A 46,656-nucleotide genomic window follows, 5' to 3' on the forward strand; every position below is an offset into this window, starting at 1 on the left:
TAGAAAGCAACAGCCCCCATTCATGAGCAAAATAAAAAGGCTGCGGACAAACTTCAATTTTCGTTGAGTTTGTCTACAGCCTGAAACGGCAGCCCAAGCTGCCACTTTCATTCCATTTTATGTTTTTCCTTAATGGAATCCGGTGCCATTTTCACGATTTGCTGAAGAACCAAGGCAAAAATGGCAATGTCATCTATTAAACCGAAGACGGCCAAAAAATCGGGAATCAAATCAAACGGCAACCACAAATAACCGATGATTAACCCGATGGATAAAACCTTGCTGAAACCGGCTACTTCCTTGCTTAAAAAGAAATCTTTCAAGAAAGGAACAGACCGCCTGAACGTAAAAACAAACTTTACTCTCTTCCAAGCCTTCCTCATCTTTTTCCTCCTTTTCTCAAGCTAGCTATTTATACGATTTCCCTTTTCGATTAGTTTCATTTTTTGTCGAAAAAAACAGAACCAGCCCGTAATTTGTTGTGAGCATCTTCAAAGCCGCTTTTCTTTTCAGGAAAGGATTTTAAATTAGCGATCTTTTCTAATATAATAGAAACTATGTGTGTACGATGCAAAAACCAGGCAGACTATTTGCCGGGAAAGTTGAGAGGTAGATGTAATGAAAGATCCTGGAAAAATAAAAGCGTTAAAGTTATCCACTTTTCAATTAATCGTCATGCTTTATTTAACCGGCGCCCTGTTTTCTACCGGCTTGCTGCTGCTGCCTGTCGCTCATAAGCCCGGGGTAGATATTTCTTTAATAGATGCAGCGTTTGTTGCCGTCAGCGCTCTTAGTGTTACTGGATTATCCCCTGTGTCCGTTGTTGATACATTCAGCACCGTCGGCTATTTTTTTATTTTGTTTATTTTGCAAGTCGGCGGCGTCGGCATCATGACGCTAAGCTCTATTATCTGGATTTTATTTGGCAAGCGCATCGGCATGCGGGAACGCCAATTAATTATGGCGGACCAAAACCGCACCGACCTGTCCGGGCTCGTAAAGCTGATGATTGAAATATTTTTGTTAATCCTCAGCATTGAAGCTGTAGGCGCCCTTATTTTGAGCATCTATTTTCTGCAATATTACCCTACAGTGTCTGAAGCTTTTCTGCATGGGGTCTTCGCCTCCATCAGCGCAACAACGAATGGCGGTTTTGATATTACCGGAAATTCGTTGATCGTTTTTGCTAATGATTATTTTGTCCAATTTATTAATATGGTATTGATCGTGCTTGGAGCCATCGGCTTTCCAGTATTAGTGGAAGTCAAAGACTTTTTAACGTATAGGGGACCGCTGAAATTTCATTTCTCCTTATTCACGAAGCTGACGACAACGGTATATGCGATTTTGGCTGTGCTCGGTACCATTTTGATTTATTTGATCGAACGAAATCACTTTTTCATCGATAAGGCTTGGCATGAATCCTTCTTCTATTCCGCCTTTCAGTCCATTGCTGCCCGCAGCGCCGGATTGACTTCGATGGACTTAAATGAATTTTCAATGGCTACACTCCTGCTTCTTTCTACGCTAATGTTCATCGGCGCTTCACCAAGCAGTGTGGGCGGGGGACTTCGGACAACTACGTTCGCCATTGCGATTTTGAGTGTTTACTTCTATGCGCGAGGCAAAAACACGATTAAAATCTTCAACAGAGAGGTTCATCCGGTTGATGTGCAGCGTGCCTTCGTGGTCATTACAACAGGCTTCTTTATCTGGGGCGGCTCCATTATCTTTCTTTCATCTTTAGAGCCAGAGCTGCCCATTGTAAAAATTATCTTTGAGGTTTCTTCCGCCTTTGGAACAACCGGGTCGTCACTTGGCATTACGGGTGAGTTAAGCTCCGCAGCGAAATGCTTGCTTATTACGTTAATGTTTATCGGCCGGATCGGGTTGTTCTCTCTGCTCTTTATTATCCGCGGAAAAGAAATTAAAGACGGTTATCATTTCCCAAAAGAACGCATTTTAATTGGATAACAGCTAGTTGAAAAGACGCCGCTTGATATGAAGCGGCGTCTTTTCATTACCTATAATAACGGAAACAGCCACGGCAAAACCAAGGAAGTAAAGATCGACGCCGCTCCCATGGCAGCACCGGATACGGCACCTTGCAGGCTTCCTTCCTGAACAATTTGAGCCGTTCCGATGCCATGCGCGGTCGTTCCGATCGACAAGCCGCGGGCAAAGGGGTCCGTCACTTTCATCACCGTTAACAACCAAGGGCCAAACATCGCTCCAAACATTCCGGCGATCATAACGAAAATAGCGGCCAGCGCCGGATCTCCCCCGATCATGCGGGCTACCTCGATAGCTACTGGTGTTGTCACTGACTTGACGGCGGCTGAAGCAGCGGTCGCTTCCGTTAAATGAAACATCTTTGTCATCCACACCGCGGATACGACCGTTGCCAGCGTTCCAGCTGTTAATCCCCAAAAAGCCGGTGCGGCTTTTTTCAACAAAACATCCCGATTATGATACAAAGGAACGGCCAGCGCTACTGTAGCAGGGCCAAGCAGATACGTCATTATTTCCTTTGCCGGGGTATAGTCTTGATACGTAATACCGCTGCCGGCTAAAACAAGGATGATCATCACTGTGCTCAAAAAAACCGGAGTTGTGAGCGGCGACGAAAAACGGACAGCTAAAAGGCGCGCAAGCCCATACGCTGCAACGGTTAAAACGATGCTAAATAGAGTGATGGTGTTCACTGGCATCCTCTCCTTTTTCTTTTTTACTATGTCGAGAGGATAAAAGCTGGGCCACTCCCCCTGTCAAAGCCATCCCAATAATCGAACTGCCCAATAGCATAACAGCAAGAGCCAGGCCGCTTTCTTTCAAAAGCGAAGTATACGTCATCAACCCGACAGCAATAGGCACGAAGAAGAAAGCTAAGTGCTTATTTAAAAATTGCGCTCCTTTTTCGACCCAACCGACTTTCACAATATTCAGAGAAAGCAAAAGAAATAAAATGATCATTCCAACTACATTGCCCGGCACCGGCAAGTGGAAAAACTCCGAGATAAATAAGCCAAATTGATAAATCAGCCACAAAAAACTGATCTGAGCCACAAATAAATAACTATTCTTCATCAAACTTTCCTCTTCCCTCCGATCATTAATTACTATTTATAGAATACCATTAAACGAAACCATCCTACTATGCCAGCAAAAAAAACACCCGCTGATCAGCGGGTGTTTGCTCAAAGTCTTGATTCTTGCAAGCAGGCTGCGGCCTGTTTACATAACTGGCTGCTCCTTTTGTTCTGGAGCAAATTCTACTTCAAAACCCATTTCTTCAATCATTCGGTGGTCAGCAGTTGTTTCTTGTCCGGCGGTTGTTAAATAATCGCCGACAAAGATGGAGTTGGCCGGATACAGGCCTAACGGCTGAAGTGAACCCAGGTTCACTTCCCGTCCGCCGGATATCCGGATTTCTTTCGTCGGATTTATCAAACGGAATAAGCAAAGCACCTTTAAACAATAGCGAGGGTCCAGCTCGTCTGTGCCTTCAAGCGGCGTGCCGTCAATCGCGTGCAAAAAGTTCACAGGAATAGAATCGGCATCGAGCGCGTGTAAGCTGCGCGCCATAGAAACAACATCTTCTTTCTTCTCCCTCATTCCAATAATGACTCCGGAACAAGGAGAAATACCCGATTCCTTTACTGTATGAACCGTGTTCACCCGCTCGTCGTATGTATGAGTGGTCGTAATTTGTTCATGATGGCCTGCGGATGTATTCAGGTTATGATTATAGCGGTCCACTCCCGCTTCCTTAAGTTTCGCTGCTTGTTCCGGTTTCAGCAGGCCAAGACAAGCGCACACCTTCAATTGATAGTTTTCTTTAATCTCCTTGACTGCTTCTGTTACCCGGTCAATTTCCTTATTGCTCGGCCCGCGTCCGCTGGCAACGATGCAATAGGTGCCCGCTTGCAAGTCATAAGCCCGCTTGGCTCCCGCTAAAATGGATTCTTTATCCATCATTTTATATTTTTCAATCGGAGCCGTTGAGCGGATGGATTGCGAACAATAGCCGCAGTTTTCCGGGCACAGCCCTGATTTTGTATTAATAATCATGTTGAGTTTCACTTTATTGCCGTAATAGTGGCTTCTTACTTTATAAGCCGCCTGTAAAAGCTCTAAAAGCTCACTATCCGGGCTGTTTAGCACCGCCAATGCTTGTTCATCGCTTAATTGTTTTCCTTCTAATACTTGTTCTGCCAACTGAGCCCACTTTGTCATTTTTTTCTCCCCTTTGATGAGTATTCTTCTTTAAGAATAAAAGAACACAGCTTTTTAAGTCAACTATTTAAATTTAAAAGTTCACATAAATCGCCCTTTTGGCAAATTTAAAGAAACCGAATGGCTCGTGTATGTATTCATTTGAACTGACAATCAATTTAAGGTATACTCATTTTAGTTTTCATATAGAAACAGTTTTGTGGCCGATAAGCGGCTATAGGGGGAACTATTCATTGAAAAAATCATCTTTGTTATTATCTTTTCTGCTCGGCTCGATCTTTCTCCTGAGCGGATGCCAGGCAGCTGAAGAGGAAGGACACTTCTTCCATGATTATCTCGTCCGCCCTTTTGTTGAGTTGATTCACTCTCTCGGCGAGATGCTTGGAAGCTACGGCTTCGCTATTATTGTCATTACACTTGCTGTTCGCTTGATTTTAATGCCGTTAATGCTGAACACAATGAAGAAGCAGCAAATTATGAAGGAAAAAATGGCCGTTGTAAAACCGGAAATGGATAAAATCCAACAGCGCTTAAAAGCGGCTAAAAATCCGGAAGAACAGCGGAAAATCCAGCAGGAAATGATGGCTCTTTACCAACAGCACAATATCAATCCATTTGCCATGGGCTGTTTGCCGATCTTTTTGCAAATGCCGATCTGGATGGGACTCTTCTACGCCATCCGCACGTCTGATGATATTCGCCACGCCGGCTTCCTATGGTTTAAGCTTGGCCAGCCGGACATTGCCATGGCAATCATTGCCGGCATTATGTATTTGATTCAGTTCCGTGTTTCCTTAATGAATGTACCGCAAGAGCAGCAGCAGCAAATGAAAATCATCGGCTTGCTGTCACCTATTATGATTCTTGTATTTTCTATTTCCGCTCCTGCAGCACTTCCGCTGTATTGGGGAATGAGCGGACTCTTCCTAATCGGCCAAACATGGCTGAGTCAAAAGCTTTATCCTACCAAAAAAGTAAGCGAAGGAAAATAAAAATAAAACAGGGTTGCTTCGTTTCAGACTGTAGACAAACTCAATGAAAATTGAAGTTTGTCTACAGTCTTTTTTTATTTTGCTCATTGCTGGGGCCTGTTGATTTCCATTCCAGGCGCTTCGCTTTCCGCAGGGCGGGCGGCGAGCCTGTCCCGCGGATTCTGCAGGAATCTTCGCGCCTTCCCTTGCAATCAACAGAATGCACAAAAAGAGGCTAGCCGTATAGCTATACCTGTTTGAAAATCGAGTAACCCTGCCGTCATCAATCGGCTGAATGAAGCAGCAGCGGTCCCTTTTGTTTTTCTTGCGGATGTGATTTATTTCTTTCCATCTGGCATCTGCCCCATGCGCAAGACGATGGAAGAAGTGAAAACAAATAGATCCTGCCGCTCATTTCCCGGTGCTGGGTTCCATGATCAAGTGACGCATTTCTCCACCTTCAAACGAAACAGGGATAAGAAGCCTGTTTCGTTTTTTGCTTTTCAGTTGACTTTTCTGCTCTTTTTTTCTAATAGTAGGGTAAAGATAAAATGATTGCGTTTTTGCTAAAAAGTTATCGCACAATGAAACTTTTTGGCAGATCGTGCGTATTACTAGGAAACTATAACTGGAGTGAGTACGATGAAAAATCCCATGCTTTTTATCCTGCGCGCAATGATCGCCATCCCGGCCGCGGTTATTGGCTCGCTGCTCTTTATGAATCAGCTCGGGCTCTCTCCCTTTCCGGCCGCTGGATTAGCTGTAATTGCCGGAGCCGGTATTTATTTTGGGTTAGGGAAATATGCCGATGCGCGTTTATATAAGAAATATGGACTGACAAGGAAAGAATATAATTTCATTCTTGAGAATATGAAAGAAGCCAAGCAAAAACTCGGCCGGCTGAAAAGTGTATTTGTCCGTGTACGCAGCCTCAGTTCCTTAAAGCAGCTAATTGAGCTGAACCGTCTCGTACGCAGAATTTTCTCCGTGGTCAAGAAAGAACCAAAACGCTTTTATGAAGCCGAATCATTCTTCTATTCCCATCTTGATTCCGTTGTTGAGCTGGCAGAAAAATACGCTTGGCTGAATTCCCAAAAACTGAAAGACTCATCCGTCAGACAGGCTTTGCTGGAAACAAAAGAAACACTTAACGATTTAACGCGAACGCTGGAGAAAGATTTACACAAGGTGCTTGCGAAAGACATTGAACACTTAACATTTGAACTTGATGTGGCCAAGCAGTCATTAAGCAGACGCCGACTGCCGGAGGCCTTAGAGAAGGGAGACAAAACAAATTATGACAACAGAAAATGAGAAGGCTCAACGCCCCTCCTTATTAAAAGAGGAAATGGCCGGACTTGATGATTTGCTTTCTTCGCCGTTTGGCGAAAATGTACTGTCGGAAACCGCTGAACATGCTCTTCACGAGCAGCCAGCTCCCAAAAAACTCATTGATGTGCTTCCTGAAGAGCACCGGCTCAAAGCCCAGCAGCTGGCCAAGCAAATTGATCCGTCCAACCATCAGTCAGTCATCAGTTACGGGACGGCGGCTCAAGCGAAGCTTTCCGGCTTCTCCCACTCTATGCTGGACCATGTGCAGCAGAAAGACATCGGAACGATCGGTGACATTTTAAGCGACTTAATGAAGAAACTTCAGCAAGTCAACCCCGACGAGTTGAGCCCGGAGAAAAAGACAATGTTCGGCCGGCTGTTTAATAAAGTGTCCAACTCAATTCAAGAAATTATGTCTAAATATCAGAAGGTCGGTACACAAATCGATCGAATCAGCGTCAAGCTTGACCATTCTAAGAAGATCCTGCTGGAAGACATTCAAATGCTGGAGCAGCTGTACGACAAGAACAAAGAATATTTTCAAGCGTTAAATATCTTTATCGCAGCGGGAGAATTGAAGCTGGAAGAGCTTGAAAGAGAAACGATTCCAGCCCTGCGCAAAAAAGCGGAGCAATCCGGCGATCAAATGGATTTCCAGGATGTAAACGATATGATCCAATTCGCCGACCGTCTGGAAAAAAGACTGCATGACTTAAAGCTGAGCCGACAGATTACGATCCAAAGCGCTCCGCAAATCCGGATGATCCAAAATATGAACCAGGCGCTTGCGGAAAAAATTCAGTCTTCTATTTTAACAGCTATTCCTTTATGGAAAAATCAAGTAGCCATTGCGCTTACCCTTGTCAGGCAGCGCAAAGCGATGGAGTCGCAAAAGCAAGTATCTCAAACAACGAACGATCTGCTGCTGAAAAATGCAGAAATGTTAAAGACTAATACGATTGAGACCGCCAAAGAAAATGAGCGCGGCCTCGTTGATATTGATACCTTAAAGAAAACACAAGCAAACTTAATCTCAACTCTGGAAGAAACGCTGCGCATTCAGCAAGAAGGACGCGCCAAACGCCAGCAAGCAGAGCAAGAGCTCTCTTCCATGGAGAATGAACTGAAACAAAAATTGCTCAACTTAAAATAACAAACAGCTCCTCCGCAAGTTTGCGGAGGAGCTGTTTGTTTATAAACATAAATGCCTTATTCAAACCTCGAATGTAAATTACGCAGGGTCCTTTAGCTTACCGACAAAAAAGCCGATCAGCCCCCCGGCAAGAGCCGGCAGCGCCCAGCCCAACCCAGATGAAAAGAATGGGACCCAGGAGATCGCTTTCTGAAAGAAGGTATCGGATACATTTAATGCGGTTAATCCATCATTTATACTGAAAATCGTCGTCATTAAAATGGCCCCTACATGTACAGGAGTGGAATACTTTAAATGAGGATGAACAAAAGCCAGCACGACCAGCACGATCGCAAAAGGATAAATCATAATCAAAATAGGTACTGAAACCTCGATAATTTGTGCAAGCCCCATGTTAGCAATCAGAAAGCTAATGAATGTTAATATTCCGACAAAAGCACGATAAGAAATAACCGACCATCTGCCGGAAAGGAATTGGGCAGTTGCCGTCGTCAAGCCGACACAAGTTGTCAAACAAGCCAAGGCAACAATAGTTCCAAGCAGGATACGCCCGCCTTCTCCAAACAACATGTGCGAAGCGGTTGTAAGAAGTTCGCCTCCGTTGCTAAACTGCTCGTCTGTTTCTATCCGCGCTCCAATCCAAGCGATAGAAATATAAACAGCAGCTAAGCCGATCCCGGCAATCACACCGGCCGCAATGGTGGCTTTGGCCCGGTCCCGCCAATCCTTCATTCCGCTGTTTGTAAAAGCTGTGATAACAACAATGCCAAAAGCCAGAGCAGCAATGGCATCCATTGTTAAATAACCTTCGATGAATCCGGCAATAAAAGGCGACTCCTCATATTTTCCTGAAGGTTCTGATAATGGTGCGTTAAACTTCAAAAAAGCTCCGGTACAAAGCGCAGCAATGGCAAGAAGCAAAGCAGGCGTCAGCCATTGTCCGATCCGGTCTACAATTTTTGAAGGATTTAAACTAAACAGATACACGACCATGAAAAAAACCACCATAAAAATGAAAACGAACGAGTGGCTTGAACGGTCTGCCAAAAAGGGAGCCACACCCATTTCGAAGGCAACGCTCGCTCCGCGCGGAATGCCGAAAAAAGGACCTACTGCTAAATAAGTCACTAAGGCGAAGAATACGCCAAATAGTGGATGCACACGACTTCCGATCGATACAACGCCGCCTTCCGCCAATGAAATGGCAATTACCGACAGAATCGGCAAGCTAACACCGGAAATAACGAATCCGATAATGGCCGGCCAAAAGGAAGTGCCCGCCTCCATGCCTAAAAAAGGTGGAAAAATTAAATTTCCAGCTCCAAAAAATAAGGCAAAGAGCATAAGTCCAGTGAAAAAAACCTCTTTTTTAACCAATATGTAGAACTCCTCTCAACAAGTGAAGGTTCGATCCTCCCTTCACATGAAAAAAGCCAGTCTTGTGGACGGCTTTTTTCTCTTTTCCTTTTCATACCGAATCTAATTGTACTTATTTCGGAAAAAAATATCAATAAAATTATAGCAATTGATACTACTAATCTACGAAAAATTATCTCAAGATATTATTGGTTTCACAAACAAAAAAATACTTTTGCATAAATTATTTTAAGATAAATTATACAAAAGTATTTAGTGTCGAATTTTGTCTAATATATATTTATTAAAAAGTAAAATTAAAATCAAATAAGGCTTTTATTCTTTATTTATAATAGCTGTATAACCTTTGTATAAGGTAAATAAAAAAGAGGAAAGTGGCATCCACTCCCTCTTCAAACACTTTTATACAATAGTTTCTTTAACAACGGAAAGATGACTTGCGGCAAGTCATTCACATCATTTACGAATATGCTGTATTTTCCATATATGTTTTGTACTGTCTCTTTTTCTGATTCTGCGATCTCACCATCTGCAAGAAAAAGATTAATGACTTCTATCCCCAGCTTTCGGGCTTCAATCACCGCTTCATGTGTATCGATAATCCCATTGCGGTCATATCCATAAGCTGCCGGCTCACCATCAGAAAAGATGAGCAGGAATTTTTGCTTTTCGCTTCTTTTTATTATTCTTTCTTTTGCTATCCGGATAGCAAACCCATCCCTGTTGTCCTCCTCAGGTGTCAGCTGCAAAATTTCAGGTCCGCTTGCAGGTCTCAATGAAGAGGCATAATCAATCACTACATGAAAATAATTCGGCTGCCGATCGGCTGATGCTTCATTCGTATCTTCCCAGAAACCAATTACTTCATGAGGAACTTTTACTGATTTCAAGGCTTCGTGAAACAAAACAATCCCTATTTTCGTTTGATCCATTTTATCTTCCATTGAAGCGGAACAATCGACAAGAAGTGTAAAGACAGCATCAATTTCCGGAGACGGCTCCTGCTTCTTATAAAACAGCCTCGGCTGTTCCTCTGTAAAAAAACGAAGAAGCTTTTTGTTTAATCTTCCCCTGTGAAGATCACTGCGCGGCTGAATTTTTTTGTGTTCCAGTGTTTTTTCGATCATATTTTTCAACTTTTTTTGCAGGGAAGCAATTGACGCTTTTTGTGTTTTATACTTGCCGACAGCTTCCAAGTCAGGAGCTCCTGCTTTTTTAAAGACTGGCACAGCGAAGCGATTCTCCTTGCCGAATATAGGCTGTCCGCTGCTTTTGGCCTCTTTCTGCTCTTTATCGGCTGGAAGATCTGAAAAATCATTGCGCTGTGTTTGCCGGGCTGACCCTTGCACCATGGCAAGCGCCTGATCCCCTGCCTCCCCTTCCCTGGCGCCTTCTCCTGCCAGGTCCGCTTTTGATCCTTGCTCTAAATCAAATTGCAGAAAGCTGTTGCCAAGATCACTGGTTTCCCGGTGCCATGTCTGAAATTCTTCTTCTATTACTTCTTCCTGGCCGGTCTGCTCCTCCTCTAGGGTATCATCATTAACTAACGGATCTTTTCTTCTTAAATCATTATACGTGTCCCCTGCCGACTCCTCTTGACTATCCATCTCCGGCAAGTGAAAATACTGATTCAGCATATCCCGCTCCAATACTTCCTCCAGGACTTCCACAAGAGACCGGCTGATTTTCACCACATCGGCAGTCGAACGGGCATCATAAAAAGCAAATAAGGATTTTTGGATAAAGGGCATCGCTGCATGAATTGGCTCACTCATAGCCGGCGGCTGCAAGGGAGACTCAGCATTAAGTGCCATATAATGAAAATTAAATAAAGCATCGGCAAACAAGCTTTTCACGAGATTGGCATTGAGTTGAGCCTTAAAATGCTGCAAATACATTCTTCTTCTAGCAGAAAAGGCTTTTTTTGTGCCCGGCCGTTCCTGCTTGCATATCTCCTCTAAGCGCATATCCTCGGCAAGCACAACAACTTGCTTGGCAAATGAAGCTACGGGTGATTGCTGAATTTCCTGCACAAAGCCTTTAATAGCTGATTCATCGGTATGAGGCCAGCTGCCAAGAGAACGCAAAAAGACATCCGACTTGTAACCATTCCACTTATCCGCTGCGGGCCGGTGATTCCAGAAATGGCTGACATACAGCTTATTCGCTTGCTTGTCTACATACGAATAGGGGCTATATTCAATCTCCACTTCCGGATTCTTCGTTAAGGTTTTAGCCAGATCTGTTAATTGCATAAATAAAAAAGAGTCGATAGTTTCATCGTTAAATTGAATAAAACGCTTCATGACATCTCCTCATTCAAACAGTGTTTCAGCAATGTTCTTCACCGCTGCTTGTTCCCGTTCATCTTCTAGCTTATCAATAATCCCTCGCTGGATGGCCCGCAATGGAGGCATGAATAACGCTAAATCACACGTATCAATTAACGCGCGGATCGATGCCGCCTCCTCAGAAATCTGTCCGTTTTTCACTTGCGTAATTAAATCCTGCGATAAAGCCGCAAAGCGGTCAATCAACTTTTCATCCGCCAGCTGGCTTTCTGTTTTTAACACGCGAATAAGCGTTTCCCCGCCGATATAAGGAACATCAATGACGATGAAGCGGTTTTTTAACGCTTCATTTAACGGCACAGTTCCCACATATCCTTCATTAATTGCGGCAATGACTCCAAAAGACGGCTTGGCGGTAATCACCTCGCCCGTGAACGGATTGGTGATCATCCGCCGGTAATCCAATACCCCATTCAAAATTGGCAATGTTTCCGGCTTCGCCATATTGATTTCATCAATATAAAGCAAGTGGCCGTGTGTCATCGCTTTAACAACCGGTCCCGGGACGAACTCAATAGCATGCTTCCCTTCCCGTTCCGCGATCGTTTTATAGCCGATCATCGCTTCTGCATCAAGATCGACCGAACAGTTAATACTATGCATCGGCTGCGAAAAAACCGCCGACAACGTTTCTGCCAGCTTTGTTTTCCCAGATCCGGTCGGTCCTTTCAACAAAACATTTTTCCCGAGTGAAAGAGCCAGGACCGCATCATACAGCACCGCTTCATCCTCCGGCTCATATCCTCCTTTTCCGATCAGCCATTGATCTTCCGCATGAGAAAACTGCTCTTTTCTTTCTGCTATCTTCTGCTCTACTGGAGCAGGCCATTCATTGATAAACACATTAATCTCCCTCTCTACGTCAATTAGGCGGCTACCCTTATCATACATGCTTAGCAATTCGCCGTAAAACGGTTGAAACATAAAAAGACTGACTGCTTTAGCAATCAGTCTTCATACTCATATATATACAGTCCCCTGCCCAGCTTGCGAACCCGGTGATTCTCACGCTCAAGGCCGACCATGAACGTTGTCATATTAGCTATTTTCTTTCCTGTCTTGCCTTCGATTTGCCGTTGAAGCTCAATTCCCCGAATCGGCGTATTTTGCTCCTTCAATATCGCCACAGCTAACTCGCGCAGTTCTTCAAGGTTCTCGCTGCGCCGTCCTCTGCGCTTTCTTTCCTGAGGTAAACCGCCAATTTTAGTTAATGATACAATCTCTTTAGAAAGGGCAGCCTTCTCCTCAGCTTTTTCTGCTTCAATCCGGTCTAATTCTTTTAACCTGCGAAAGATGGCTTCTCTTTCTTTTTGAAACTCCTGTATAATCCTTAATTCAGAATTAGCCATCTGCTCCAACCTGATTTTTAATGCAACTCTTTCATCAAACACCTATACTCCCCCTATAATGGACAAAAAAAATTTATATTTATGTATGGAGAAGGGCGTCTTTAGGACTAAAGCTTCCTTCTCTGCCCATTATCTTAACAAAAAAGCCCTATGAATACTAGCTGTTCTTCCACTTTGTTAGAAAAGAGTGATAAATTTGTCTACAATTCATTCACTTTTCCATCTCAAAATAGTCTTTATAAAAACCGGATACCTTCCCTTTGTCATCTACCAGAAAATAAAATTCTTCCGTTTCATTTTTTACATCATACAACTTTCCCGGAGTTAATCTATTTTCTACCATATATTTCTTTGCATTCGTGTGAAGGCATTTCACTTTCTTAATTGTTTCTTTTTCTGTCCACTGAAGATGATTCATAACTTCTCCTTTCGATCCTACACTGATGTCTGCAGATCTGTTGATCTTTTTTCTACCCTATCATACCATATTTAAAATTAAACTGAAAAGCTGTTTCGCTGCACGCTAATCCCCCTCTATTCTCTATTATTTACATAATATAATTATATTCTTCTTAAGCAAGCAGCCCTATCCAAAGGTCTAGTTTCACTTTTTCTCCACTGACTTTCGAATGAATTTCTGTATTGCCCTTTCAAAACAGAAAAAGATTATGTATAATGACAGGAAATAAAGAGAATCCTTTGTTGTTTTTCACGCCACGGATTAGACTGATCTATTTCAAGGAGGTAGTTTCATGAAAATCATGAGTAATGAAATGTTAGTAGCAGCCTATCGGGACGCAAAGAACAAAGGTCAAGACACGGATTGGATTAAAATGCTTCAAAACGAGGTTCAAAAGCGCGGTCTGAATGTGACAAAAAATTAACTGAAAAATAGTAAGCATGCCGGGAGCCGGCATGCTTTTTTGTATCGGCTCACAAAAGCTTCACGTTGAAAAACAGCCGGCTGGTTCATAAAGTTCACAAACCTTGTTGTGCTGCATACCTGTTCGCTGATAGAGCCTATCTATTATTTTTAAGAAGTAAGCATACATAGCTATACCTGCCTCCTGCTCATTTATATTGAGTTAACAACGGCTGAAATCCAATCGTCCTGCTCCAATGATCCCGTATTCTTCTGTTAGCACTCCCCTAGTGCAGGCTTTTTCTGCCGCCTCCATCATCATTTCGCCGCTTATCTTGATCACATCAGCTCTCTGCAGTATTCCTATTCATCAACCAGTCCGCTCCTCTATGATCCTAAAGTACAGGCATCTAGAAGTCCTTTCAGCAATTGAGTTTTAGCGTCCAAAACCTAGAAAAAAACCAGCCACTAGTGGCTGGTTTAGTTATTATGCTTCAAGAAGAAGATCTTCAGGATTTTCAAGCAAGTCTTTAACCATTTTCAAGAATCCAACCGCTTCTTTTCCATCGATCACGCGGTGGTCGTAGGAAAGCGCTACATACATCATCGGACGGTTTTCCATGCGTTCTTTATCGATCGCTACTGGACGCGTTTGAATCGTATGCATGCCAAGGATACCTACTTGTGTACCGTTAAGGATTGGCGTAGAAAGCAAAGAACCGAATACTCCGCCGTTTGTAATTGTGAATGTACCGCCTTGCAGATCGCTTAGCGCCAGTTTATTATCCCGCGCTTTTAAGGCAAGATCAAGAATATCTCCTTCGATTTCAGCGAAGTTTTTGCGGTCACAATCACGTACAACTGGTACTACAAGACCTTCTTCTGTAGAAACGGCTACACCGATATCATAGAACTTTTTCAATACAATTTCGTTTCCATCGATTTCTGCGTTCACATATGGGAACTTTTTCAGCGCAGCGACTACCGCTTTTGTAAAGAAAGACATGAAGCCTAAGCGGACATCGTGAGCTTCAAAGAATTTATCTTTTTTGCGTTTACGCAGCTCCATAACCGCTGTCATATCAATTTCATTGAATGTAGTCAGCATAGCTGTTGACTGTTTCACTTCTAACAGACGATTAGCAATTGTTTGGCGGCGGCGAGTCATTCGTTCGCGTACAACCGGCTTGCTGTCATCTTGCTTCGGTGCAGCAGCTTGGGCAGGCTTAGCTGCTGGCTGTTGCGGAGCAGCTGGTTTCGCGCCGTTCGCTGAATAAGACTCTACATCCTGTTTACGCACGCGGCCCATTGGGTCTACTGTAGGCACCTCGTTTAAATCAATGCCTTTTTCACGAGCCATCTTACGGGCTGCAGGAGAAGCGATCGGACGTTGTTTTGTTTCTTCTTCTTGAGCCGGTGTTTCTTTCACTACTTCTTGTTTTGCTTCTTCTTGCTGAGGAGCGGCAGCCGGTGCAGCTTCTTGAGCTGGTGCAGATGCAGCAGCGCCATTTCCAGCTCCTACAATTGCGATAACTTGGCCAACTTCCACTGTATCGCCTTCTTCTGCTTTCAGCTCTTGGATAATGCCGGCTTCTTCAGAAATAACTTCTACGTTTACTTTATCTGTTTCAAGCTCAACAATGTATTCGCCTTTCTCCACTGCATCGCCCGGTTTTTTCAACCATTGCGCAATGGTACCTTCTGTAATCGATTCTGCCAACTCTGGAACTCTAATTTCAGCCACTTTCGTGTCCTCCTCTAATGTACATTCGTCTTATCATGAAATAAATATCATAGAAAAAATGCTTTTATCTTCAAGCTGAACGGGCTGATTAGCCAGCCCATTCAGCTTCTCATCTAATCAATCAATTAGTCTCTTGTGATCGCCGCTCTTAAAATACGGGCTTGTTCTTTCTTATGCACAATCGCATCCCCTTCTGAAGGGCTGGAACGACGGCGGCGTCCAATGTAGCGAACAGTTGCCTCTTCCGGCGCCACATCGCGAAGGCGCGCATCTACATACGTCCATGCGCCAAAGTTTTGCGGTTCTTCTTGCAGCCATACCACTTCTTTCAACTGCGGGAAGCGCGTTAAAAATTCTTTAATTTCTTCTTTAGGGAATGGATATAACTCTTCCACTCTTAATACATGCAGCCAGTTCAGCTCTTCTTCTGCTTTGCTGATTTGTTCTGCAAGGTCAATAGATACCTTACCGCTGCAAAGAACGACTCTTTCCACTTGTTCCGGCTGTTTTCCGAGTCTCGGTTCCTCCACTACCGGTTTAAACGCGCCGGCAGCAAACTCAGAAGCATTGGAAGCAGCCAATGGATGACGCAGCAGGCTCTTCGGTGTCATAACGACTAGCGGGCGCACCTCTTCTTTTTGCAGGATAGCAGCTTGGCGGCGCAGCACATGGAAGTATTGAGCTGTTGAAGACAAGTTCACTACTGTCCAGTTATTTTCTGCGGCGTTTTGCAGAAAGCGCTCTAGGCGGCCGCTTGAGTGTTCAGGTCCTTGGCCTTCATAACCGTGCGGCAGAAGCATGACAAGACCTGATTTTTGTCCCCACTTCGCTCGTCCGGAGGAAACAAATTGGTCAAACATCGGCTGTGCCATATTGGCGAAGTCACCAAACTGAGCTTCCCAAAGAACAAGCGTTTCCGGAGAGAATACGTTATAGCCATATTCATAGCCGACAACCGCTAGCTCTGTTAACGGGCTGTTAATGACTACAAAAGAAGCATCCGTTTCCTCTAAGTGATTCAGCGGAATGTACTCCTGACCGGTTTCTACATCATGCAGCACAAGGTTGCGGTGAGCGAATGTGCCGCGCTGGGCATCCTGGCCGGTCAAGCGAATTGGCGTGCCGCTTTTCAGGATCGATGCAAAAGCAAGCGCCTCGGCATGGCCCCAGTCAACCTGGCCGTCTTTTTCAAAAACATTTTCCCGGCGTTTTAAAATACGCTCCAGCTTTTTAAATACATGCAAATCCTTCGGCCAGTTTAACAGCTCGCTGTTAATTCGGCTCAAGACATCTGCCTCTACTCCTGTTTCGCTGGATGGAAGTTCTTTTTCAACGAACTTAGGCGGATTCATAACGATATCCGGATTTTCATCTTTTTTCGGAACTATTTCATACAAGTCCTTCAGCTTCTGTTCGTTTTCAGTATACAGTTTGTCTGCTTCTTCCTTGGCAATTACTCCGCGGTTAACAAGCTTCTCTGCATAGAGCTGACGAACTGTCGGATGCTGATGGATCATTTGATACATCATCGGGTTTGTCGTCATCGGCTCGTCCATTTCATTGTGGCCAAAACGGCGGTAGCCGATCAAATCAATCACAAAGTCTTTGCCGAAGCGGCTGCGGTAATCGACTGCCATAAGAGCAGCGGCGATACAAGCTTCCGGGTCGTCGGCATTCACGTGAACAATTGGTACTTCAAAGCCTTTTGCCAAGTCAGAAGCATAGCGTGTTGAACGTGAATCATAGCTTTCTGTCGTAAATCCGATCATATTGTTAGCAATAATATGAATCGAACCGCCTGTTTGGTAACCAGGGACACGGCTCATGTTGAATGTTTCACTCACAACCCCTTGTCCAGGGAATGCAGCGTCACCGTGAATTAAGATCGCCACAGCAGAGGTTGTATCTTGCTCAGGAACCCCTGACTTCGCACGGTTTTCTTGTGCGGCTCTTGTGTAGCCGGCAACAACCGGGCTTACGACTTCAAGGTGGCTCGGGTTGTTTGCCAATGTAATGCGAGCTACGTCTTTATCTTCTTTGAAGCTATGATCGGCTCCAAGGTGATATTTGACATCTCCTGTCCAGCCATATGTAGTCATCTTCATAGAGCCTTCAGGAAGCAAATTTTTGCTTGGCGCATGCTGGAATTCAGCAAAAATCATTTCGTAAGGTTTGCCCAAAATATGAGCGAGCACATTTAAACGTCCTCTATGTGCCATACCGATATTTACTGTTTTTGCACCTTTTTCCGCTGAATGCTTCACAAGCTCGTCAAGAAGAGGAACCATTGCATCCAGCCCTTCGATAGAAAAGCGCTTTTGGCCGACGAATGTTTTATGAATAAATTTTTCAAAGCCTTCTACTTGTGTCAGCCTTTTTAGCAGCTGCACTTTTTGTTCGTTTGAAAATGTTGGATAATAATTGGTTGATTCAATTTGCTGTCTGAACCATTGTCTTTCTTCTAAATTATGGACTTGGGCTAACTCAAAAGCCAACTTATCTGTATAGACTTTTTTCAAGTGTTGGATCGCATCATAACCGTCCTTAACATGCGCCGGGGCATCAGGACATAAATACTGAACAGGGACTTTCCGCAAGTCTTCCTCCGTTAAGTTGAATGTGCTCAACTCAATCCGGTACGTATCTTTATTTCTGTCATTCAGCGGGTTGATATCTGCTGCTAAGTGACCGTAGGTGCGGATACTGTCAGCAAGTTTTACCGCGTTAAACAGAACATTTAAATCATTGCCTGATGCAGGTACAGCCGTCTTACCGATTTCTTCATGGGGCGCGTTTGCTGCAGGTGCTCCCCATTCCTCAAACATTTGCTTTATTTCTGGATCGACTGATTCAGGATCTTTTTGGTAGTGCTCGTACAACTCCATTACATATCCAAGGTTTGGTCCGGAGAACTGACTCCACGGATTCCCTTGGGCTGTCTGCATTTTCATTCTGAAAAACCTCCAACTATTTCGCCCATTAATTTTTGCTAAATGATATTTTGATGAGCTTACATTAGTGTATTACTTACCACTTTATACACCATGATACACTCAATACGAAAATTTATACCGCCTACAAGGACATCTTACCACTGCAAGGTACTAAGGGAAAGCATTAAAGCTTAATCTATGGCATAGGCGCCCTGTTTTCCGCCAGGCGGATTGGCCAAGTCAAATTCACTGGCACAAATTTAGCTTTTGTGGCATTTCCCCGCTTGATTGTCCATCTCTTTTCTCTTATGAGAAGCAGTATCATTTTTTCCATGTACCATCTTACTACTCTTACGTCGAAAAACCAATATTTTTTCATAAAAAAGTCACATTTATTGTACAGTTTGTCAAGTAAGGGCTTCTTCGCTGTTTCATGATGGAAATTTGCTGGTTTATCCCCCGCTGACAACTTCCGTTTTTTGTAAAAAGGCAGGCCTTTTCACAGGGACAATCCCTTTCCCCGCTTTTTATGATCAATGAAAAATCAACTGGAAGTAATGATGAAGCTTAAAAATAAATACGTTCGATAGGATTGTAAACAAAATGGAGAGGTATATATATAGAAAAAAAGCGGAGGATGATGGGATGAGTTTATCATTTTCAGAGCAATTTGAGAGGCCAGAAGGATGGCTTGGCCAGCTGGCCGGCAAAATTATGTCCTTAGAAAACCGGACAATCAATAAATGGACGCTGGACCTATTACATATCCAGCCCGAAGACAGGGTGCTTGAGGTGGGGTTTGGCCCCGGATTTGCTATCGAATTAGCCGGAGAACAATTTCCTGAAATTCAGCTGGATGGCGTCGATGTATCTGACACAATGAAGAATACGGCTGCCAGCCGCAATAAAAAATTGATTGATGAGGGGCGTCTGCACCTGTTTGTCGATGATATCGCCCTCTATAAAGCTGAGAAGCTCTACGATAAGGTATTTTCCGTCAACAACTATCCGCTGTGGGCAGAACGCCAAAAAGGGCTCGCTGTCCTATACAGCCTCATGAAACCAGGCGGACAACTAGCCATCACTGTGCAGCCTCGCGAAGAAGATGCTGATGAAGAAAAGACAAAACAGCTGGCACGGACCATTTCCTATGACTTAGAGAAAGCCGGTTTTTCCGGGACAGCCATTTATTATAAAGATGTCCGGCCAGTGCTAACCGTCTGTGTCACTGCCGTCAAATAGCAAGCAGCCCATGCCTTTGCATGGGCTGCTGTAAATTAAATAAATAAATTCACATTGGCATCGTCTGCCTTGCCTAAATAAGTAGCTACGCCGCCGATTTCAACGCCATCGATTAACTCCTCCTTGCGAATGCCCATTACGTCCATGCTCATTGCACAAGCGACAATACGGACACCCATATTCATGGCATTGGCCATTAAAGTTTCGAGGCTGTCTACATTTTTCTTTTCCATAACCTGGCGGATCATTTTCGCTCCCATTCCGCCCATATTCATGTTGGAAATAGGCAGCTGCTTCGGACCGGCCGGCATCATTTTCGTAAACATTTTTTCCATAAAGTCTTTTCCGTCTTGAGGAATCTCTTCATCGCGACGGAGGATGTTCAAGCCCCAGAAGGTGAAAAACATCGTTACTTCTTTGCCCATAGCTGCTGCACCTGTGGCAATAATAAAAGAGGCGATCGCTTTATCTAAATCCTGGTTAAATACAACAAGAGTCGCTCCTTTATTTTTAGTTCCCTGCCCTTGCGCTGCTTCTTGCTTTTCGGCTGTTCCTTTCCGTACGTAAGCAACCGTTGTTTTTCCAGCAGTTTCACTTCCGATAAACGTATTTCCAGTATTGGCGCACCAAGCTTTGGCATCCGCAATAAATCCCGGGTCAGTCACTTTAACCTCAAGCACTTCTCCGTCTTTCATTTGGTTCATCGCCTGGAACACCTGACTGATCGGCCCCGGACACTGCAGGCCGGAACAGTTTAATTCTCTGTCGGGTGTAATGCTGCCGATGTCTGTATTCCCTGCTGAATCACCCGCCGCAGACTGACTCGGCTGACATTGCTCGGCATAAGCCCGATAGCCGCCAGCCACGTTATAAGCCTCGAATCCATTTTCCATTAATAACTGAACGGCTGCTTCTCCGCGCTTGCCGGATTGGCAAGATATATAAACTGGCTGATCTTTAGGCAGTTCATCAAGGTGCTCAGGCAGCTGGCCAAGCGGAATATTTTTGCTTCCTTCTATATGGCCCATTAGGGTTTCTGCCTCTTCCCGGACATCAATTAGCAGAGCGCCATCTTTTACTAACTGGTCTACCTCTTTTACATCTATTGTTTTAACTGTTTTGCTCACTCTATGTTCCTCCCTTTTCCCTTTATACACATAGGGGTATATTTTAAAATAAAAAAATAGCTGTTCAATCTATACTTTGCATTCTATTATAAAATCTGCGCCTTGTCAAATACCCTATTAGGTATATTGCAAGCAAACGAAAAAGACTGTTTTTTAACAGTCTTTTTCGTTTGCTTGCAGATGGGGGCTGTTGATTTCCATTTCAGGCTGCTTCGCTTTCCGCGGGGCGGGCGGTGAGCCTCCTCACCGCGAAAGCGTCTGCGGGGTCTCACCTGTCCCGCTGATCCCGCAGGAGTCTTCGCGCCTTCCATTCCAATCAACAGAGTTTACAAAGTTAGGGTAGCCGCATAATGATTACCTGTTTTAAAATAAATAATAGGCAGCGATTGATTTTTCTTTTATTGCTGACTTGATGGAAGAGAATCATCGACTCAGCGAGGTCTATCTTTCTTTCAAATAACTTGAATGATTATTTTGCTTGTACCGCTGTTTCCGGAAGCAATTGCTTGATTTTCTCCTGCTGTCCCCGGTGAAATAACTCAACAATTTTACTGCCAACGATAACACCATCACAGTACTGGCCCAGTTCTTCGACTTGTTCCTTTGAAGAAACACCGAAGCCGGCAAGCACAGGAACTGAGCTTTTTGATTTGATGCGCTGCAAATAGGAGCCGACCTCTTGCGCGTAACTGGCGCGCACACCGGTTGTTCCCTTTACAGTAACCGCATAAATGAACCCCTCTGCTCCTTCTATAATGTTAGTTACCCTCTCTTCAGGGCTCGTTAAGGCCACTAACCGGATCAAAGCCAAGTCATGCCGCTTGAGCGCCTCATTTACTTCTCCTTCTTCTTCAAGCGGCATATCCGGCATAATGACCCCTGCCACGCCAGCTTTGCGGCTGTCTGCAGCAAAGGCGTCAAGTCCATATTGAAAAACGGGATTTAAATACGTCATCAAAAGAATCGGGATGGTAATGGCGTCTTTATAGATGGCCAAATGCTCCAGCACGCCTCTCAGCGTGACTCCATGCGCCAATGCCCGTTTCCCTGCTTCTTGAATGACTGGGCCATCCGCTACTGGATCGGAAAAAGGAATGCCTACTTCAACCGCTGTCACGCCCGCCTCCTGCAAAAACAAAAGCTTGTCTTTTAACGTGTCCAGTCCCCCATCTCCGGCCATAATATAGGCAACAAATGCTCGGGTCTTGTTTTCTTGTACAGTTTGAAAAGCCTGTTCAAGCTTGAATTTACTCATTTTCTTTTCCTCCCAGTCTTGCTTGTATCGCTTCCACGTCCTTATCGCCGCGGCCGGATAAACAGACGGCTATACATTCATCCTTATTCATCGTCTTGGCAAGCTTAGCCGCATAGGCGATAGCATGTGAGCTTTCGAGCGCCGGGATAATTCCTTCTGTTTGTGTCAGCAATTTAAACCCTGCGAGCGCCTCTTCATCTGTGATGGCCGTGTACTCCACACGACCGATATCTTTAAGGAGACTGTGCTCCGGGCCAACTCCCGGATAATCAAGACCTGCTGAAATTGAATGGGCCTCTTGAATTTGTCCATCCTCATTTTGAAGAAGATACATTTTGCTGCCGTGAAGCACACCGACCTTTCCTTTTGTCAAAGAAGCCGCGTGCTCTTCTGTATTTATGCCGCTTCCGGCAGCTTCTACACCGTACAACCGAACGGTTTCATCATTAATAAATGGATAAAACATCCCCATGGCATTGCTGCCGCCGCCAATGCAAGCAACAACCGCTTCCGGCAGCTTTCCTTCTTTCTGGATCATTTGTTCTTTCGTTTCAGCACCAATCACACTTTGAAAATCGCGAACTATTTGCGGAAATGGATGGGGCCCGAGCACCGATCCCATAATATAATGCGTGTCTTCTACATTCGCCACCCAGTAACGCAGCGCTTCGTTAACCGCATCTTTTAATGTGCCGCTTCCTTGACTCACGCTAACAACCTTGGCTCCCAGCAGCTCCATGCGGAACACATTCAGCTTTTGGCGGCGAATATCTTCTGCTCCCATGAAAATAACGCATTCTAAATTAAGTAAAGCACTGACCGTCGCCGTCGCTACTCCATGCTGGCCGGCTCCCGTTTCCGCCACCACTTTCTTTTTTCCCATGCGCACTGCTAGAAGCGCTTGTCCGATTGTATTATTAATTTTGTGGGCACCTGTGTGATTTAAATCTTCCCGTTTCAAATAAATTTTGGCACCGCCCAGCTTCGCTGTTAAATTCCGGGCAAAATAAAGCGGATTTTCCCGGCCGATATAATCTGTTAAGTAATGATTCAGCTCCTGCCGGAACGCCGGGTCATTCCTCGCTTCCTTATAGGCTTCCTCCAGTTCCAGAACAGCCGGCATTAATGTTTCCGGCACGTATCGTCCGCCGAACGGACCAAAATGGCCTCGCTCATCTGGTTGTGTATAGGTTGTCATTAACTGTTGCTCCTTTCACTGTTTCAATAAATTGTTTCATTTTCGTCCGGTCCTTGACTCCATCCGTTTCCACACCGCTTGATACGTCTACGGCAAAAGGCTGAACCAGCCGGATCGCCTCTTGTACGTTCTCTTTATCTAATCCGCCGGCCAAAATAAGGCGTGAGCGGTCGAATGACTCTTTTTCTAAAGCCGACCAGTCAAAGGCGGTGCCATTGCCTCCTCTGTAAGGGCCAGCCGGGCTGTCGAGCAGCACAAAGTCCGCCGGGTAACGAAGCAGATCGGAAGGCTGAATGCCGGATTGAAAGCTGAATGCCTTAATAACAGGCAGTTGAAGCTTTTTCGCCAGCTCTGGCGGCTCATCGCCGTGAAGCTGAATGATATCGAGGCGGGCCTGATCGGCAATTGACCGGATCGTTTCAAGTTCTTCATTAACGAAGACGCCAACTTTAACCGGACCTTTTCCCAGCCATCCGGCGGCTTGCTCCGCCTGGGCGGCTGTCACCTGCCGTTTGCTTTTTGCAAAAACAAAACCGATGGCGTCCGCGCCGATTTGTTTGGCATAAAGCGCGGTCTCCGTGTCCTGAATGCCGCATATTTTCACTTTCATGTCCTCCACCTCACAGACAGATTTTTAATTCGTGAAAAGTTTGGGTAATATTAGCACTCTTCATAAATGTTTCGCCAACCAAGATGCCCCTGGCCCCCGCTGCCTTTACTCTTTCTGCATCGGCTGCCGTTTGAATGCCGCTTTCTGAAATAAATACTTTTTCATGCTGCCCATACGCCTGCAGCAGCCTCTCCGTTATCCCGAGATCGACGCTAAAGCTTTTCAAATCACGATTATTAATGCCGATCACGTCCGCTCCAACTAAAAAAGCCCGTTCCATCTCTTCTTCGTTGTGCACTTCAAGCAGCACGTCAAGCGCCAGCTCCCTCGCGTACGAATAAAGGCCCGCCAGCTGCTCTTGGGAAAGAGCGGCGGCAATTAACAGAATAATATCGGCCCCGGCAGTTTTTGCCCGGTCAATTTGCACGGGATCAATAATAAAGTCTTTACATAGCACCGGGACGGCTACTTTTTGACGAACAGCCATGAGGTCGTTCATCGTTCCTTTAAAAAATGGTTCATCTGTTAAAACTGAAATAGCATCGGCGCTGTTTTGTTCATAAGCCTCTGCCTGCAGACTGGGATCAATGCCTGTATTGATGATCCCTTTTGAAGGGGACGCCCGCTTAATTTCAGCAATAATATTCATTGTTTCAGATTGTGAGAAACGGGTGTACAAAGACGGCTGTGTTCGTTTTTCCGGCTGTACATCCGCTTGAAAAGTTTCTCTTAAGTGCGCCACCTCCTTTTTCTTCTCCGCCAGGATTTGATCTAAGATTGTTGCGCTCATACCGTTGCCCTCACTTTCTGCCGCTGTTTGGAATAATCAATTAAATAATGAAGCTTCGACAAGGCGGCACCTGAATCAATGCTCTCTTTTGCAAGGGCGATGCCTTCTTGAATAGTTTTCGCCCTGCCGTTGGCGAACAAGCCAATGCCGGCATTCAGCAGGACGGTATCACGCCTCGCGCCTTTCTCTCCCTCCAGAATGCTTTTTAAAATCTCCGCGTTTTCCCTGGCTTCGCCGCCGCGGATTGCTTTCAAATCATAAACGGGAAGTCCGGCTTCTTCAGGAGTAACAATCATCTTTTTCGTCTTTCCCGATTCAAGCAAGATCAAATGATTGTCACCGGCTAACGAAGCTTCGTCCATAAAGCCGGCGCCATTGAGAACGACCGCGCGTTTTCTCCCAAGATAATTCAGGACATCGGCCATCATCTCTAGCATATCTCGACGGTAAATGCCTAACAGCTGGGTATCAAGATGCACCGGGTTAGTGAGCGGGCCGATCAAATTAAAAATGGTCGGAATTTTTAAGTCGCGGCGAACTTTCATGATCTTTTTTAATTTTGGATGCACGTGGGGAGCAAACAAAAAGGTAATGCCGTTCTCTTCCAACAGCTCCTCTGTCTCTCCCTCCAAATAGTCGAGCGAAATGCCCAGGTGTTCTAAAACATCCGCGCTTCCTGTTTTGCTTGATACACTGCGATTGCCATGCTTTGCTATTTTCACCCCGGCTCCCGCCAGCACAAAAGCGGCCGTTGTGCTGATGTTAAAGCTATGCGAACCATCTCCCCCTGTTCCGCAATTATCCATCACTCCAGGCAGCACTTTTCCCGATCCAAGCGCATTTTGCCTAAGCACATTCACCAGAGCGGCAATTTCTTCTACCGTTTCCCCTTTTGACTTCAAAGCCACTAGAAAAGCCGCAATCTCACTGTCAGTGGCATCCTCCTGCAAAATCTCTTCAATCGCCTCTCTCATTTCCGTTCTCTGCAAGGACTGGCGATCTGACAGCTTGACTAAATATTGCTTCATCTTTTTCTCCTTCCTGTACTGGCGGAAAAATTGCTGAATAATAGCGGTTCCTGATTTCGTCCCGATTGATTCCGGGTGAAATTGCAAGCCATACACGGGATATTCTCGATGACGAAGCGCCATAATCTCCTCATCGTCCACAGAAGTGGCGAGCACTTCCAGTTTTTCCGGAAGCGAATGACGATCAACAGAAAGGGAATGATAGCGCATCACCGGCACGGGACCGGACAGCGCTTGAAATATTTCGTTGCCATTATGTTTAATCAGCGATATTTTTCCATGTTTGATCGTTTGAGCCGGGACAATGTTCGCTCCAAAGGCAGCGGCAATCGCCTGATGTCCGAGACAGATGCCAAGGATTGGGACCCGATGGAAGAAGGTACGCACTACCTCAATACAGATGCCCGCTTCCTCCGGTGTTCCAGGACCTGGAGACAAAACAATCGCTTCCGGCTCCAGCGCTTCGATTTCAGCCAATGTCATGTCGTCATTGCGGATGACCCGCACATTTTTTCCTAAAGAACTGATTTGCTGATACAAGTTATAAGTAAATGAATCGTAATTATCGATAAGCAAGATCATAATTTTACCTCCAGCAGCGCTTTGGCTTTATGCATCGTTTCTTCATATTCTTTTTCCGGAACGGAATCATACACGATACCGGCTCCTGCCTGTACATAGGCTTGATTATCTTTCACAATCATTGTCCGAATAGCAAGGGCAAAGTCGAGATCGCCATTCGCTGAAAGGTAACCGACTGCCCCTGCATATAACCCTCGCTTCGTTGATTCCAGTTCATTAATGATTTGCATGGCTCTGATTTTTGGTGCGCCGGACACCGTACCCGCCGGCAGACAAGCGGACAAGGCTTCAAGCGGGTGAACCTCTTTCCTCAGCTCTCCTGTGACTTCTGAGACAATATGCATCACATGCTTATATTTTTCAATCTTCTGATATTTAGATACGCGCACACTCCCTACTGTACACACACGCCCAAGATCATTGCGGCTTAAATCGACAAGCATGCGGTGTTCCGCTGTTTCCTTTTCGTCGTTGAGCAGTTCTCTCTCTAAGGCGGCATCTTCCCCTTCTCCTGTTCCCCGCGGCCTTGTGCCGGCAATCGGATTAGCAGTCACCTCCCTGCCGCTGATTCGAATTAAGCTCTCGGGAGAAGCTCCTAATACGACATAGTCATTAAAGTCGATATAAAACATATAGGGAGAAGGATTAGATGTTCTTAAACGCCGGTACAGTGAAAATGAATTGCCGCTGAAGCGAGCTTTCAGACGCTGAGAAAGCACGACTTGGAAAATGTCTCCGCGAACAATATGCTGTTTTGCTGCTTCAACCATCTGGCTAAACTGCTCTCTGTTGACATTTCCAGTAAACGATAGCTGTTCCGGCGGCTCTCCTGACTGAGGCTGCCCGGCTTTATTTACACAATTTTCCAAATTCAATAGCGCTGCTTCCAATTCCTTTTCTGTCCTGTCTCCAAACAAGTCCACCGCAACAAGCGTAACTTTTTGCAGCAAATGATCGTACACCATAAACGTATCGTAAAACATAAAGTGGACATCCGGCATATGAAGCTCATCCTTCAATGGCTCACCGATCCTTTCGTCCAAAAAGATCACATCGTATCCAATATAGCCGATGCCGCCGCCAAAGAACGGAAAAGGCTGTTCATCCATGTCTCTGTCCGCTAGCATTTCCCTTAATTGGCGCAGACTGTGTCCAGAAAACTTTTGCCGAGCTCCTGTACGGTGATTAATCCGTTCAATCTTCTCGCCCGCTGCTTTATATTCGGCCGCCGGATTCGTGCCAAGAAAAGAATACCGCCCGCTCTGTTCATGCTTATACGAGCTTTCAAGCAAAAATTTCTTTTCCCCCTTCATTTGATGGTAAAGCATAATAGGGGTAAGCATATCCCCTTCCATTTCCTTTAATTTATAAGCCATTTGTTCGCTCGTTCTCATCACCATTTCACCTCGTCAGCTTGATAAAATAAAAAAGTCCTCCGCAGCAAATGAATAAATCCTTGCTGCGGAGGACGGGTTACCCGCGGTGCCACCTCTCGTTGAAGCTAAAAAGCTCCCTCTTTGTCCGGACAAAAGAAGTTCCTGTCCAGTATCCGGTAACGGCGGAAGCCGGGCAGCCATTTCCTGCTGCCTCTCTGAAGTCCATTCGGCATGATAAGCGGCGCCGGCTCTCACCCTCCCGGCTCTCTGTCGCGCGCGTCACATGCCTACTCCTCTTCGTCACTGAGTTTATCGATAGTCGTTTTAAAAAACACAAAAAGCCCCCTGTCGCAAAGGACGGGGAGCCGTGGTACCACCTTTATTGACTGCAATTATTGCAGCCCACTCTGAAAGCATCAAAGCGATCGCTTGAATGCCTGTCTTTTGTAACGATAAGACGTTCGCCGCAGCCTACTGTCTAAAGAGTTCGGTGCGGAAGCTCGGAAGGCCATTCACTAAAATGTCTGCACTGATTCTCACCCGCCATCAGCTCTCTGAAGCATTCATTCAAGCTACTCTTCTTCGTCAACGCTCATTTATACATCGTTCTTTATTTGTTGTAACTCATCATAATCGAAAGGGAAAGAAAAAGTCAACTTTTTTTAAAAAAAATCTTTTTTTCATAACTGCCAACAGCTTGTCAGCCAAGCAAAAAATCTTTTTTATCATAAAAACATATAGACAAAAAATACTATCTAATGTATATTTTTACCTATAAACTATGATAAAAGTAAGGGGTATTAAGATGGAGAAAATGGATGTGTATGTAGCGAGACAGCCGATTTTCAACCGGGAAGAGCAGACAGTCGCCTATGAGCTACTGTATCGCAATAAAGAAGGCAAGCACCCTGGAAAGTCCATTAATGGGGATGAAGCAACGATTGAAGTCCTATCTAACAGTATCTTAACTATCGGAGTAGACCAAATTTCCAGAGGAAAAAAGCTGTATGTAAACTTTACAGAAAATCTGTTGCTCCAAGACTTCCCTATTTTTTTGCCGTCTAACAAACTAGTGATTGAATTGCTTGAACAAATCGAAGCCAATGCTGAAGTAGAAGCTGCCTGCCAACAGTTAAAAGCAAAAGGATACACTCTCGCTTTAGATGATTTTCTGCTAAGCGACAGCAATAAGGAATTAATAAAATATGCGGATATTATTAAGGTCGATTTTCTGGATACGACAAAAGCGGAAAGAAAAAGGATGAAGGAAGAACTGGCCCATTTCCCTCTCACCTGGCTTGCTGAAAAAGTAGAAACAAGGGAGCAGTTGCAGGAAGCGCTTGATGAAGGATTTGATTTGTTTCAAGGGTTTTTCTTCGCTAGGCCAACAATTGTCAGCGCCAAATCTATCCCTCAATTTTCAGGACACTATTTTGTTATTTTAGATGAAATGATGGGTTCGGAACCAGACATTCTTAAAATAGCCCATCTGATTGAATCCGATTTGTCCCTTTCTTATAAATTATTAAAGCTGCTTAACCGGACAGCTTTCATCCAGAGACAAAAGGTAAAAACTATTCATCAGGCCATTATGCTTATCGGTCTTGAAGAATTAAGAAAATGGTTCTTCTTTATTATGATCAGTTCTTCCGGTTCCGCGTGTCCTGAAGAAGTCGTCCATATTTCATTAGTTCGGGCGAAAACGTTAGAGCTGCTTGCCCTGCATCATTTTCGTGAAGAGCCTCCGTCTTTATTTTTTCTGTTAGGCATGCTCTCAATGATTGATGCGCTGATTAATCAGCCGATGGACAAGCTGCTTCAGGACCTTCCTATTGATGAACGAATCAAGCAAGCCCTTTTATTCGAAGAAGGAACACTTTTTCAACTGCTTCGATTAATAACAGCTGCAGAAAGGGGCCATTGGGGAGCAGTGAGCGAGATCAGCCGCACTTTGCAAGTTGAAGAAAGCGCTTTATACACTTGCTATCAGAATGCCCTTGAGTGGGCCGACAGCATGATCAAAGCAGAAACAGGCCAGGGATGATCCCTAGGCCTGTTTCCATTTAGAACGCCCGGTGAACAGCGAGACAGCCACGAATGTGATAAGTGACAGCAAGATCGGCAAAACTACCGTATGCATGCCAAAAGCATTCGGATAAAAAGTGCTCAAAAGAATATAAGAAATCATCCCCATAATCATCGCCGAAGCGGCTCCTGTCCCGTTCGCCCGCTGCCAATAGAGCCCTAGGACTACAGGCCAGATAAAAACAGCTTCCAATCCCCCGAATGAAAATAGATTTAGCCAAATAATTAAATCAGGCGGCTGCAGGGCGACAATGAAAACGATCACTCCGATCACTGCAGTAACAATAAAACTAAGTTTTTTCACTTGTTTTTCTTCGGCTTTTTTATTGATAAAGTGCAAATATAAGTCCTTGACTACGGCGCTTGAGACAAGCAGCAGCAGCGAGTCGACTGTAGACATAATAGCTGCCATCGGCGCTGCCAGCACAATGCCGGCAAGCCAATCAGGCATGATCGTCATCGCCAGCTCAGGCATCACCTTATCGCCTACAGTAACCCCGGGGATAATCGCCCGTGCCATCACTCCAATTAAATGCATGCCAAGCATGATCACTCCGACGACGACAGTGCCGATTATTAGCGCACGGTGCATCGCCTTCGCGTTTTTATAGCTCATTGCTCGGACAGCCACCTGGGGCAAGCCGACCACTCCAATGCCGACTAAAATCCAAAAGGAAGAAAGATAAAGCGGTGTTAAACTACGGTCATTTCCATACGGACTCAATAAATTTGGATTTTCTGCGCCAAGTGTCCTCATAATGTTTTCCATGCCTCCGCCGGCTTTTAAAGCGGCTATAAATAAAACCACTGTGCCAGCCACCATCACAAGACCTTGAACCATATCCGTAATCGCTACGGCCCGAAAACCCCCGATGACAACGTAAACTAAAACAGAAGAAGCAAATAGAATTAAAGCGGTTGTATAAGAGAGACCTGTGAGTGACTCCACCAGCCGCGCACCGCCGATCCACTGGGCAGCCATCGCTGAAAATAAGAAAATGATAATGCTGAGCGCTGCCAGGACGACGACGAATTCATTTTTATAGCGGGCAAATAGAAAGTCGACAAGCGTTACTGCCTGATATTTTCTCGCCATAATAGCAAATTTCTTCCCAAGAATCATCAAAACAAAATAACCTGTGGCTACCTGGCTCATGGCCAGCAGCACCCAAGAAAGACCGTAGTTATAAGCGGCTCCCGGTCCGCTCAAAAAACTGGAGGCACTGCCATAGGTAGCTGCCATCGTCATAGCCAAAATAAAGCCCCCGAGTTCGCGGCTTCCTAAGAAATATTCTTGAATGAACGAAGAAGAGCTTTGCACATGCCGTGATGCGTAAACACCCACTAAAAAAATAATGACAAGAAACACGACAAGCGGCCAAATCACGGACATATTCATCTGTTCTCACCTTCTTCATCAAACGGGACCTCTTTAAAAAAGAATGTCACAGTAAAAACCACAAGTAAAATCATCACAATAAGCCCGACTATACAACTGTAAAAAAACCAGGCCGGAAGCCCAAAGATAAAGCGGTACTTCTCAACAGGGCCACTGCCAAGGCCGTAAGCAAAGCCGTACCACCAAATAAAATTAAATATGACTAACAGGATTCCTATCCAGGCCTCTTTCTTAGCGATTATAAAACGGGAATCCTCCTGTTTCTCTTTTTTCATATTCCCCTTCCTTTCTTTAACAGGAGCTTAGCAGCCTCTTTTAACATTACGACAGGAAAGCGGCGGATGCAATCCTGTTTCTATAAAGGCTGTCATAAAATTTTTCTGCTGTTTAACAAAGCAGAGGGCATGTCCGCACTCACTCCTTGATAAACCTGTTAACACACTAAATAACTAATACAAAAATGGATAAAACAAAAAAAGATGGCACCCTGTAGGCGCCACCTTCCTATGCTAAATCTGCAATGCTCCAATCTCATTAAAGAGGGGGGTAATGAGAATGAATGTCAATTTCAATTATAACGGATTCAATTTTCTTGTCAACTATTTTTTCCGCTGCTTTGCACGATAGATCTATTCTTTTAAGATCCTCCCATTTATCATTGAACACCTTGGTCTTAACTGACTTCCACGCAGTTTATACAGAAAAGCGGCAGAGAGTCTTTCTTCTCTGCCGCACGGATGGATATATTAGACTGTTTTTATTGACATTGCACTTTGCCGAGATGAAAATCCAGTTGCTTCACATCGCAATCCGTGAATCGGTCACGGAATAAGCACATAACATCAGCACCTTTTCCTTTCGGGGCGAACGTCAAAATAGTCGGCCCTGCGCCGCTGATAACGGTAGCATAAGCTCCTGCAGTTTTTGCAATGCTTCTTGCTTCTTCCAATTCTTTAATCAGCTTTAGCCGATACGGTTCGTGAAATTGGTCCTTTTCCATCAGCTTCCCGGCAAGTTCATAATTGCCGGCCGATAAAGCCGCCAGCAAGACATTGGCTACAGCACTTGCTTCAACTGCTTGCTGCCTTGTAAAGCTTTCCGGAAGAACGCTGCGGGCATCACTTGTTTTTACTTCATAAGGCGGAATCAAAACAACTGCCTCTACAGCCGGAACGGGAAGCTGAACAATCTCCGCTTCTTCACCGAACGAGACGCCGGCCACCATCCCGCCAAATAAAGCCGCGCCAATATTATCAGGGTGGCCCTCCATCTGATTGCCGATTTTCAACTTGTCCTCGTCAGAAAGCTGGAGATCCGCATACCGGTCCGCCAGTTCAATGCCGGCGGCAATCGCCGCTGCGCTGCTGCCGAGCCCGCGGGCCAGCGGAATATCGCTGGCCATGATAATATGCAAAGGCGGCAACGTACCGCCATAAGCAGCAGCCGTTTTTTCCGCCGCCTGATACACAAGGTGCGACTTATCATTTGGCAACCCTTCCAGCATCGGTGAACGATGCTCAAAATGCCATTCAGCAGCAGGTGTAATCTCTAGTGTTAAATACAAATTCAATGCAAGCCCAAGGGAATCAAACCCAGGACCGAGGTTGGCCGTGCTGGCCGGCACCTTCATTGTTACCGGTGCACTCATGCACGAACCACTCCTTCAATAAAATCAAACACAGCTTTTTCTTCATTCGGCAATACAACTGGCTTTTTCGCAATTTGATTGATCGCTGTTTGCGGATCTTTCAAGCCATTGCCCGTCAGCACTGCTGCCACTGTAGCCCCAGCTGGAATTTCGCCTGATTTGCGCTGCTTAATGATGCCCGCGATGGACGCACAAGAAGCCGGCTCAGCGAAAATGCCTTCTTCTTTTGTGATTAATTCAAATGCAGCGAGAATCTCCTCATCTGTGACAAGGTCGATTTTGCCGCCGGACTCATCCCTTGCAGCTACGGCCTTATCCCAGCTTGCCGGGTTGCCAATACGAATCGCTGTAGCCACTGTTTCCGGCTGTTCGATTACCATGTTTTTGACGATGGCCGCAGCACCTTCCGCTTCAAAGCCATGCATCTTCGGAAGGCCTGTGCCGAACTTTTCATTATACTCTTTAAAACCTTTCCAGTACGCTGTAATATTGCCGGCATTTCCAACAGGAATCGCCAGAACATCCGGTGCTTTTCCAAGCTGGTCGCAAATTTCAAACGCAGCTGTTTTTTGCCCTTCAATCCGATACGGGTTTACCGAATTCACAAGTGTAATCGGTGAATGCTCACTAATGTTGCGAACCATTTTTAAAGCATCATCAAAGTTTCCTTCGATCGATACAATCTCAGCTCCATACATCATTGCTTGGGCAAGCTTGCCCATGGCGATTTTCCCTTCTGGAATAACAATGATCGCGCGCATGCCGGCTCGGGCTGCATAGGCGGCTGCAGCCGCCGACGTATTGCCGGTAGAAGCACAGATGATCGTGCTGCTTCCTTCTTCTTTCGCTTTGGCTACGGCCATTACCATGCCGCGATCTTTAAACGAACCAGTCGGGTTGGTTCCTTCTGTCTTTACATGAAGATCAATATCAAGCTTCTTGGATAAGTTGTGAAGCGGGATCAACGGAGTGTTCCCTTCCATTAAAGACAGTTCCGGCGTGTTCTCCGTTACTGGCAAAAATTCTTTATATTGTTTAATTAAGCCTTCCCATTTCATTTCGCTGTTCCCTCTCCTTCAACCCGATAGAAGCTTTCGACTCCCTTGACTACATCGAGGTCTTTTACTTGTGATAATACATTTTGGTAGTTTTCCATTGATGCGTTATGAGTAACAATCACAATTTCTGCCACTCCCTCTTCTTCAAGCGGCAGCTGAAGAATTTTTTCAAAGCTGATCGAATGGCTGGAAAATAGTTTCGTCAGTTCAGAAAAAGCCCCAACTTCATCACGGACGTGCAAGCGGATAAAGTATTTGGCAAAGCGCTCATTTGCAGCTTTCAATTGGCGGTCAAATTGCGGCGCCAGGGCACTGCGGCCATTTACGCCTAAACGCATGTTTTTGACAACCGCTAATACATCACTGACAATCGAAGTAGCGGTCGGCAAGCTTCCTGCTCCCGGACCGTAGAACATTGTTTCACCAACGGCTTCCCCATACACATAAACGGCATTATATTCATCATGGACCGAGGCAAGCGGGTGATCGTTTTCCAAAAATGTCGGTTGAACACTTACTTCCGCACGATCATTCTCCTGGTCAGCATAGCCGATCAGCTTCATTGTGTAGCCGAGCATGCTGCCGTATTTCAAATCGTCCTTTGTCACGCTCGAAATGCCGCTGACAGATACATCATCGAGTTCAATATCCATTGAGAAAGCAAGCCGCGCAAGGATAGCCATTTTGCGTGCGGCATCTAAGCCCTCCACATCAGATGTCGGATCTGCTTCAGCAAATCCTAAGTCCTGGGCATCTTTTAAAGCTGTTTCATAAGAAAGTCCATCTTTTGTCATCTTCGTCAAAATATAGTTTGTTGTCCCGTTCACAATTCCCATCATTTTCTGAATCTTATCAGAAGCAAGACCATCAGCAAGACCTTTAATAATCGGAATTCCGCCTGCTACGCTTGCCTCATAGAATAGGTCACAGCCATTTTCAGCAGCGATTTTTTGCAACTCTGAACCATGAAGGGCAATTAAATCCTTATTTGCAGTAACAACTTGTTTTTTCGAATTTAAGGCGTCTATTATGTATTTCCGTGTTTCTTCAATTCCGCCGATGACTTCAACAATCACATCAATTTCCGGATCATTGATGACGTCATATGGATCTGTAGTGAGGAGGCTGCTGTCGAGTTCGACATCGCGGACTTTGTCCGGATTCTTCACTAGGACTTTTTTAATTGATACCGGGCATCCTACTTGGTGAACCAGCTGTTCCTGATGATTTTGAATCATCTTTACCACTCCTGTACCAACTGTGCCTAACCCTAATAAACCTACTTTAACGTTGTCTTTCACAATTCCTCACTCCCGTGTTCATTTGTAGTGTACATTTGTTTTTATATAGTAGACATTATATATGCTTCCTTTCCTTATTACAACCTATTATGCTAGTAAAATAAAATTCTTGCCGCTTTTCTAAATTTTATAAAACATCTTTTCATCTTTCAATAACAAAAAGCGGCGGTTACTGTAAAACAGCCTGAACGACGATTTTGCTTTTTCTCTATCTCCCCGGCTGCTGTTTATCTGCATGGACAGAAAAATAAATGCCCACTCTTCATTCTTTTCTCACAAATATTTTTTATACTATCTCTGTAAACAAGAATTAGGGGGCACTACGATGAAAAAATGGATGTATGTAATCTCAGCAGCAGCTGCTTTAAGTCTGGCAGCTTGCTCCGGCGGAGAAAAAGCAGAAGAGACAGAAAAAGCAACCGCCAAAAAAGCGCAAACAGAAACGGCCCAAGCTGATCAGACAGCTAAGGGGCAAGAACACAAGCATGAAAACGGCGAGCCTCATGACCAAACAACGTGCGCGTTTTGTGAAATGAAGGTCTATATGATGGATGAGGAAATGGGGCAATTCACAGCGAAAGCGACTAGCGAAGACGGTGAAACACTATTCTTTGATGACGTCGGCTGCATGCTGAATTATGAAAGAAAAACTGAAAAGCCGGCGAAAGAACGCTTCGTGCGCGACTTTAATTCGTTAGAATGGATTCCGTTTGAACAAGCCAAAATCCAAAAAACAGATGTAAAAACACCGATGAATTACGGGTATGCTTTCTTTAAAGACGAAGCGAGCGAACAGGAATTCACAAAAGCCCATGCGGAAGCCAAGCCAGCCTCAGCCGAGGACATTGATGCCATCGCCAAAGAACGCTATATGAAAAAGATGAAAATGTCGGAAGAGAAAATGGATCATGACGGACAAGGTCATGGCCACGAGGAAAGTGAACATGGCGAGGATGGCCATTCATCATAAAATAATGAAGAAGCAAATAAAAAACACCCGTTTGGGTGTTTTTTATTTGCTATATTCCTTAAATAATGCCTCATCAAGAGAGGAATGTCCTTCTAACAGCTTCTCTATGCGTTCATGGACAAATAATCGGCCATCCTGCAGAAAGGCCAGTGTATCGGCCAGCTCTTCCACGACCATCAAAATATGCGTGGTAAATAAAATGGTACAGCCTTCTTTCTTTTTCTCCAAAATAATTTCCTTCACTTGATGCACCCAGTAAGGGTCGAGCCCGTTTGTCGGTTCATCTAAAATAAGAATCGGCGCATCAGCAAGCAAGCTTTGGGCGAACGACAACCGCTGGTGCATGCCTTTTGAATATGTGCTTACCTTCCGATCTGCATGCTCAGTCAATCCGACAAGTTCAAGCAGTTCTCTTACTTTGCTGTCCCCCACATTTTGCAGTTCAGCAAAGTATGTCAGCGATTCTCTGCCTGTAAGCGCCAAAGGAAAAGAAAGGTCATCAGGCATGTAAGAAAACTGCGAACGAAAGGCTGCACTTCTCCCGTTCGCATCCACTCCATTTAACCGGATCGTGCCTGAATCAGGCGTGTAAATTCCTGTCATCATTTTAATCACCGTACTTTTGCCTGCTCCGTTGCTGCCGCATAGAGCCAGACATTCTCCTTTTGCCACTTGAAAAGACAGCGGATAAATAACATTTCTTTTCTGAAAAGACTTGGACACCTGTTCAAACACGATCATAACCTTTTCCCTCTTTTCATTAGACGGCTGGAAGCGAGCAAAGGACCCGCGACCCATAGGACGGCGGCTGCCGCAAACATCAGCCCGCCGGCTGCACTATTGGCCCAGATGGTAAAGTCATAGATGGATGGGCCAAAAACCGTTCCTCCCCCTATAAATAAAACCGTAAACACCCGTATAAGCTCCACCGGATTCAAAAACACGGACACCGTCAAGATCGGCAGCACCCATCCCGGGCTTGCTGCCATCGTTACTCCCATCATTATAAACTCATAAAACAGCACAAAAAACGCCCAAAGAAAAATTCCTATGCCCAAGGCTTGCAGCCGTCCTCCCGAGAGAACGCCCACAAACACAGACAAGGACAGGAACATCAAAACAAGGAGCAGCGACATTCCAAAGAAAACAAAGAGCAATTCACCATTTCCACTGGCAAATTGATAGAGGAACAAGCTCGATATTCCATACCCGAGCGATAAAACGGCAACAAGCGAGATAGCAAGCCCGATAAATTTTCCGATAATCAGCGAAAGCGAAGCAAGCGGATAAGTGAGAAGCAAAGCCATCCTGCCATCCTCTTTTTCGCCGGCAATTAATAAACTCCCTGACAGTAAGGTAAGTAAAGGCAGCAAGAATAAAGAAAGGTTCAAAAGGCTCGCTGTCGTTCGGGTAAATCCGGCAAACTCTCCGGCAGTCTGCCCGCTGAAAAAGACAACAATGCCTGATAACACTGTAAATAACCCGGCAAAAATAAACAGCCACCTGCTCCTGAAGGCTATTTTTATTTCATGACGAGCGATCGTCCAAACGGTCACTGATGCGCCCCCCAATCATGCTTCCTTATATCCTCTAAATTCATTTGCTTTCCTTTTCCTTCTTCAGCCATAAACTGCTGAGCGCTTTTCTCATCAGCAAATGATACTACCCCATACGACATAGGAGTCCAGTAGCTTTTATTATAAAGAAAAAGCGCTTCGTTCAGTTTCAACCAATCACCGGTTTGAACGTCCCTCACATACGCCTCCCCGATGTTTTTTTCTTCCTCTTGATTCAAGTATTCGATCATGCAGCCAATATCATCAAAGGTTTCTACTGTTCCATCTGTTAAAACCACTTCCGTCGCATATTGGGTAGCTGCAATGCTCATGTTGCATATATCACACACATCAATATCCGGATTAATTTCCACCGGCTCATAGGCGTGTTCCTTGCCGCAGCCTGCCAGCGCAAGTACGGAGAAAAATAAAAAAATAAGTATCCGCTTCATGTTTCCCTTCTCCTTCTCTGTTGAATGAAATAAAGCAGCCCGCCCGCAGCACCCGCACAGATAAACAGCAAGCTCATGTAGGAAGGAGCTTCCTTGTGAACATTATTTACTAACGGGTAACGATCTGTACCGTCCTCTTCTCCTTTTAAGGAAAACAGCTTTTCAACTGACTGCCACACATGCATAGCCGGGCTTTCAAAATAAAATTGCAGATGCGGATAGCGATACAAAAGCTGGCTATAGCCAGATGCGCTTTTATACGGCACCTCTCCAATTCCATCTCCGTCCAAATCATACGAACGATAATCGTCCCAATAGTTGCCGGATTGTCCATCATCAAGAAAAAAGGACTGTCCCGATAGCTTCGTTTGAATCAGGTTTCCCTCCATTCGGTTCCTCCTCATTTGAATGTTGCGGTTTTCCCCCTCCGTTGTGATGCCGATATAGTTGCCTGCTATTTCATTCTCTTCCATTAATACCGCTTTTGCTGTCTGTAAAGAAAGACCGTTGTGGTTGTAGAGCACCTTGTTGCGAAGCAGCTGAACGTCCTCTGTTTCATAAATTAATACACCGTATCCCCGGTAATTGACATGCTGCTCCAACCGATTTTCTTCTATTTTGATACCGCTTGAGTTCATGGCCATAATCCCTGTTATATTGTTGGATAACTGATTAGACTCAGCTCGATTTTGGGCAGAGAACATAAAATGAAGGGCATACCTGGAATCGCTGATTCGATTGCCTTTCAACAGGTTATCAGACGAATCATCTATATACACGCCATCCTGGACTTGTTTGATTGTATTGTTCGTCAGCTTATTTTCATTCGTTGACAGCAAATGGATGCCGTTTCCCCGGGTAGAAAAATGGCCGGTATAACTGGAAATAGTATTGCCTGTTATCACATGCCGGCCGCCTCCTCTTATGTAAATTCCATATTGAACATTGTCAAACCAGTTATTTCTTATCTTTGCCTGCTTTACTTTCTTTAACAGCAAGCCCGCTTCTTGTGCTCCCTTTCCCGATTGCTTGATCGTCAGACCGCTGATGCTGACATGATCCGCCTCCACTGTAATCACGGTGCCGTTCTTTTGGCCATCAATAACGACGCCCTTCCCGCCAATAATGGTAATCGGTTTATCGATCATGAGCGGGCCTTTATATGTGCCTGCGGCTAAGCGAACCTCGCTATTAACAGGCGCTTCATCTATGATTCTTTGTAAATTGGCCGGCTCCGCACCAGTCTTCCCAGGCCAGCCGACAATGAATAAAGCCAGTGCCAACAGTGCCGCTTTTTTCTTCACTGTGCCACCTCCTTCTTTCTTTTTTTATAAAAAAATTGTGAAGAAATGAAGAAATAAAAACGAACCTTCTATGACTTCTCGTTTAAGCATCAAAACAAATGCCCACATCAGCACCTGCACCAGCCGGCTGGTTGCCTGACTGTACGCAGATCACTGATATGGGCAAGTAGATCATTATGGCTTCCGGCACTTCCTTTTATACAATAGGCAGCTAAAATGGCCGGTCAGCTGTTTTTGTAATCACTGAGGCTTCTCTCCTCCTGCATCCTGTCGACCTTGTCTTCTATCCTTCTTAAACGTTCTTCCTGCTTTTTCATCGAACGGACAACTTGGACAATCAAGAGAATGATGCCAATCGGAATAAGTAAAGAAAATAGCTGAAAAATCACATCTCCTACATTAATCATTATAGTCACCTCCTGTTTTCTATGTATAACCTATTATACCTTATTTTGGAAAAAATTTGTATTTTTGCAAAAGATAACAATCTTGTCATTATTCAGGCTGGCCGTTTGGAGAAGCTTTCTTTATTGCCCATCAAAAAAAGAACCGCCCCAAACCAGGTTTGGGAACAGTTCTTCCTGCAAGCGATTATTTATTAAAATCAAATTCACTAAGCGAATCTGCATGGCTGGCAATCATAGCGATAATGGTATTTGCTTCTTCCTTGCTGAAAATAAAGTTCGTTTCATCCTCCAAAAGTTCATTATCGACCGTTTTGATCCGGTTCACGCGCCGAAGAACACCGTCGCCCGTTTCTTCAATCACGCCAAACTGATACGTCACTTCCACCTCATCCTCATGGGCATACGCCGTTACCTCTGGAGTGGACCACTCTACATCAATCTGTTCAAACACTTCGTCGTCATCAGCTTCGTCCTCCATTACCCATTCATGGTCCTCTTCCCAGCCGCTGACGCCTTCCATAAATTCATGAAAGCTTTCATGCACCTCGTCAATAATGTCTTCAATATCCGGAAGTACCGTTTTAGACATTTGTTCCCTGTCTAGTTCTAAAGTTTTCACATAAAACTCTTCATTATGCGGGTCAAAAAACAATGAGCAAAAGTATTCACTCTCATCCTCGCTCGTCTCAACAAAAAACTCAATCCTGGGATGCTTTGCTGCTCGGTCAACCGTCATATGGCCTACTTCATCGTATTCATCACAGATTGACTCCAAATAATCTTGCAGCTCCCCGCTTACCCGGTCAAACCATTCCATTGACATACTGCATCCCTTCCTTTCATATAATCAAGCTTAGTATGTCTATTGGATGGTTGTTTATTCATTTTTACCCATTGCCTGTTGCCGCAGGCTCTTTCGGCTCACAACAAATCTATATAAATAAACCACGAGCCCTAGAAACAGCAAGCCCGCACACGCGCCGGCAATCACATCTGTTAAATAATGAACACCTAAGTAGACACGGCTCACAGCAATTAGCGTCACGAGGACAATTACTGTTAGTCGCCACGCGGTGAAATGATTGTTTCCTTTGTGAAGAACATAGATGAATAGATAAAACAAAAAACCGAAAAAAACAGTTGCATTCATCGCATGACCGCTGGGAAAACTGTATCCTCCGGCCTCGATCAGGGAATTGAAAGCCGGACGCTCTCTTTCAAACATCCCTTTAAGCAAATGATTTGCTCCTCTTGATCCCCAGAATGCCAGCATGAAAAAGCAGGCCTCCCAGTAGTGCCGTTTTACTGCCAATCCAATCGAAATCAACACAGCTGCAGGCAGAAGTGTTTTGATCGAACCCATTTCGGTAAATAGATAAAAGAAGCCGTTGAAAAATCCTGTCCGTATCTTTTCAAAAAATAAAATAATGGACCGGTCATACGTTTCTAATAGCTGGGAGTTAACCATCACTGCTAAGAGTGCGAAAAACAATAAACTACCCCAAAAGATCGTCTTTTTCATCTTTCTATAACCTCCGGCCTGTCCAAACATCACATTGTTTCCATTCCTCCATATGATTGTATGGGTCAGCGCGAAAAATGTAAATGATCAGCTGCAGCGTTCAATCCTCCTAAGCAATAACAATCTCTTCCTCTTTCCGAGAGGACTTCATCAAAATCTTTCGCTAGCAGCCCCTCTCTTGTTGTATAATACGTTAAGATGCCCTCACACATCTTGATCATGCATGCAGAAAAAATCGAATGGCGTCGCATATTTAGACTTTTTCCCTGTTTTTAGAGCTTATAGGCATTTTCCCTTCTTTTCTCGACAAAAAGATTGAGTTATTATTAATAAGGGTAATAGTTGTTGTGCTATTTGCGACTTTCTTTTATTATCAAATTAAGCGCATAGAATTTCAGAAACTGTTCTTTATTAATTGATAGATTAATAAAACTCAGTTGTAAAGGAGCTTTATAAATTGGACCTACAACTTTTTTTAGCTTTCACGGTGTCGTTCATTACGGCTTTGATCGTTACACCTTTTGTCATTAAATTCGCGATAAAAATTGGAGCAGTAGATAAACCAAATGAAAGAAAAGTACACCAAACCTTAATGCCGAGGTTGGGAGGCCTGGCTATTTTTATTGGTGTTGCGGCCGGCTTTTTTGCTTCAGGCCTGTACGAAGAGCGTGTAGCTACGATTTGCATAGGAGCCCTGCTAATTGTTGCGCTTGGCATTTTAGATGATCTGTATGAACTATCGGCTAAAGTTAAATTTATCGGTCAGATTCTGATTGCTGTATTGATTGTCAGTTCAGGTTTAACCATTGACTTTATTACCATTCCGTTTATTAACGAAAAGATTCACCTTGGATTTTTTGCTTATCCGTTTACAATTTTCTGGATTGTAGGAATAACGAATGCAGTCAACTTAATTGACGGATTAGATGGCTTAGCGGCTGGCATTTCATCAATTGGAATCGCGTCTATCGCCATTCTGGCAGCTCTTTCCGGAAAACAATTAATTTTAACGTTAGCTTTAATCGTTCTAGGAAGCACACTGGGCTTTTTGCGCTATAACTTCCATCCAGCCAAGATATTTATGGGGGATACGGGCGCGTTGTTTCTCGGATACGTTATTGCGATTTTGTCTCTGCTCGGCTTGTATAAAAGTGTTACGCTCTTTAGTATTATCATTCCGATTATCATTTTAGGAGTGCCTGTGTTCGATACGATGTTTGCGATCATTCGCCGAATCATTAACAAAAAACCGATTTCGGCGCCGGATAAATCTCACCTTCATCACAGAATTTTGGATCTAGGGTTATCACACAGGAATACCGTGCTTGTCATTTACGGCTTTGGCATTCTTTTCAGTGTTGCAGCCATTTTGCTGTCATCAGCTACTTTATGGGCTTCACTTGCCATCTTGCTGTTGCTGCTGGCTGTTCTTCACATGATTGCTGAACTCGTTGGTGCGGTGGGAGAACGATATAAGACTTTCTCCAAGCTGTATAGAAAATTATCCGGCAGATCTTAAATTGACACCGTCTATATGTCCATGCGATAATTACTCTATAGTTTACATCTGCTTGATTTCAATTACCTGATTGGAGGCTGAGATGGATGGCGGCAAATGCTGAAACAAACAAAATCTCTGTAGATTCAACCGTTTCTTTAAAGGGTATCGTGAAAGCCATTTTTAATGATACAATTCACATACAAATTGGCGGGAAAATCATTACCTTACCTGCCTCACAAATTACTCCCTAATACATGCAAAAAGACAGTCTTAAAAAGACTGTCTTTTTTATTTGAATAAGGCTTTAAAATAAAAACAAGGAAGAAAAAGGATTGATTTTTCTCGAATGAAGGCGGCAACTCCTGCGGGGACAGCGCAAGCGGGAAGATCCCAAAATGGATCAGTGTCTGAAGCCGTGCCCGCAGAAAACATCTGCCGGAATGGAAAGCAGCCCTTTTTTATTTAAACAAACCAGCCTCGATTAAACGAGCCTTTCTTTCTCTGCTCCCGGCAAAAGAATACAGGCAGTCGTGCCTTTTCCCACCTCGCTTGAAAAAACCAACGTGCCTTTATGGTTCTCAATAATCTGATTGCTCACCATTAACCCTAGCCCTGTCCCTTTTTCCTTACTCGTATAAAACGGTTCAAATAAACGCTTTACTCTCTCTTTTGGAATACCCATTCCTTCATCGCAAACCCTAATCATCGCATATCCGTCCGGCTTCGCCATTGTTTGTATAGAAATATTTCCCCCTGTCGGCATCGCTTCAACAGCATTCTTAATTAAATTCATCATGACCTGCTTAATTTGCTTAGATTCACAATAGACCAATGGTAGCGAGGGATCACATTCAAGATCGAGCTGTATATTATTTAACACAGCTTCAGGCCTCATAAAGTCGACAATATCCGTTAAGTCTTTATTGAGGTTCTTTATTTCCAGCTTTAAATCTTGTTGAGGCTTGGCAAGGAATAAGAATTCATTCATAATAAATTCAATCCTCTCTAGCTCCGACAGCAAAAGCTCCTGATAAGGAGTGTTTGTTTCCTGCCCGAGAAGCTGCAGGAATCCTTTAATAGTCGTTAAGGGATTTCTGATTTCATGAGCAATGCCAGCCGCCAGCTGTCCGATCATTCCTAGCTTATCCCATTTTTTCACTAGAAGATCTTGCTCTTTCAACGGAGTAATATCATAAGATATACACATATACCGGCTAATTTTCTCTTCCTCGCCGACGATCGGAATTATTTTTGTCAATACCCATTTGGAGAACTCTTCTTCTCCCTGCAGCTCAAATTCCATTTCCCGCGGTTTATCTGAGGGCGTAGAGAAATAGCCCTGTAACTCTTTTAAGCTGACATTACGTATTTTGCTGCTCACAACCTCCGGATTTTTATAGGATTGTTCCACGCTAAATCCCCAAAAAGACTCAAAAGAAGGGCTGGCATACAAAGGCTCGTTCTTTTCGATATCGTAAATGCAAAGCACCTCATTAATATTTTCAATGCTGTCGAGAAGCAACAGCTCCCCCTCTCCTATCTGCCTTTTTGGCTTTTCAGCAGTTGTCTCTGTATCTACTAAACAACCAACCGTTCTCATCCATCCGTCCTCAGCCTTTTCTGATGTCTCCCAACGAAGAGAAAAACAAATATTGTTTTGAAGAAGGCAACGGTGGGTAAATGGGCGAAAAGGTTCATCTTTTTTTCGAAAGAGCAGATTTCTCTTTACCTTTTCTCTATCCTCAGGATGTACAAATGTCACAAAAGAGCGATCTGATACCTCTGATAAAGGACACTGTAAAAGCTGTTCAAATGGCAAATTTAAAAATTTAATGTTGCCCTTGCCATCTGTTAGCAAAAAAAGCTCTTTTATACTATTACTAAGCCACTCCATCGATTCAGACAGGTGCTTCTTTTCTATGCTGTGCTCCGCCACTTCTATTCCCCCATCATTTTATATGCAAAACTGTCAAAGCAGTAAAATTATCATTACACTTATTCAAGCTATATCTATACATATATACGTACTTTCATCCTAGATATTACTAAAGAATAAACATAATCTCAATAAGCTATCTAAGAAATGCCCCCATGATTATATGCCCTTCGATGAGTTCAACCGGTGAATACTTTTTGAATTTTACACATTTTGTTTTAAATGAATTTAATTCTGCTCAGTTGTTCTAAAGTTGTCAAAGCTCCTGCACCGCTCATGAGCAAAATATGATAAACTAACAAAGCATAGATATATTTTAAAAGGAAAAGAGGGGGAAAAATGCGAAGTGACGCAAAAATAAATAGAAGTGTTCAAGAAGCCTCTCTAGCCATGCCAAAACAGCATTTATCGAATGTTTTGGCGGAAACTATTAAGACAGGCATTATTAAGTCGAATCTAATCGCTGTATTAGCTGGATTGGCGTTAGCGTTATATATAAATGATATAAGCCCGGTTGAAAAACTCCCAGAAATTCTTTTGACCCTGATTGGGGCCGCACTTGTTATTGGATCAGCAGGCACCTTTAACAATTTGTACGACCGTGATATCGATTCTATCATGGAGAGAACGAAGAAACGACCAACTGTGACAGGGGCCATTCAGCCTAAGCCAGCCCTTGTCCTAGGTATTTCAATGGCCTTAACAGGACTGATCATTCTTGCCTTGGCCTCGCCGCTTGCAGCATTTTTCGGTTTTTGCGGACTGTTTCTTTATGTTGTACCCTATACTATGTGGACTAAACGTCATACGATTTATAATACGGAGATTGGAAGCATCTCTGGAGCGATGCCTCCGCTTATAGGGTGGGCTGCCATTACTTCGGATTTAATGCACCTTGAGCTTCTTGGGCTTTTTATCATTATGGTACTTTGGCAAATGCCTCACTTTTATGCTATTGCTATTCGAAAATATGATGAATACAAAGCCGCGAATGTACCCATGCTTCCAGTGGTGAAAGGATTTAAGCGTACCTACTTGCAAACTAATGTATACCTGACAGCTTTAATTGCCGGGAGTTTGCTGTTTATTCCTTTAAACATCGGCATTACAATCGTCGCCTTTCTGTTGAGCAGTGCCTGGCTAGCTTTAAGTATCATCGGCTATAAAAAAATGTCACCGAATAAATGGGCAACCACGATGTTTATCTTCTCACTTAATCATCTCACGATTTTATTTGTCGTGATCATTGCCTATTGTCTCATTGGTACTTTGTTTATATAAGCAGCCATTAAACATCAAGGCCCTTTCGCTTGACGAAAGAGCCTTGATGTTTAGGCACTAGTTTATAAAAAGTATAGGAAAAAGCTGATCTTTTAGACTGCAGACAAACTCAATGAAAATTGAAGTTTATCTGCAGTCTTTTTATCTTGCTTGCAAATGGGATCTGTTGATTTCCATTTCAGGCGCATCGCTTTCCGCGGAGCGGGCGGCGGGCCTCCTCGGTGTCAAAACGCCTGCGGGGTCTCCCTGTCACACTGATCCCGCAGGAGTCTTCTCGCGCCTTCCGTTCCAATCAACAGAGTGGAGAAATCAAATGGAGGCAGCGATCGATATGTATTTCTTTATTTTTCCATATTAGGCGATATATAGGTTCACCATTTTAAAAACACCGACCTGGTTGAACAGATCTTCTATCGTATCTGAAAAATAGCTACCGAGAAAAAGCTGACACGTTTTTCTGGACTCTGTCCATATGAAAGCTAGTGCGAATAAGCGTAAATCCAAAAGGAAGTGTATTCGCAGGTGCAAAAGAAAAGTACGGCCCGCTGAACTTAGCAGAGCGCGAAAATGGTCTGAATCATCGGCTAGGAGAGCTCTATCTTTCTCTCAAATGACTTGAAAACCATCTTAAAAAATAAAAAGAGAAGTTCAGAATGAGATCATTCCGAACTTCTCTGATAGACAAATTAAAAGAACAGCAGAAGCTGTTCTTTTTTTGTT

General features: G+C 44.3%; 44 protein-coding genes and 2 other annotated features. Of the genes, 13 read left to right on the forward strand and 31 right to left on the reverse strand.

Going from position 1 to position 46,656, the window contains the following annotated elements:
* Window positions 1-107: 107 nt before the first annotated feature.
* The gene (locus BBA02S_RS15205) at window positions 108-383 is read right to left on the reverse strand and encodes a YkvA family protein (protein ID WP_041095890.1); all 276 of its coding nucleotides are present in this window, start codon (window positions 381-383) and stop codon (window positions 108-110) included.
* A 235-nt stretch (window positions 384-618) separates the two neighbouring features.
* Here BBA02S_RS15205 and BBA02S_RS15210 point away from each other — a divergent pair, with 235 nt between their 5' ends.
* Window positions 619-1,974: a TrkH family potassium uptake protein gene (locus BBA02S_RS15210; protein WP_041095889.1), complete on the forward strand. Its 1,356-nt coding sequence runs from the start codon at window positions 619-621 to the stop codon at window positions 1,972-1,974.
* Window positions 1,975-2,024: 50 nt separating this feature from the next.
* On the opposite strand, the gene BBA02S_RS15215 is transcribed toward BBA02S_RS15210, so the two are convergent.
* The 3 genes from BBA02S_RS15215 to bioB form a co-directional block, all read right to left on the reverse strand.
* Window positions 2,025-2,711, reverse strand: coding sequence for an LrgB family protein (locus tag BBA02S_RS15215; RefSeq protein WP_041113550.1), 687 nt, complete (start codon window positions 2,709-2,711; stop codon window positions 2,025-2,027).
* Complete coding sequence (locus BBA02S_RS15220; protein WP_041113549.1) at window positions 2,683-3,087, reverse strand: CidA/LrgA family protein; 405 nt, start codon at window positions 3,085-3,087, stop codon at window positions 2,683-2,685. The genes BBA02S_RS15215 and BBA02S_RS15220 overlap by 29 nt, the downstream gene beginning before the upstream one ends.
* A 147-nt stretch (window positions 3,088-3,234) precedes the next feature.
* Window positions 3,235-4,236: a biotin synthase BioB gene (bioB, locus tag BBA02S_RS15225; protein ID WP_041095886.1), complete on the reverse strand. Its 1,002-nt coding sequence runs from the start codon at window positions 4,234-4,236 to the stop codon at window positions 3,235-3,237.
* A 233-nt stretch (window positions 4,237-4,469) separates the two neighbouring features.
* Here bioB and yidC point away from each other — a divergent pair, with 233 nt between their 5' ends.
* From yidC to BBA02S_RS15240, 3 genes are all read left to right on the forward strand, one after another.
* On the forward strand, window positions 4,470-5,228 hold the full coding sequence (gene yidC / locus BBA02S_RS15230) for a membrane protein insertase YidC (protein WP_052475038.1): 759 nt from the start codon (window positions 4,470-4,472) through the stop codon (window positions 5,226-5,228).
* A gap of 621 nt (window positions 5,229-5,849) precedes the next feature.
* On the forward strand, window positions 5,850-6,521 hold the full coding sequence (locus BBA02S_RS15235; RefSeq protein WP_041095885.1) for a 5-bromo-4-chloroindolyl phosphate hydrolysis family protein: 672 nt from the start codon (window positions 5,850-5,852) through the stop codon (window positions 6,519-6,521).
* Window positions 6,505-7,692 (forward strand): toxic anion resistance protein, encoded by a 1,188-nt coding sequence (locus tag BBA02S_RS15240; RefSeq protein WP_041095884.1) that lies wholly within the window; start codon window positions 6,505-6,507, stop codon window positions 7,690-7,692. The genes BBA02S_RS15235 and BBA02S_RS15240 overlap by 17 nt, the downstream gene beginning before the upstream one ends.
* 78 nt (window positions 7,693-7,770) lie before the next feature.
* Here BBA02S_RS15240 and brnQ read toward each other — a convergent pair whose 3' ends face one another.
* From brnQ to BBA02S_RS15265, 5 genes are all read right to left on the reverse strand, one after another.
* Window positions 7,771-9,069, reverse strand: coding sequence for a branched-chain amino acid transport system II carrier protein (gene brnQ, locus BBA02S_RS15245; RefSeq protein ID WP_041095883.1), 1,299 nt, complete (start codon window positions 9,067-9,069; stop codon window positions 7,771-7,773).
* A 392-nt stretch (window positions 9,070-9,461) separates the two neighbouring features.
* A complete protein-coding gene (locus tag BBA02S_RS15250; protein WP_041113548.1) occupies window positions 9,462-11,375 on the reverse strand; it encodes a vWA domain-containing protein in 1,914 nt (637 codons plus the stop codon).
* A 9-nt stretch (window positions 11,376-11,384) separates the two neighbouring features.
* Window positions 11,385-12,344 (reverse strand): ATP-binding protein, encoded by a 960-nt coding sequence (locus BBA02S_RS15255; protein ID WP_231557167.1) that lies wholly within the window; start codon window positions 12,342-12,344, stop codon window positions 11,385-11,387.
* Between the two features lie 23 nt (window positions 12,345-12,367).
* Window positions 12,368-12,811, reverse strand: coding sequence for a Rok-like winged helix domain-containing protein (locus BBA02S_RS15260; protein WP_041095881.1), 444 nt, complete (start codon window positions 12,809-12,811; stop codon window positions 12,368-12,370).
* 169 nt (window positions 12,812-12,980) lie between these two features.
* Window positions 12,981-13,187 (reverse strand): DUF6501 family protein, encoded by a 207-nt coding sequence (locus tag BBA02S_RS15265; RefSeq protein WP_041095880.1) that lies wholly within the window; start codon window positions 13,185-13,187, stop codon window positions 12,981-12,983.
* Window positions 13,188-13,521: 334 nt separating this feature from the next.
* Here BBA02S_RS15265 and sda point away from each other — a divergent pair, with 334 nt between their 5' ends.
* Window positions 13,522-13,653, forward strand: a complete 132-nt coding sequence (sda, locus tag BBA02S_RS15270) for a sporulation histidine kinase inhibitor Sda (protein WP_041095879.1) — start codon at window positions 13,522-13,524, stop codon at window positions 13,651-13,653.
* A gap of 465 nt (window positions 13,654-14,118) precedes the next feature.
* Here the strand turns inward: sda and odhB are convergent, their stop codons facing one another.
* Both odhB and BBA02S_RS15280 read right to left on the reverse strand, forming a co-directional pair.
* A complete protein-coding gene (odhB, locus tag BBA02S_RS15275; protein WP_041113547.1) occupies window positions 14,119-15,375 on the reverse strand; it encodes a 2-oxoglutarate dehydrogenase complex dihydrolipoyllysine-residue succinyltransferase in 1,257 nt (418 codons plus the stop codon).
* A gap of 125 nt (window positions 15,376-15,500) precedes the next feature.
* A complete protein-coding gene (locus BBA02S_RS15280) occupies window positions 15,501-18,326 on the reverse strand; it encodes a 2-oxoglutarate dehydrogenase E1 component (RefSeq protein WP_041095877.1) in 2,826 nt (941 codons plus the stop codon).
* Window positions 18,327-18,953: 627 nt separating this feature from the next.
* Between BBA02S_RS15280 and BBA02S_RS15290 the strand changes: the two genes are divergently transcribed.
* The gene (locus BBA02S_RS15290; RefSeq protein ID WP_041095874.1) at window positions 18,954-19,550 is read left to right on the forward strand and encodes a class I SAM-dependent methyltransferase; all 597 of its coding nucleotides are present in this window, start codon (window positions 18,954-18,956) and stop codon (window positions 19,548-19,550) included.
* 35 nt (window positions 19,551-19,585) lie between these two features.
* Here BBA02S_RS15290 and BBA02S_RS15295 read toward each other — a convergent pair whose 3' ends face one another.
* The gene (locus BBA02S_RS15295; RefSeq protein WP_052477278.1) at window positions 19,586-20,677 is read right to left on the reverse strand and encodes a DsrE/DsrF/DrsH-like family protein; all 1,092 of its coding nucleotides are present in this window, start codon (window positions 20,675-20,677) and stop codon (window positions 19,586-19,588) included.
* A gap of 190 nt (window positions 20,678-20,867) precedes the next feature.
* Between BBA02S_RS15295 and BBA02S_RS20755 the strand changes: the two genes are divergently transcribed.
* Complete coding sequence (locus BBA02S_RS20755) at window positions 20,868-21,020, forward strand: hypothetical protein (RefSeq protein ID WP_156477590.1); 153 nt, start codon at window positions 20,868-20,870, stop codon at window positions 21,018-21,020.
* A 126-nt stretch (window positions 21,021-21,146) separates the two neighbouring features.
* Here the strand turns inward: BBA02S_RS20755 and trpA are convergent, their stop codons facing one another.
* The 6 genes from trpA to trpE are packed head-to-tail and all read right to left on the reverse strand — an operon-like array spanning window position 21,147 to window position 27,534.
* Window positions 21,147-21,932: a tryptophan synthase subunit alpha gene (gene trpA, locus BBA02S_RS15300; RefSeq protein ID WP_041113546.1), complete on the reverse strand. Its 786-nt coding sequence runs from the start codon at window positions 21,930-21,932 to the stop codon at window positions 21,147-21,149.
* Window positions 21,925-23,130: a tryptophan synthase subunit beta gene (gene trpB, locus BBA02S_RS15305; RefSeq protein WP_041113545.1), complete on the reverse strand. Its 1,206-nt coding sequence runs from the start codon at window positions 23,128-23,130 to the stop codon at window positions 21,925-21,927. The genes trpA and trpB overlap by 8 nt, the downstream gene beginning before the upstream one ends.
* Complete coding sequence (locus BBA02S_RS15310; RefSeq protein ID WP_041113544.1) at window positions 23,105-23,740, reverse strand: phosphoribosylanthranilate isomerase; 636 nt, start codon at window positions 23,738-23,740, stop codon at window positions 23,105-23,107. Before BBA02S_RS15310 ends, trpB begins: the two co-directional genes overlap by 26 nt.
* Before the next feature lie 10 nt (window positions 23,741-23,750).
* Window positions 23,751-24,530, reverse strand: a complete 780-nt coding sequence (gene trpC / locus BBA02S_RS15315) for an indole-3-glycerol phosphate synthase TrpC (protein WP_041113543.1) — start codon at window positions 24,528-24,530, stop codon at window positions 23,751-23,753.
* Entirely contained in the window at window positions 24,527-26,140 is a 1,614-nt protein-coding gene (locus BBA02S_RS20370) for a bifunctional anthranilate synthase component II/anthranilate phosphoribosyltransferase (protein ID WP_082040204.1), read from the reverse strand. The genes trpC and BBA02S_RS20370 overlap by 4 nt, the downstream gene beginning before the upstream one ends.
* Window positions 26,137-27,534, reverse strand: a complete 1,398-nt coding sequence (trpE, locus tag BBA02S_RS15325; protein WP_041113542.1) for an anthranilate synthase component I — start codon at window positions 27,532-27,534, stop codon at window positions 26,137-26,139. Before trpE ends, BBA02S_RS20370 begins: the two co-directional genes overlap by 4 nt.
* A 67-nt stretch (window positions 27,535-27,601) precedes the next feature.
* Window positions 27,602-27,829 (reverse strand) — a binding site (T-box leader).
* 37 nt (window positions 27,830-27,866) lie between these two features.
* Window positions 27,867-28,114, reverse strand: a binding site (T-box leader).
* Between the two features lie 207 nt (window positions 28,115-28,321).
* Between trpE and BBA02S_RS15335 the strand changes: the two genes are divergently transcribed.
* On the forward strand, window positions 28,322-29,560 hold the full coding sequence (locus BBA02S_RS15335) for an EAL and HDOD domain-containing protein (RefSeq protein ID WP_169799370.1): 1,239 nt from the start codon (window positions 28,322-28,324) through the stop codon (window positions 29,558-29,560).
* A 3-nt stretch (window positions 29,561-29,563) separates the two neighbouring features.
* Here BBA02S_RS15335 and panF read toward each other — a convergent pair whose 3' ends face one another.
* The 5 genes from panF to BBA02S_RS15360 all read right to left on the reverse strand — a co-directional run bounded on the left by panF (window position 29,564) and on the right by BBA02S_RS15360 (window position 35,007).
* Window positions 29,564-31,000, reverse strand: coding sequence for a sodium/pantothenate symporter (gene panF, locus BBA02S_RS15340; protein ID WP_041113541.1), 1,437 nt, complete (start codon window positions 30,998-31,000; stop codon window positions 29,564-29,566).
* Complete coding sequence (locus BBA02S_RS15345; RefSeq protein ID WP_041095860.1) at window positions 30,997-31,275, reverse strand: YhdT family protein; 279 nt, start codon at window positions 31,273-31,275, stop codon at window positions 30,997-30,999. Before BBA02S_RS15345 ends, panF begins: the two co-directional genes overlap by 4 nt.
* A gap of 482 nt (window positions 31,276-31,757) precedes the next feature.
* Window positions 31,758-32,648 carry a homoserine kinase gene (gene thrB / locus BBA02S_RS15350; RefSeq protein WP_041095859.1) on the reverse strand — a complete coding sequence of 297 codons (891 nt, stop codon included), beginning with the start codon at window positions 32,646-32,648 and terminating at the stop codon, window positions 31,758-31,760.
* Window positions 32,645-33,706: a threonine synthase gene (gene thrC / locus BBA02S_RS15355; protein ID WP_041113540.1), complete on the reverse strand. Its 1,062-nt coding sequence runs from the start codon at window positions 33,704-33,706 to the stop codon at window positions 32,645-32,647. Before thrC ends, thrB begins: the two co-directional genes overlap by 4 nt.
* Window positions 33,703-35,007, reverse strand: coding sequence for a homoserine dehydrogenase (locus BBA02S_RS15360; protein ID WP_041095857.1), 1,305 nt, complete (start codon window positions 35,005-35,007; stop codon window positions 33,703-33,705). The genes thrC and BBA02S_RS15360 overlap by 4 nt, the downstream gene beginning before the upstream one ends.
* A 325-nt stretch (window positions 35,008-35,332) precedes the next feature.
* On the opposite strand from BBA02S_RS15360, the gene BBA02S_RS15365 reads away from it, so the two are divergent.
* Window positions 35,333-35,977 carry a nitrous oxide reductase accessory protein NosL gene (locus tag BBA02S_RS15365; protein WP_041095856.1) on the forward strand — a complete coding sequence of 215 codons (645 nt, stop codon included), beginning with the start codon at window positions 35,333-35,335 and terminating at the stop codon, window positions 35,975-35,977.
* A gap of 42 nt (window positions 35,978-36,019) precedes the next feature.
* On the opposite strand, the gene BBA02S_RS15370 is transcribed toward BBA02S_RS15365, so the two are convergent.
* From BBA02S_RS15370 to BBA02S_RS15400, 7 genes are all read right to left on the reverse strand, one after another.
* Window positions 36,020-36,718, reverse strand: coding sequence for an ABC transporter ATP-binding protein (locus BBA02S_RS15370; RefSeq protein ID WP_041113539.1), 699 nt, complete (start codon window positions 36,716-36,718; stop codon window positions 36,020-36,022).
* The gene (locus BBA02S_RS15375) at window positions 36,715-37,533 is read right to left on the reverse strand and encodes an ABC transporter permease (protein ID WP_041095854.1); all 819 of its coding nucleotides are present in this window, start codon (window positions 37,531-37,533) and stop codon (window positions 36,715-36,717) included. Before BBA02S_RS15375 ends, BBA02S_RS15370 begins: the two co-directional genes overlap by 4 nt.
* The gene (locus tag BBA02S_RS15380) at window positions 37,530-37,985 is read right to left on the reverse strand and encodes a nitrous oxide reductase accessory protein NosL (RefSeq protein ID WP_041095853.1); all 456 of its coding nucleotides are present in this window, start codon (window positions 37,983-37,985) and stop codon (window positions 37,530-37,532) included. The genes BBA02S_RS15375 and BBA02S_RS15380 overlap by 4 nt, the downstream gene beginning before the upstream one ends.
* Window positions 37,982-39,289, reverse strand: coding sequence for a nitrous oxide reductase family maturation protein NosD (nosD, locus tag BBA02S_RS15385; RefSeq protein WP_052477277.1), 1,308 nt, complete (start codon window positions 39,287-39,289; stop codon window positions 37,982-37,984). Before nosD ends, BBA02S_RS15380 begins: the two co-directional genes overlap by 4 nt.
* Before the next feature lie 224 nt (window positions 39,290-39,513).
* Window positions 39,514-39,696, reverse strand: a complete 183-nt coding sequence (locus BBA02S_RS15390; RefSeq protein ID WP_041095851.1) for a hypothetical protein — start codon at window positions 39,694-39,696, stop codon at window positions 39,514-39,516.
* A gap of 184 nt (window positions 39,697-39,880) precedes the next feature.
* The gene (locus tag BBA02S_RS15395; RefSeq protein ID WP_041113538.1) at window positions 39,881-40,519 is read right to left on the reverse strand and encodes a hypothetical protein; all 639 of its coding nucleotides are present in this window, start codon (window positions 40,517-40,519) and stop codon (window positions 39,881-39,883) included.
* Window positions 40,520-40,573: 54 nt separating this feature from the next.
* Window positions 40,574-41,218: a phosphatase PAP2 family protein gene (locus BBA02S_RS15400; RefSeq protein WP_169799371.1), complete on the reverse strand. Its 645-nt coding sequence runs from the start codon at window positions 41,216-41,218 to the stop codon at window positions 40,574-40,576.
* A 457-nt stretch (window positions 41,219-41,675) separates the two neighbouring features.
* On the opposite strand from BBA02S_RS15400, the gene BBA02S_RS15405 reads away from it, so the two are divergent.
* Window positions 41,676-42,737, forward strand: coding sequence for a glycosyltransferase family 4 protein (locus BBA02S_RS15405; protein ID WP_041095845.1), 1,062 nt, complete (start codon window positions 41,676-41,678; stop codon window positions 42,735-42,737).
* A gap of 86 nt (window positions 42,738-42,823) precedes the next feature.
* Window positions 42,824-42,970, forward strand: coding sequence for a hypothetical protein (locus BBA02S_RS21050; RefSeq protein WP_169713110.1), 147 nt, complete (start codon window positions 42,824-42,826; stop codon window positions 42,968-42,970).
* A gap of 230 nt (window positions 42,971-43,200) precedes the next feature.
* Here the strand turns inward: BBA02S_RS21050 and BBA02S_RS15410 are convergent, their stop codons facing one another.
* The gene (locus tag BBA02S_RS15410; protein ID WP_169799372.1) at window positions 43,201-44,319 is read right to left on the reverse strand and encodes an ATP-binding protein; all 1,119 of its coding nucleotides are present in this window, start codon (window positions 44,317-44,319) and stop codon (window positions 43,201-43,203) included.
* 675 nt (window positions 44,320-44,994) lie between these two features.
* On the opposite strand from BBA02S_RS15410, the gene cyoE reads away from it, so the two are divergent.
* Both cyoE and BBA02S_RS15420 read left to right on the forward strand, forming a co-directional pair.
* Complete coding sequence (gene cyoE / locus BBA02S_RS15415) at window positions 44,995-45,936, forward strand: heme o synthase (RefSeq protein ID WP_041095843.1); 942 nt, start codon at window positions 44,995-44,997, stop codon at window positions 45,934-45,936.
* 112 nt (window positions 45,937-46,048) lie between these two features.
* Window positions 46,049-46,294, forward strand: coding sequence for a hypothetical protein (locus tag BBA02S_RS15420; protein ID WP_041113537.1), 246 nt, complete (start codon window positions 46,049-46,051; stop codon window positions 46,292-46,294).
* Window positions 46,295-46,656: the final 362 nt, after the last annotated feature.

This window comes from Bacillus badius NBRC 15713 (assembly GCF_001591605.1).
Lineage (GTDB): Bacteria > Bacillota > Bacilli > Bacillales > Domibacillaceae > Pseudobacillus > Pseudobacillus badius.

What these genes read in the sequence shown, in the direction of transcription:
- thrC (WP_041113540.1), bottom strand. Translation starts at nt 33,706, where the DNA reads ATGAAATGGGAAGGCTTAATTAAACAATATAAAGAATTTTTGCCAGTA.
- BBA02S_RS15410 (WP_169799372.1), bottom strand. Translation starts at nt 44,319, where the DNA reads ATGAGAACGGTTGGTTGTTTAGTAGATACAGAGACAACTGCTGAAAAG.
- BBA02S_RS15265 (WP_041095880.1), bottom strand. Translation starts at nt 13,187, where the DNA reads ATGAATCATCTTCAGTGGACAGAAAAAGAAACAATTAAGAAAGTGAAA.
- BBA02S_RS15420 (WP_041113537.1), top strand. Translation starts at nt 46,049, where the DNA reads ATGAAAATTGAAGTTTATCTGCAGTCTTTTTATCTTGCTTGCAAATGG.
- BBA02S_RS15205 (WP_041095890.1), bottom strand. Translation starts at nt 383, where the DNA reads ATGAGGAAGGCTTGGAAGAGAGTAAAGTTTGTTTTTACGTTCAGGCGG.
- sda (WP_041095879.1), top strand. Translation starts at nt 13,522, where the DNA reads ATGAAAATCATGAGTAATGAAATGTTAGTAGCAGCCTATCGGGACGCA.
- BBA02S_RS15290 (WP_041095874.1), top strand. Translation starts at nt 18,954, where the DNA reads ATGAGTTTATCATTTTCAGAGCAATTTGAGAGGCCAGAAGGATGGCTT.
- trpB (WP_041113545.1), bottom strand. Translation starts at nt 23,130, where the DNA reads ATGACAACCTATACACAACCAGATGAGCGAGGCCATTTTGGTCCGTTC.
- BBA02S_RS15210 (WP_041095889.1), top strand. Translation starts at nt 619, where the DNA reads ATGAAAGATCCTGGAAAAATAAAAGCGTTAAAGTTATCCACTTTTCAA.
- trpC (WP_041113543.1), bottom strand. Translation starts at nt 24,530, where the DNA reads ATGAGCGCAACAATCTTAGATCAAATCCTGGCGGAGAAGAAAAAGGAG.
- bioB (WP_041095886.1), bottom strand. Translation starts at nt 4,236, where the DNA reads ATGACAAAGTGGGCTCAGTTGGCAGAACAAGTATTAGAAGGAAAACAA.
- BBA02S_RS15215 (WP_041113550.1), bottom strand. Translation starts at nt 2,711, where the DNA reads ATGCCAGTGAACACCATCACTCTATTTAGCATCGTTTTAACCGTTGCA.
- BBA02S_RS15380 (WP_041095853.1), bottom strand. Translation starts at nt 37,985, where the DNA reads ATGAAGCGGATACTTATTTTTTTATTTTTCTCCGTACTTGCGCTGGCA.
- cyoE (WP_041095843.1), top strand. Translation starts at nt 44,995, where the DNA reads ATGCGAAGTGACGCAAAAATAAATAGAAGTGTTCAAGAAGCCTCTCTA.
- BBA02S_RS15335 (WP_169799370.1), top strand. Translation starts at nt 28,322, where the DNA reads ATGGAGAAAATGGATGTGTATGTAGCGAGACAGCCGATTTTCAACCGG.
- BBA02S_RS15395 (WP_041113538.1), bottom strand. Translation starts at nt 40,519, where the DNA reads ATGTCAATGGAATGGTTTGACCGGGTAAGCGGGGAGCTGCAAGATTAT.
- BBA02S_RS15400 (WP_169799371.1), bottom strand. Translation starts at nt 41,218, where the DNA reads ATGAAAAAGACGATCTTTTGGGGTAGTTTATTGTTTTTCGCACTCTTA.
- BBA02S_RS15255 (WP_231557167.1), bottom strand. Translation starts at nt 12,344, where the DNA reads ATGTTTCAACCGTTTTACGGCGAATTGCTAAGCATGTATGATAAGGGT.
- BBA02S_RS15280 (WP_041095877.1), bottom strand. Translation starts at nt 18,326, where the DNA reads ATGAAAATGCAGACAGCCCAAGGGAATCCGTGGAGTCAGTTCTCCGGA.
- BBA02S_RS15310 (WP_041113544.1), bottom strand. Translation starts at nt 23,740, where the DNA reads ATGAAAGTGAAAATATGCGGCATTCAGGACACGGAGACCGCGCTTTAT.
- trpE (WP_041113542.1), bottom strand. Translation starts at nt 27,534, where the DNA reads ATGAGAACGAGCGAACAAATGGCTTATAAATTAAAGGAAATGGAAGGG.
- BBA02S_RS15365 (WP_041095856.1), top strand. Translation starts at nt 35,333, where the DNA reads ATGAAAAAATGGATGTATGTAATCTCAGCAGCAGCTGCTTTAAGTCTG.
- panF (WP_041113541.1), bottom strand. Translation starts at nt 31,000, where the DNA reads ATGAATATGTCCGTGATTTGGCCGCTTGTCGTGTTTCTTGTCATTATT.
- BBA02S_RS15235 (WP_041095885.1), top strand. Translation starts at nt 5,850, where the DNA reads ATGAAAAATCCCATGCTTTTTATCCTGCGCGCAATGATCGCCATCCCG.
- BBA02S_RS20370 (WP_082040204.1), bottom strand. Translation starts at nt 26,140, where the DNA reads ATGATCTTGCTTATCGATAATTACGATTCATTTACTTATAACTTGTAT.
- BBA02S_RS15240 (WP_041095884.1), top strand. Translation starts at nt 6,505, where the DNA reads ATGACAACAGAAAATGAGAAGGCTCAACGCCCCTCCTTATTAAAAGAG.
- BBA02S_RS15220 (WP_041113549.1), bottom strand. Translation starts at nt 3,087, where the DNA reads ATGAAGAATAGTTATTTATTTGTGGCTCAGATCAGTTTTTTGTGGCTG.
- BBA02S_RS15345 (WP_041095860.1), bottom strand. Translation starts at nt 31,275, where the DNA reads ATGAAAAAAGAGAAACAGGAGGATTCCCGTTTTATAATCGCTAAGAAA.
- BBA02S_RS15250 (WP_041113548.1), bottom strand. Translation starts at nt 11,375, where the DNA reads ATGAAGCGTTTTATTCAATTTAACGATGAAACTATCGACTCTTTTTTA.
- trpA (WP_041113546.1), bottom strand. Translation starts at nt 21,932, where the DNA reads ATGAGTAAATTCAAGCTTGAACAGGCTTTTCAAACTGTACAAGAAAAC.
- BBA02S_RS15370 (WP_041113539.1), bottom strand. Translation starts at nt 36,718, where the DNA reads ATGATCGTGTTTGAACAGGTGTCCAAGTCTTTTCAGAAAAGAAATGTT.
- BBA02S_RS21050 (WP_169713110.1), top strand. Translation starts at nt 42,824, where the DNA reads ATGGCGGCAAATGCTGAAACAAACAAAATCTCTGTAGATTCAACCGTT.
- BBA02S_RS15390 (WP_041095851.1), bottom strand. Translation starts at nt 39,696, where the DNA reads ATGATTAATGTAGGAGATGTGATTTTTCAGCTATTTTCTTTACTTATT.
- thrB (WP_041095859.1), bottom strand. Translation starts at nt 32,648, where the DNA reads ATGAGTGCACCGGTAACAATGAAGGTGCCGGCCAGCACGGCCAACCTC.